Source organism: Polyangium sorediatum (genome assembly GCF_029946465.1).
In the GTDB taxonomy this organism is placed as follows: Bacteria; Myxococcota_A; Polyangia; order Polyangiales; family Polyangiaceae; genus Polyangium; species Polyangium fumosum.
The window spans coordinates 1-57,255 of sequence record NZ_JARZHI010000061.1; the positions used below are offsets into that span (position 1 = coordinate 1).

General features: G+C 68.9%; 46 protein-coding genes and 1 tRNA gene (1 of these 47 only partly in view). 24 read left to right on the forward strand and 23 right to left on the reverse strand.

The window, feature by feature from the left end; genetic code table 11:
* The coding region (locus QHF89_RS38870; RefSeq protein ID WP_284721493.1) for a WD40 repeat domain-containing protein at positions 1-928 on the forward strand (928 nt) is incomplete at its 5' end.
* A gap of 428 nt (positions 929-1,356) precedes the next feature.
* Here QHF89_RS38870 and QHF89_RS38875 read toward each other — a convergent pair.
* Positions 1,357-2,118, reverse strand: coding sequence for a lysophospholipid acyltransferase family protein (locus QHF89_RS38875; protein ID WP_136968404.1), 762 nt, complete (start codon positions 2,116-2,118; stop codon positions 1,357-1,359).
* Between the two features lie 169 nt (positions 2,119-2,287).
* Positions 2,288-3,148, reverse strand: a complete 861-nt coding sequence (locus QHF89_RS38880) for a metallophosphoesterase family protein (RefSeq protein WP_136968403.1) — start codon at positions 3,146-3,148, stop codon at positions 2,288-2,290.
* A 384-nt stretch (positions 3,149-3,532) separates the two neighbouring features.
* Between QHF89_RS38880 and QHF89_RS38885 the strand changes: the two genes are divergently transcribed.
* Complete coding sequence (locus tag QHF89_RS38885; RefSeq protein ID WP_136968402.1) at positions 3,533-4,096, forward strand: hypothetical protein; 564 nt, start codon at positions 3,533-3,535, stop codon at positions 4,094-4,096.
* Positions 4,097-4,151: 55 nt separating this feature from the next.
* Here the strand turns inward: QHF89_RS38885 and QHF89_RS38890 are convergent, their stop codons facing one another.
* On the reverse strand, positions 4,152-4,733 hold the full coding sequence (locus QHF89_RS38890; RefSeq protein ID WP_136968401.1) for a phytochelatin synthase family protein: 582 nt from the start codon (positions 4,731-4,733) through the stop codon (positions 4,152-4,154).
* A gap of 539 nt (positions 4,734-5,272) precedes the next feature.
* Between QHF89_RS38890 and QHF89_RS38895 the strand changes: the two genes are divergently transcribed.
* Positions 5,273-5,797: a hypothetical protein gene (locus QHF89_RS38895; RefSeq protein ID WP_136968400.1), complete on the forward strand. Its 525-nt coding sequence runs from the start codon at positions 5,273-5,275 to the stop codon at positions 5,795-5,797.
* A 43-nt stretch (positions 5,798-5,840) separates the two neighbouring features.
* Here QHF89_RS38895 and QHF89_RS38900 read toward each other — a convergent pair whose 3' ends face one another.
* Positions 5,841-9,101: a UvrD-helicase domain-containing protein gene (locus QHF89_RS38900; protein ID WP_136968399.1), complete on the reverse strand. Its 3,261-nt coding sequence runs from the start codon at positions 9,099-9,101 to the stop codon at positions 5,841-5,843.
* Between the two features lie 232 nt (positions 9,102-9,333).
* Here QHF89_RS38900 and QHF89_RS38905 point away from each other — a divergent pair, with 232 nt between their 5' ends.
* The 3 genes from QHF89_RS38905 to QHF89_RS38915 are packed head-to-tail and all read left to right on the forward strand — an operon-like array spanning position 9,334 to position 11,879.
* Positions 9,334-10,542: an MFS transporter gene (locus QHF89_RS38905; protein WP_136968398.1), complete on the forward strand. Its 1,209-nt coding sequence runs from the start codon at positions 9,334-9,336 to the stop codon at positions 10,540-10,542.
* Positions 10,543-10,563: 21 nt separating this feature from the next.
* On the forward strand, positions 10,564-11,460 hold the full coding sequence (locus QHF89_RS38910; RefSeq protein ID WP_136968397.1) for a hypothetical protein: 897 nt from the start codon (positions 10,564-10,566) through the stop codon (positions 11,458-11,460).
* Positions 11,461-11,489: 29 nt separating this feature from the next.
* Positions 11,490-11,879 carry a hypothetical protein gene (locus QHF89_RS38915; protein WP_136933294.1) on the forward strand — a complete coding sequence of 130 codons (390 nt, stop codon included), beginning with the start codon at positions 11,490-11,492 and terminating at the stop codon, positions 11,877-11,879.
* Here QHF89_RS38915 and lnt read toward each other — a convergent pair.
* The 3 genes from lnt to QHF89_RS38930 are packed head-to-tail and all read right to left on the reverse strand — an operon-like array spanning position 11,785 to position 15,438.
* Complete coding sequence (gene lnt / locus QHF89_RS38920; RefSeq protein ID WP_136968396.1) at positions 11,785-13,518, reverse strand: apolipoprotein N-acyltransferase; 1,734 nt, start codon at positions 13,516-13,518, stop codon at positions 11,785-11,787. The two genes, QHF89_RS38915 and lnt, sit on opposite strands and share 95 nt — an antisense overlap.
* The gene (locus QHF89_RS38925; protein WP_136968395.1) at positions 13,515-14,324 is read right to left on the reverse strand and encodes a hypothetical protein; all 810 of its coding nucleotides are present in this window, start codon (positions 14,322-14,324) and stop codon (positions 13,515-13,517) included. The genes lnt and QHF89_RS38925 overlap by 4 nt, the downstream gene beginning before the upstream one ends.
* Before the next feature lie 7 nt (positions 14,325-14,331).
* Positions 14,332-15,438, reverse strand: a complete 1,107-nt coding sequence (locus tag QHF89_RS38930; RefSeq protein WP_232379884.1) for an SGNH/GDSL hydrolase family protein — start codon at positions 15,436-15,438, stop codon at positions 14,332-14,334.
* A gap of 357 nt (positions 15,439-15,795) precedes the next feature.
* Between QHF89_RS38930 and QHF89_RS38935 the strand changes: the two genes are divergently transcribed.
* Positions 15,796-16,470, forward strand: coding sequence for a DUF4230 domain-containing protein (locus QHF89_RS38935; protein ID WP_284721494.1), 675 nt, complete (start codon positions 15,796-15,798; stop codon positions 16,468-16,470).
* A 2-nt stretch (positions 16,471-16,472) separates the two neighbouring features.
* On the opposite strand, the gene QHF89_RS38940 is transcribed toward QHF89_RS38935, so the two are convergent.
* Both QHF89_RS38940 and QHF89_RS38945 read right to left on the reverse strand, forming a co-directional pair.
* Entirely contained in the window at positions 16,473-17,777 is a 1,305-nt protein-coding gene (locus QHF89_RS38940; protein WP_136968393.1) for a hypothetical protein, read from the reverse strand.
* Positions 17,778-17,986: 209 nt separating this feature from the next.
* On the reverse strand, positions 17,987-18,640 hold the full coding sequence (locus QHF89_RS38945) for a polyamine aminopropyltransferase (protein ID WP_136968392.1): 654 nt from the start codon (positions 18,638-18,640) through the stop codon (positions 17,987-17,989).
* A gap of 49 nt (positions 18,641-18,689) precedes the next feature.
* On the opposite strand from QHF89_RS38945, the gene QHF89_RS38950 reads away from it, so the two are divergent.
* Genes QHF89_RS38950 through QHF89_RS38965 form a run of 4 tightly spaced genes read left to right on the forward strand, consistent with a single transcriptional unit; the run spans position 18,690 to position 23,536 of the window.
* On the forward strand, positions 18,690-20,363 hold the full coding sequence (locus tag QHF89_RS38950; RefSeq protein WP_284721495.1) for a Re/Si-specific NAD(P)(+) transhydrogenase subunit alpha: 1,674 nt from the start codon (positions 18,690-18,692) through the stop codon (positions 20,361-20,363).
* Between the two features lie 7 nt (positions 20,364-20,370).
* Positions 20,371-21,819 (forward strand): NAD(P)(+) transhydrogenase (Re/Si-specific) subunit beta, encoded by a 1,449-nt coding sequence (locus QHF89_RS38955; RefSeq protein WP_136933289.1) that lies wholly within the window; start codon positions 20,371-20,373, stop codon positions 21,817-21,819.
* A gap of 38 nt (positions 21,820-21,857) precedes the next feature.
* Complete coding sequence (locus QHF89_RS38960) at positions 21,858-22,646, forward strand: inositol monophosphatase family protein (RefSeq protein WP_136968391.1); 789 nt, start codon at positions 21,858-21,860, stop codon at positions 22,644-22,646.
* A gap of 38 nt (positions 22,647-22,684) precedes the next feature.
* Positions 22,685-23,536, forward strand: a complete 852-nt coding sequence (locus QHF89_RS38965) for a DUF6891 domain-containing protein (RefSeq protein WP_136968390.1) — start codon at positions 22,685-22,687, stop codon at positions 23,534-23,536.
* A gap of 4 nt (positions 23,537-23,540) precedes the next feature.
* Here the strand turns inward: QHF89_RS38965 and QHF89_RS38970 are convergent, their stop codons facing one another.
* A complete protein-coding gene (locus QHF89_RS38970; RefSeq protein ID WP_284721496.1) occupies positions 23,541-24,539 on the reverse strand; it encodes a Kelch repeat-containing protein in 999 nt (332 codons plus the stop codon).
* A 385-nt stretch (positions 24,540-24,924) separates the two neighbouring features.
* On the opposite strand from QHF89_RS38970, the gene QHF89_RS38975 reads away from it, so the two are divergent.
* A complete protein-coding gene (locus tag QHF89_RS38975) occupies positions 24,925-25,749 on the forward strand; it encodes an SDR family NAD(P)-dependent oxidoreductase (protein ID WP_284721497.1) in 825 nt (274 codons plus the stop codon).
* A 663-nt stretch (positions 25,750-26,412) separates the two neighbouring features.
* Positions 26,413-28,452: an AgmX/PglI C-terminal domain-containing protein gene (locus tag QHF89_RS38980; RefSeq protein WP_136968387.1), complete on the forward strand. Its 2,040-nt coding sequence runs from the start codon at positions 26,413-26,415 to the stop codon at positions 28,450-28,452.
* A gap of 6 nt (positions 28,453-28,458) precedes the next feature.
* Here QHF89_RS38980 and QHF89_RS38985 read toward each other — a convergent pair whose 3' ends face one another.
* Positions 28,459-29,385 (reverse strand): LysR family transcriptional regulator, encoded by a 927-nt coding sequence (locus QHF89_RS38985; protein ID WP_136968386.1) that lies wholly within the window; start codon positions 29,383-29,385, stop codon positions 28,459-28,461.
* Between the two features lie 131 nt (positions 29,386-29,516).
* Here QHF89_RS38985 and QHF89_RS38990 point away from each other — a divergent pair, with 131 nt between their 5' ends.
* Together QHF89_RS38990 and QHF89_RS38995 are read left to right on the forward strand one after the other, a co-directional pair.
* Positions 29,517-30,002, forward strand: a complete 486-nt coding sequence (locus QHF89_RS38990; protein ID WP_136968385.1) for a DoxX family protein — start codon at positions 29,517-29,519, stop codon at positions 30,000-30,002.
* A 30-nt stretch (positions 30,003-30,032) separates the two neighbouring features.
* A complete protein-coding gene (locus QHF89_RS38995; RefSeq protein WP_136968384.1) occupies positions 30,033-30,719 on the forward strand; it encodes a glutathione S-transferase family protein in 687 nt (228 codons plus the stop codon).
* A gap of 13 nt (positions 30,720-30,732) precedes the next feature.
* Here the strand turns inward: QHF89_RS38995 and QHF89_RS39000 are convergent, their stop codons facing one another.
* Together QHF89_RS39000 and QHF89_RS39005 are read right to left on the reverse strand one after the other, a co-directional pair.
* Positions 30,733-31,119, reverse strand: coding sequence for a VOC family protein (locus tag QHF89_RS39000; protein WP_136968383.1), 387 nt, complete (start codon positions 31,117-31,119; stop codon positions 30,733-30,735).
* Between the two features lie 48 nt (positions 31,120-31,167).
* Positions 31,168-32,817 carry an MFS transporter gene (locus QHF89_RS39005; protein ID WP_136968382.1) on the reverse strand — a complete coding sequence of 550 codons (1,650 nt, stop codon included), beginning with the start codon at positions 32,815-32,817 and terminating at the stop codon, positions 31,168-31,170.
* A 167-nt stretch (positions 32,818-32,984) separates the two neighbouring features.
* Here QHF89_RS39005 and QHF89_RS39010 point away from each other — a divergent pair, with 167 nt between their 5' ends.
* Positions 32,985-33,344, forward strand: a complete 360-nt coding sequence (locus QHF89_RS39010; RefSeq protein WP_136968381.1) for a GFA family protein — start codon at positions 32,985-32,987, stop codon at positions 33,342-33,344.
* Positions 33,345-33,577: 233 nt separating this feature from the next.
* Here QHF89_RS39010 and QHF89_RS39015 read toward each other — a convergent pair whose 3' ends face one another.
* The 4 genes from QHF89_RS39015 to QHF89_RS39030 all read right to left on the reverse strand — a co-directional run bounded on the left by QHF89_RS39015 (position 33,578) and on the right by QHF89_RS39030 (position 37,708).
* Complete coding sequence (locus tag QHF89_RS39015) at positions 33,578-34,933, reverse strand: MFS transporter (protein ID WP_284721498.1); 1,356 nt, start codon at positions 34,931-34,933, stop codon at positions 33,578-33,580.
* Positions 34,930-36,078 carry an alpha/beta fold hydrolase gene (locus tag QHF89_RS39020; protein ID WP_284721499.1) on the reverse strand — a complete coding sequence of 383 codons (1,149 nt, stop codon included), beginning with the start codon at positions 36,076-36,078 and terminating at the stop codon, positions 34,930-34,932. The genes QHF89_RS39015 and QHF89_RS39020 overlap by 4 nt, the downstream gene beginning before the upstream one ends.
* Before the next feature lie 50 nt (positions 36,079-36,128).
* Entirely contained in the window at positions 36,129-36,596 is a 468-nt protein-coding gene (locus QHF89_RS39025) for a MarR family winged helix-turn-helix transcriptional regulator (RefSeq protein WP_136968380.1), read from the reverse strand.
* An 80-nt stretch (positions 36,597-36,676) separates the two neighbouring features.
* Positions 36,677-37,708, reverse strand: a complete 1,032-nt coding sequence (locus QHF89_RS39030) for a pyridoxamine 5'-phosphate oxidase family protein (RefSeq protein WP_284721500.1) — start codon at positions 37,706-37,708, stop codon at positions 36,677-36,679.
* A 106-nt stretch (positions 37,709-37,814) separates the two neighbouring features.
* On the opposite strand from QHF89_RS39030, the gene QHF89_RS39035 reads away from it, so the two are divergent.
* Together QHF89_RS39035 and QHF89_RS39040 are read left to right on the forward strand one after the other, a co-directional pair.
* Positions 37,815-38,531: a TetR/AcrR family transcriptional regulator gene (locus QHF89_RS39035; RefSeq protein ID WP_284721501.1), complete on the forward strand. Its 717-nt coding sequence runs from the start codon at positions 37,815-37,817 to the stop codon at positions 38,529-38,531.
* The gene (locus tag QHF89_RS39040) at positions 38,528-39,448 is read left to right on the forward strand and encodes an oxygenase MpaB family protein (RefSeq protein WP_136968378.1); all 921 of its coding nucleotides are present in this window, start codon (positions 38,528-38,530) and stop codon (positions 39,446-39,448) included. The genes QHF89_RS39035 and QHF89_RS39040 overlap by 4 nt, the downstream gene beginning before the upstream one ends.
* A gap of 18 nt (positions 39,449-39,466) precedes the next feature.
* On the opposite strand, the gene QHF89_RS39045 is transcribed toward QHF89_RS39040, so the two are convergent.
* Positions 39,467-40,258, reverse strand: coding sequence for a phytanoyl-CoA dioxygenase family protein (locus QHF89_RS39045; RefSeq protein WP_136968377.1), 792 nt, complete (start codon positions 40,256-40,258; stop codon positions 39,467-39,469).
* 233 nt (positions 40,259-40,491) lie between these two features.
* Entirely contained in the window at positions 40,492-41,190 is a 699-nt protein-coding gene (locus QHF89_RS39050) for an O-methyltransferase (RefSeq protein WP_136968376.1), read from the reverse strand.
* Positions 41,191-41,439: 249 nt separating this feature from the next.
* Between QHF89_RS39050 and QHF89_RS39055 the strand changes: the two genes are divergently transcribed.
* Positions 41,440-42,279, forward strand: a complete 840-nt coding sequence (locus QHF89_RS39055; protein ID WP_342763983.1) for an AraC family transcriptional regulator — start codon at positions 41,440-41,442, stop codon at positions 42,277-42,279.
* 175 nt (positions 42,280-42,454) lie between these two features.
* Here QHF89_RS39055 and QHF89_RS39060 read toward each other — a convergent pair.
* Positions 42,455-42,530, reverse strand: a tRNA-Asn gene (locus tag QHF89_RS39060).
* A gap of 136 nt (positions 42,531-42,666) precedes the next feature.
* Between QHF89_RS39060 and QHF89_RS39065 the strand changes: the two genes are divergently transcribed.
* Both QHF89_RS39065 and ettA read left to right on the forward strand, forming a co-directional pair.
* Complete coding sequence (locus QHF89_RS39065) at positions 42,667-44,259, forward strand: lipopolysaccharide biosynthesis protein (RefSeq protein WP_284721502.1); 1,593 nt, start codon at positions 42,667-42,669, stop codon at positions 44,257-44,259.
* A 114-nt stretch (positions 44,260-44,373) separates the two neighbouring features.
* Positions 44,374-46,053, forward strand: a complete 1,680-nt coding sequence (gene ettA / locus QHF89_RS39070) for an energy-dependent translational throttle protein EttA (protein ID WP_136968373.1) — start codon at positions 44,374-44,376, stop codon at positions 46,051-46,053.
* A gap of 70 nt (positions 46,054-46,123) precedes the next feature.
* Here the strand turns inward: ettA and QHF89_RS39075 are convergent, their stop codons facing one another.
* Positions 46,124-48,172, reverse strand: a complete 2,049-nt coding sequence (locus tag QHF89_RS39075; protein ID WP_284721503.1) for a MopE-related protein — start codon at positions 48,170-48,172, stop codon at positions 46,124-46,126.
* Positions 48,173-48,467: 295 nt separating this feature from the next.
* On the opposite strand from QHF89_RS39075, the gene QHF89_RS39080 reads away from it, so the two are divergent.
* On the forward strand, positions 48,468-49,445 hold the full coding sequence (locus tag QHF89_RS39080; protein WP_284721504.1) for an endonuclease/exonuclease/phosphatase family protein: 978 nt from the start codon (positions 48,468-48,470) through the stop codon (positions 49,443-49,445).
* 141 nt (positions 49,446-49,586) lie between these two features.
* Here QHF89_RS39080 and QHF89_RS39085 read toward each other — a convergent pair whose 3' ends face one another.
* Complete coding sequence (locus QHF89_RS39085) at positions 49,587-51,308, reverse strand: MopE-related protein (protein ID WP_284721505.1); 1,722 nt, start codon at positions 51,306-51,308, stop codon at positions 49,587-49,589.
* A gap of 160 nt (positions 51,309-51,468) precedes the next feature.
* On the opposite strand from QHF89_RS39085, the gene QHF89_RS39090 reads away from it, so the two are divergent.
* A complete protein-coding gene (locus tag QHF89_RS39090; protein WP_136968369.1) occupies positions 51,469-55,893 on the forward strand; it encodes a translocation/assembly module TamB domain-containing protein in 4,425 nt (1,474 codons plus the stop codon).
* Between the two features lie 10 nt (positions 55,894-55,903).
* On the opposite strand, the gene QHF89_RS39095 is transcribed toward QHF89_RS39090, so the two are convergent.
* On the reverse strand, positions 55,904-56,716 hold the full coding sequence (locus tag QHF89_RS39095; RefSeq protein WP_136932991.1) for a phosphate/phosphite/phosphonate ABC transporter substrate-binding protein: 813 nt from the start codon (positions 56,714-56,716) through the stop codon (positions 55,904-55,906).
* Between the two features lie 99 nt (positions 56,717-56,815).
* Here QHF89_RS39095 and QHF89_RS39100 point away from each other — a divergent pair, with 99 nt between their 5' ends.
* A protein-coding gene (locus tag QHF89_RS39100; RefSeq protein WP_136968368.1) for a POTRA domain-containing protein crosses the window boundary here: on the forward strand, positions 56,816-57,255 show its 5' portion. It continues 2,824 nt past the right edge of the window; only the first 440 of its 3,264 coding nucleotides appear in the window; its start codon is at positions 56,816-56,818; its stop codon lies beyond the right edge, outside the window.

Here is a 57,255-nt window from a genome sequence, read left to right on the forward strand (position 1 = left end):
TTCGGCGGTGTTCAGCCCCGACGGCACGCGCATCGTCACCGCTTCCTGGGACAAGACCGCCCGGGTCTGGAACGCCGATGGCACGGGCAAGCCCCTGCGGCTCGAGGGGCACCAGGATCGCGTCTCTTCGGCGGCGTTTGGCCCCGACGGCACACGCATCGTCACCGCTTCCTGGGACAAGACCGCCCGGGTGTGGAACGCCGATGGCACGGGCGAGCCCCTGCGGCTCGAGGGGCACCAGGATCGCGTCTATTCAGCGGCGTTTAGCCCCGACGGCACGCGCATCGTCACCGCTTCGGCAGACAAGACCGCCCGGGTGTGGAACGCCGATGGCACGGGCGAGCCCCTGCGGCTCGAGGGGCACCAGGATGGCGTCTCTTCGGCGGCGTTTAGCCCCGACGGCACACGCATCGTCACCGCTTCCTGGGACAAGACCGCCTGGGTCTGGAACGCCGATGGCACGGGCAAGCCCCTGCGGCTCGAGGGACACGGCGCACCCGTGGGTGGCGGAGCCAGGGGAGGGTGGACATTCAGCCCAGATGGCGCCCAGATCGTCACCTTCTCGGATGACAAGACCGTGCGCGTGTGGAACGCGGACGGCACGGGCGAGCCGGCGATCCTCCGCATCCCCGAGTTCGAGGCCCATTCGGCGGCGTGGAGCCCCGACGGCACACGTATCGTCACCGCCTCGCATAGCGAGATTGACCCAGCCACCGGCAAGATGAAGCACTGGGCCACCGTATGGCCCCGCCTCCAGCGCTTCACCGGCCTGGAGGACCCGGCGCTCTGGACGGCCACCCGTTATTGCCCGCCCATCGAGCTACGCAAGGAGCTGCTCGGCGTCTCCGAGGACGTCGCCGTCGAGCAGCTCGCGAGCTGCCAGCGCCGCGTCGCCGAGGCGAACGACCGCCGAGCGGCGCAGCCATAAAATCGTACCATGGGCCTTCCGAGCTTCCTCGATTCGTAGCCCAAGGGCGTGCCATTTCGCGATCGGGGCGCCGAGCATTTGTCGCCGTGCCGGGGCGCTGCCCCGGACCCCGCGGGGGGCTGTCCGCCCCCTCGACCCCGGACCAGCGAGGCGCTGGACCCAGGGTTGAAAAACTGCGCTCCGCGCAGTTTTTCAAACAGGCCGACGAAGAAGCCGGGGTGCCAGCCGAACCCGCAGCGCGGCTGTTTTGGTGGGCAATGTCGCTGCCGGTCTTGACCGGGCCTGTTCGATGAGCTGCGCACCGCGCAGTTCATCGAGCTTGGGTCCAGCCCCTGGCTGGTCCGGGTGCAGGGGCGGATAGCCCCTGCTGGGGCCTGGGGCAAAGCCCCAGCGAAACGACAATCAGCCCGACGGCCTTCCGCCTTCCGTCAGGCGAGCGCGACGGTTGCGTTTGCCGCAGCGCTGGCCCGCTCGGCGCGCATCTTCGCGAGCTCGTCCTCATAGAGCTGCCGGAGCGACGCGATCTCGGCCGGGATGGTCTCGGCGCTGAGCCCTGCCGTCGGCCGCGCTTTGAGCACGCGGATCCGCACGTGGCCCGGATCGCTCGTCCAGCGGCTCGGCGGGTGCAGATCAAATGCGCCGTCGATGACGACGGGCACGATGGGCGCGCCGCTGTCGATCGCCAGGAAAAATGCGCCCTTCTTGAAGGGGAGAAGCTCGTGGGTCTTCGCGCGCGTGCCTTCCGGCGAGATGAAGACCGTGAGCTTGTCGCGCTCCATGCGCTTGCAAGCGGCGGCCATCTGGCGGCGGCTCCGGGCGCTGTTGCGCCTGTCGAGAAAAACGAAGCCGCAGAGGTACATCGTGAGGCCGAGGATCGGGTAGTAGAACATCTCGCGCTTGACCGCGGCGACGCTCCCGCTCGGCATGATCGACGCAATCAGAAACGAGTCGAGCAGCGACCCGTGGTTGAACGTCGCTATCTTCATGGTGGTGGGGTCGAGGTTCTCGGCGCCCTCGACGGAGACCGTGACCCGCGCCAGCCAGAGCATCGATCTCCCCCACGTCCGCACGATCCACGGCGACAACGTGCGTGAAAAAAGGCCCAAGGTCAGCAGCGTGATCGTCGAGCCCACGATCCCGATCCCGATCCCACACACCCAGCTCGCGAGGAGCTGCCAGAAGCGGCGCATCCGCGGATGCTTTCACGGATGCGGCGGCAAAAACACCAAGAACGGCATGGGTTCGCAATTTTGGGGAGCTTCGAGGCGACTTCTGCTGCGGGAGAGCGGCACCTTCGTTCTCACGATCGGGTCGACCAAGGGCGCCGCCAACGACTGCGCAATGGAAACACCTTGGGGGTCAAATCCCTACGCGGGCGACCTTGCCGCGGGAATCGCTCGTGGAGAGGTTCCGCGCGACGTGCTGGAGTGCGGGAAGCATGTTGTCTGCGACGAAGCGCGTCGCGGCTCGGGGGATGACGCTGCAAAAGGACGGTCGGCCGGAGAGCCGGCCGCTCTCGTGCTCGAAGACGCGGTACCCTCCGAGCTCCGTCGAGCTGCCCGCATTGAAGACGGAGAGCCCGCGCTCGCCCGCGCGGCTCAGGTCGAAGGCGCGGGGCGTGTGTCGGTGGCCGTGGAGCACGAGGTCCGAGCGGCCGCGGACGCGCTCGACGAGCTCGGCGCCGAGCGAGAGCTCCGCCATGACGGGAGATCCGAGGCGAGCGATGAGCCATTCGAGGGGGCTATCCTCGGGCAGCGGCAGGACGTGGTGGTGGAGGAGCACCGCGACCAGGCTGCCCGAGGGGGCGTCGTCGAGCGCCGCGTCCACTTCCATGAGGACGCCTCGTGACAGCTCGCCATGCGTCTGGAAATACGAGCGGTTGTGGGGAGCGGTCGAGTCCACACAGACGAGGTAGAGACCGGGCCGATCCTCGACGCGAACGCGCCGGCCTTGCATCCATTCTCCGCCTGCATCCTGCCCCGTGCGATCATGGTTGCCCGGGATGAACGTGACGCGGCCCTTTCGGAGGAGCGGCGCGAAGACCTCCTGGAAACGGCGCGCCTCGGCGTGCTCCCCCTGGTGCGTGAGATCCCCCGTGACGACGACGTGATCGACGCCGTCGGACGCGAGGCGGCGAACGAGCGCCGCGGCGCGCTCGGCGCCGGCCGCCGACGAACCCAGGTGCAAATCGGAGAGATGAGCCAACCTACGTGACGTCATGCCCGGGCATGATGCACGCGTTCGGCGACGAACCTGCGAATCCCGGGTAAAACCCTGGCGAGGAGACCGTCACGGGATTCGCTCGGGAGCGCGACGGGATGGCGAAGACGGGCGCGGTTGGGCCTCCAGGAATCTCGGGTTTGCCATGCCCCGGAAGAGGAGAGAGCGGCCGACCCGAACCGGTACAGCTCTCGCAAGGCGGCCGAGCGTGCGACAGAAGCAACCAGGAGGAGCTCGGCGGTCCATCACGCTCGAGGCGAGGGGCCACCTCGCCGCTTCCCTGCGACAGACGTAGCCGCCGGCGTGTGTGGAAATGGCGCTCCGCCGAGGATCTCTTGGTCGAGACACAATCCGTTCGAGGCGTTCCGGCAGAGGGGGGCAACCATGGCAAGCAAGCAGCAGGCAGCCGATCAGCAAAGCCTGTTCACCGATGATTTGTTCTACTTCATCCTGAGGCTCCGAAAGTCCCGTATCCGGTCGGTCGCGGAGCGCGTGCGGCGCATGTATCCGGACGAGTCGCCGGAGCGGCAGGCGCGTCGTCTCATTGCATCGACCTCGGCGATTTCGTTTGCCGCGGGCGGCCTCGTTCATGCGCCCGCCGCCGTCCCTGGGTTCGGTATCGTGTACGAAGGCCTGGGGTTCGTCGCAGGCGCATCCATCCTTACCCGGATGCACCTCTACCTCGTCCTCGAAATCGCGCTGCTCTTCGGGAAGGACATCGACCAATCCGAGCGTGTGAAGGAGCTCGTGGCCGTGCTGGCGGCTTGTGCCGCCGGCGCCGCCGCGCCGGTGGCTGTCGCGCTGACGTTGAATCCGGCCCTCGCCGTGCCTGCGGGAGCGCTCGCCGCGACGGCCGTCACCCAGGCGATCGGGGAATCGGCGATCCGCCGTTACAAGCGCGCGACGACGCCCGAGGCGGCCCCGGTCCCCGCGCCCGCGAGGGGATGACGCGGCCAAGCGCTTCGGCGAGGGATCCGCACCAGGAGGGAGAGCGGGCGAGAGGCTACGCCTGCTCTTTCCGCAGCACCAGGAGGCCGCGGGAGCGGTCGGAGGCGGAGTCCTTGTCGACGCAGGCTTTGTACATCCGCTCGACGGGGCACTTCCAGAAGCGGGTGTACTTGCGGGGATTGACGTCGCCCACGGTGAGCTCGCCGGTGTCCGCGTCGTAGTCGGCCAGGAGCGCGAAGTGACCGCCGCCGAGCGCGGTGTCGTGCGCGATGTTGACGTTGAAGTTGAGCAGGTGGATGTCCTGCGGATCGGAGGCGGCGCGGGCCATCTCGTTCTTGAACCAAGAAAGCGTCGCCTCGGGCCGGTCGAAGTGCACCACCCGCACCGAGACGGGCAGCTTGCTGGTCCGCATCAGGCGCAGCGCGGTGTCGTAGGTCTCGGCCAGCGTCATCCCGTCGTCGAGCACCGACGAGACCGGCAGCCGCGTGGCGTAGAAGATGTCATCGATCGCCGTGGGAAAGCCGAGCACGGTGAGCCCGTAGGCCAGCGCCGTGACGTTGCAGCAGCGGATGGGCTGCTGGAACTCGACCATGCTGATGCGCTCGAGATCCTTCGACGACTTCGGCGATTCGATCATTTACAGTCTCCTCCGGCTGCCAGCATACAAAATCGAGGGTAGGGCGCGCGAGTATCACGGAGCGGGGCCGTCGTCGTCAAGAGGCGCGGACGCGGGGAGCGCACCCCGATGGGACCGAGTCGAAGAGGAGGTCTCTCGACCTCCGGCAGGAGGTCCCTCGACCTCCTCTCGGAGGTGCATCGACCTCCGGCAGGAGGCCGGTCCTCTCCGTCAGAACGTCGTCGGCCTCTGCCCGGAGAGCCCTCACCTCCGCACGGAGGTCGCCCCCCTCCGCCTGTGGATGCTCCACCCCCCGGAGGAGCTGACCCCTCTCCCCCCGGGAGCTCGTTCCTCTCCGACAGGACATCCGCCACCTCCGCCACGACGTCGCCGACCGCCGGCAGGAGCGCATGCATCCCCGGAAGGACGTCCCCCGCCTCCGCCAGGAGCTCACCCACCTCCGCCCGCAGGTCGCCGCTCCCTCGCCTGTCCCGTCTCACCACCTTTTTGTTGCCAAGGTTCACCTACGCGAATGGGTCCGACATCCACATCCGGGACACATGACCCAGGAGGAAATCGTGGCGCACGTACCTGCATCGCAATTTACAGGGAAACTTTCCATTGATGCCACCGCGGCCAAGGACATCATCTTCGACCTGGCGCCGGGGGCTGGGCGAATGCTCAAGCACGCGCAGGAGGGGATCCAGGACGTCCTTATCGAGCTGCCCAGCGCGCTGACGAAGTACGCCGCGACGCTCGGCGTCTCGTTCGAGATCGTCGCGCGTATCGCGACCTCCACCACGAACATCAAGCTGCTCGAGGAGCAGCTCGGCGATGCCCGCAAGCTGGTCGAGGTCCTCGAAGAGAGCATCGCTTATCACGAGGATCAGCGCGAAGCCGAGTTCTCGCAGCTCGCCGAGACCGTCAAGCGCACCGCGGCCCGGAAGGACCCCACCGTCGAAGCTGCATTCGAAAAACTGCTGAAATACGTCGCGCAGGTCGGCGTCAAGGCCGCAGCCACCCGGCGCAAGAATGAAGAGGCGGCCCGCGCCGCAGCGGACAAGGCAGACGACCGCTCGCCCTGAATGCCAAGGCGGGGGGCGAGACGTTCGCCCCCCGCTCCCCCCATCAAAACAGCGTGAGCTGCTTCTTCCGCGGATCCGGCCCCTTTTTCGGCAAATCCGCCGTCTCCTCCGTGACGAGCCGCTCCTCGATCTCCCGCAGGAACGGCGAGGCCTCCGTCGCCGCGGGTTTGCCGTGGCGAACGCGTTCACGCGCGTAGGAGAGAAAGAGGCGCTCCCTCGCGCGCGTCATCCCCACGTAAAAGAGCCTGCGCTCCTCGGCCACGTCGGCCTCGTCCTCGCGGCCTTTGAATCGCAAGGGCAAGAGGCCGTCCTCGCAGCCCACGACGAGCACCACCCGGAATTCGAGGCCCTTCGAGGCGTGCAGCGTGAGCAGCGAGATCCGATCCGCCCGCGGATCCCAGGTGTCCACCTCCACCTCCAGCGCCACCTCCAGGCGGAACCGCTCGGCGTCCTCGCCCGATCGCGCTGCAATCGCGAGCAGCACCACGAGCGCCGCATCGACGTCGGCCTCCGCGAACGCCGGCGCCTCCGCGCCCTCCTCGGGCGCAGGCGCGAGCGGGGCCGCATCCTCGGGCCCCTGCGGCGCCGCGATCTCCTCGCGCACGCGCGCCGCGGCCGTCTGGAGCGAAGGGCCGAGCGGCGCGCCCGGCGTGTGCGACGCGACGAACGACCGCACGATGGCCATCGCGGCCGCCCGCTCCAGCACCCGATCGTGCGTGCGCCGCTGGAAGGGCATGCCCGAGCGGCGCAACGCCTCGACGAGCGCGTGGGATTGCGCGTCGGTCCGGTACAGGATCGCCACGTCGCCAAACGCGTGGGTCCCCTCCCCGTCCTCAGGCCCGACGCGCCCCGTATCCATCGAGAAGAGCGAGGTGCCGCCGACGAGGCGCTCGATCACGTGCACGACCCACTCGGCCTCGGCGCGCTCGGTCCGCGCCTCGTGCGTCACGATGCGGCTCCGATCCTCGATGAGCGGGCGGAGCACACGCTCGCCGACCGTCGGCGAGGGCGCGATGACGCCAAGGGCCGCATCGACGATCGTGCGTGTGGAGCGATAGTTCTTGCCGAGGCGCACCACGCTCGCCGCGGGATAATCCTCCCGGAACCGGAAGAAAAACGAGACGTCCGAGCCGCGGAACCCATAAATGGCCTGGTCCGGATCGCCGATCGCGCAGACGTTCTGCGGCTCGCCCGCGAGGAGGAGCAAGAGGCGGTATTGCCGTTCGTCCACGTCCTGGAATTCGTCGACCGAGACGTGCACGAAACGCTCGCGCAAGGCCACGAGCACGTCGGGGCGGGATTCGAGCAGCTCCACCGCGAGCGTGACGAGGTCGTCGAAATCGACGAGGTTCCGCGCCGCGAGCCCCTCCTCGTAGGCGGCCCAGGCGCGGTCGAGGTCGCTGCCCGGGGGATACTCGTCCGGGGGACGTTGCAAGGCCTCGGCCCGGCGCGCCACGCGCCGCTTCCACCGTGAGATCGCTGCACAAAGTTGTGTGGCTTTGCGTTCGGTCACGGAGAGCGCCTGCGCCACGAGCTGGACCCGCTCGCGCTCCACCGCGATGCCGATCTCCGCGCGGTCGCCGTATTCACGCAGGATCAGGAGCCCGAGCGCGTGGAACGTCATCGCCGGCACGCGCGCGCCCACGTCGCCGAGCAGGACCACGAGCCGCTCGCGCATCTCGTCGGCCGCGCGGCGCGTGAACGTGATCGCCAGGATTCGCTCGGGCAAGATGCCCTGATCCTGGACGAGATGCGCGATCCGATGCGTGAGCGTGCGGGTTTTTCCCGTGCCCGGCCCCGCGACCACGAGGAGCGGCCCCCGCACGACCTCGGCCGCCGCGCGTTGATCGGGATCGAGGCCGTCGAGGAGCGAGGGAGGGGCCTCCGGTGTCGTGGGCTCGACCCGCGGCGCGAAGAGCGACACCGCGGGCCCCTCTTCCGTGCCTTTTTTCTTGCGGCCAGGTTTGTCGACGGCGGCGGCGCGCGCCGGCTTTTTCGAAGGCGGCGTCGGGCGCGGTTCGTCCTCGAAGAGCAGCGCGACCACGGGGCGGCGCTTGATCTCGTCCGGCGAAAAGAGACGGATCGTCCCGTATTCGCCGTCGTAGCCGGCGTCGCGAATCACGCGCCCCGCGCGCATCCGCGCGATCCCCTCCGACAAGAGCGACGAGCCCGCCCGCGTGATGTCTTCGAGCGGCGCCTCCTCCAGAATGAAGAGCTCCGGCCCGAGCCGGGAGAGCAGCCCCCGGTAGCTCTGCTCCACGACCTGGCTCGACGGCCCCACGGACGAGAGCTCGGCGAGGACCTCCGGCAGCGGCACGACGCTGCGAAATTCGGGGGCGTTCTCCGGCCTGTACCCCTCGTCGCGATCGGCGAGCGTCTCGACACGGCTCAAAACGCCCACCGTGACGGGCCGCCCGCAGGCCGGACAAAGCTCGCCGCGCGCGAGTGTCTCCGAGGGTTCGAGGCGCACGCCGCACGCCCGGTGCCCGTCGAGGTGGTATTTGCCCTCCTCGGGGAAAAACTCCATCGTCCCGACGAACCCCTCGCCCGTCTCCAGGGCGCGGCGGAGCGAGAAGTAATCGATCGGACCGTCGAAGACCGTGGTCTCGCGCCCGAGCTTGGGCGGCGAATGCGCGTCCGAACTCGACACGAGGCGGTAGCGGTCGAGCCGGGAGAGCCGCCAGTTCATCGCCGGGTCCGAGGACAAACCGGTCTCCAGGGCGAAGACGTGGGGCGCGAGGTCCCCGTAACACTCCTCGACCGCGTCGAACCCGGCCTTCGAGCCGAGCACGGAGAACCAAGGCGTCCAGATGTGCGCCGGCACGAGGTAACTGCCCGGGCCCGATGCGAGCACCATCTCGAGGAGGTGCCGCGCGTCGAGGCCGAGGATGGGCCGGCCATCGGCGCTCAGGTTGCCCACGCGGGCGAGCGCCGCGACGAACCGCTCGGCGGCTTCGAAATCGGGCACGTAGACGAGGTGATGCACCTTCCGGACGCGATCGCCTTTCTTGTAAATGGTCGAGATCTCGACCGAGAGCATGAAGCGCACGGTCCCTCGGCAAGGGCCTTCGAGCCGCGCCGAGACGGCCTGCTCGATGTCGCTTTGCAGCCGAAAAAGCCCTGGTTCAGCCGGCACGAGCTTCTGCTTGAGCTCCGCCATCCACGCCGGATGCGTGAAATCCCCGGTGCCGACGACCGTGATCCCCTTGCGCCGCGCCCACCAGGCGAGGTGAAACAGATCACAATCGGAACTCGTGGCACGAGAGTATCGCGAGTGGACGTGGAGGTCCGCGTGGTATCGCATGTTTGTCCTTCGGGAACCCCTTACGCCGCACTTAGTCGAGATCCACGGCTTCGTCAAGCCATGGGTGTTCGAAATGGTTTGGCACCTGGAACCCCAGGTTTGGCCCCATGGAACCGGCGGCCGCGGCGGTTTCCCGGACGGACCGGTCGCTCCCGACGTGGGCGCGCAGCGGACGAGGACGAGGGCCGTTGTGAAGGGCGCGCTTCCCTGGTACGCACGAAAGGAGGTCCGGATGAGCGACGATCGATACCACCGCCGCCTCTTCTTGTTCCTCGGCGTGGCGAGCTTCTTCGAGGGGTTCGACACGTTCGCCCTCACACAGCTCCTGCCCGCGATCCGCGCCGAAATGGGCCTCTCGCCGAGCGACGCGGGGTGGCTCGTCGGGGCGATCTGCGCCGGCTCGATCCTCTCCTACGGCCTCGTCCGGTACGCCGACCGCGCCGGGCGGCGCGGCGTCCTCGCCTTCACGATCCTCGGGTACGCCGTCTGCACCGCGCTCACCGCGCTCGCCCGCGGGCCGTTCACGTTCGGCGCCGCGCAGATCGCCGCGCGGTTTTTCCTCATCGCGGAGTGGGCCCTCTCCCTCGTCGTCGCCGCCGAGGAGTTCCCCGCCGATCGCCGCGGCCTGTACATCGGCGTCATCAATGCGCTGACCGGCGTCGGCGCCATCGTCTGCGCGGGGATCACGCCCGCGGTGATCAGCTCCCCCCTCGGCTGGCGCGGCATCTACGTGCTCGGGACGGCGCCGCTCTTCCTGCTCGCCGTCGCGAGGCGATCCCTGCGCGAGACACGCCGCTTCACCGAGCAGGTCCAGGGCACGAGCCTCGTGAAGAGGCCGTTCACGCAGATCCTGTCCCCGCCCCATCGAAACCGGATGCTGCTGCTCGCGGTGATCTGGATGCTCACCTACGCGTGCACCACGAACGCGATCATGTTCTGGAAAGAGCACGCGATGGGGGAACGTGGCTTCACGGAGGGGCGCGTGGGGCTTTACATCTCGATCGCCGCCATCGCCGGGTTACCGCTCGCATTCATCTCCGCGAAGCTGCTCGACACCCTCGGCCGGCGCGGCGCCGCCGTCCTCATTTATCTCTCGGTCGTGGCGGGCACGGCCGGTTGTTATCTCGGCAGCTCCTCGGCGGTCGTCCTGCTCTCGCTCGTGTTCGCGATGGGCGGCATCACCGCGACGGCCTCCGTGCTCGCCGCCTACAACACGGAGCTCTTTCCCACGGAGCTGCGGAGCGACGCTTTCGGGTGGTCGAACCACCTCTTCGGCCGGACCGCCCAATGCGTCACCCCCGTCCTCGTCGGGTACGCCGCCGAATCCGTGGGATGGGGCAAGGCCGTGTCTTCCACCGTCGTCTTCCCAGCGCTCGCCCTCGCCCTGATCCTCCTCACGATGCCGGAGACGCGCGGTCGCGAGCTGGAAGATATCGCCTGAATCGCGTGCTATCGTGCGCACATGGCCGACGCGCCCGATCCCCCCGCGGAGACGAGCCCCCCCGGGCGAGGTGAATTCAAAGTCCAGACCTATGGACCGGCCACGCGGGCGCTCGCGGTGGCGCTGCGCCTCGCCGCCCTCCTCAACGTCCTTTACGTCGCCGCGCACATCGCCACCGATATCGTGACCGGATCAAGGACCGCACCGCCGCTCGCCGTCGCGCTCGGCATCACGTTGTTCTCCGGCGGCCCCCTCCTCCTCGCGCTGCTCCTCGGCCGAATCCATCGCGGCAAGGTCAAGATCGAGGCCCACACGCTCGCGCTCACGCTGCGCCGGGAGCGATTCGAGATTCCCTTCGATTCCATCCAGGCCATCCGTCCGTGGCGCGTGCCGCTGCCCGGTTCGGGCCTCCGGCTCGTGCTCGGCTCGAATCGCTCGTTCCAGCGCCGCCTCGTGCTCCGTGATCCCGCGCGTCTGCTCTCGGCCCTCGGCGAACACCTCCCCGCGGCCCGCGCCACGCTCGATCACCCCGCCCTTCGTTTCGCGGAGGCGCGGCGCACGCACGGCCGAAGGAGCTTGCTTTATCTGGTGGTGAAATACGGGCTGATCCCGCTCGCCCTGGCGATCGTCCTTTTCCGCCTGCACCAGTACATCATGTATGGCGGGCCCTTCGGGCAATATCACCTCTTCGGCCTCGGCCCGTACCTCGGCGCCTTCCTCATGCGATGGGTGGGCGTGCTCGGCGCGCTCGTCGTGTACGCGGGCCTCGTGCGTATCGTCGTGGAGGTGGTCGCGCTCGGCGCGACGTACCTGCTCCCCCTTCGCGCGAAGGGCCTGCGCCGCGCCGCGGAAATCCTCACGGACATCGCGTATTTCGTGCTGATCCCGGTATACGTCCTCGTGCACCTGCTCGCCTGATGCGGCGACCCCTGATAGCCTCGGGGGCCATGGGTGAAACGACGGAAGGTCCGTACCGCGTTGCCTCGCCAGGGAGGCCCCATGGGCCCGAGGCGGAGGCCGCGGCCGCGTCGGAGCTCGCGCGGCGGGCCATGCGCCTGAACAAGCTCGTTATCGTGCCGTGCATCCTCCTCGGGCTCGGGCTCGGCATCGTGGGGTATTTCCTGCTGCGCCAGCTCCAGCTCGAGCTCATCGGGCGGCACATCCCGTGGGTCACGGGCGTGCTCGGCGTGGCGGGGCCGCTGAGCGGGTCGTTTTACGTCGCCGCGCGCGTGTCGGCATTCCTCATGGCGCGGCGGCGGGGCCCTTGGATCGAGGACGTCGCGGCGCGGTACGGGGTTCCGGTCGAGGCGCTCGAGGATTACGTGGCCTTGCTCTGAACCACCACGCGTGCCCGAGGAGGAGCGCCGCGAGCGTAAGCAACGCAGGCGCGCGCAGGTGCCCGAACGCGACCATCGGCGTCACGAGACGTGTGCCACGCGGGACGTCGGCGGCGAGCGTGTCCTCTTCGTCGAAGCGTGTCCGCGCGAGGATTTCGCCGTCGGGCGCGACAACGGCCGAAATGCCGGAGTTCGTGGCGCGTACCTGCGGCAGGCGTGTCTCGATGCTGCGGAACGCGGCGGAGACGAGGTGAAGCCTCGGGGCACGCCCGTCCGGAAACCATGAGTCGTTCGAAAGCGTGACGATGAGATCCGCGCCCTTCGCCGCGGCCTCGGCGACGAACCCGGGGAAAAGGACGTCGTAACAGATGAGCGGCAGCGCGGTGAGGGCTTCGTGCCCGGACGAACCCACCCGCACGACCTCCGGTCCCGGCCCCCGCTTCCAATGCCCCGCCCAGGGCATCATGTTGCGCAGCGAGGGAGAATCGAGCACCGGCGGGACCCACTCGGTGAATGGAAACAGCATGTGCTTGCGGTACGAGGCGCGCTGCACCTTGCCGTTCGCGTCGTTCGTCAGAAAAAACGCCGCGTTGAACTCGTCGGCCCCTTTGCTCTCGTACGATCCGAAGACCAGCGGGACGCCCGTCTTCGCCACGTATGCGCCGATTTCCTCGTCGAAGGCCGCGCCTGCTTCGCTCTTCGGCGCGCCGAACGTCGTCGGATAGACGGTCTCGGGCCAGACGAGGAGGTCGAGTCGTTTCTGGCTGCGAATCGTGTCGGAGAGCTTGACGTGCGCGTCGAGGATCGTGCGGACCGTCTCGAAGGCGCCCTTCTCGGCGCGAAGTTTGTCGTAATTCGTGATGTTCGCCTGGACAATCCCGACTGCGATCGGAGAGCTGCCGTTCGTCTCGGCGAGCGCCGCGCGCCGGGCGTGGCCAACCCCCGCGCCGGCGAGGACGGCGAGGATCCCGAGGGCCGCGGGCAGGGTCGGATGGTCGAATCCGCGCGCCTTGGGCGCACGCGCGAGGCGCACGATCGAGAGCGCGAGGCCCTCGTTCACGAGGAGCAGGAGGAAGGAGAGCCCGTGCGCGCCGACGATCTCGGCCCCCTGGCGCAACGACGCGGCTGGGTGGAGGCCAAGCCCCACGGTATCGAAGAAGAGCTTGGGAAACACGAGCTCGACGCCGACGTACGCGGCCGCGGCCGCGAGGGCGGCCCGGAGCGCGGGGTGCGGCCTGTCGGCGCGGCGCACGGCGAGGCGCACGAGGGCAAACACCACGAATTGGGGTTCGAGCACGGGCGCGAGGAGCAAAAAGAGGGGCCAGACGAGGCTCGGCGAGGTGCCCGCGTACGAGGCCGCGGTTTCGGGGAACCAGGGAAACACGAGCGCCACGGAGAATACGCTCATCCCGAGGCCCGAGAAGAGCGCGTCGCGAAAACGCTCGGCGCGTTCGAGCGTGAGGAGCCAGGGCACGAACGTGACGAAACACGCGAGGTACGACGCGCCCGCCGTGCGGCTGCAAACGCCGAGCAGATACGCCGAGGCGAACGCGCCGAGCGCGAGGACGAGGAGCCGATCCCGGAGGCGCTTCGAGGTCCAGAACCGGCGCAGGCGCTTCGGGAGGGGGCGCGCGCTCATGGCTCTTCGTCCGCGGATTTGTCTTCCTCGACGCCGGTTTGTCCGGGGTCGGCATTCGAAGGGGGGCCCTGTTCATCGCGGTCCGCGTAGGCGTCCGCCGGGACCTCCAGGGTGGCGAGGGGCAAACCCTCCGGGGCCATGTTCGGCGGGACGACACGATCGGTCGGAAGGGGGATCACCTTGCCGCTCGCGTCGACGAGCTCGTAATCGGGGTGGTAGAGCAAGATGGCTTCGAGCATCTGGCCCTTGTCGGTCGCCTGGTAATGCCGCACGTAGCCGGGCGGCAGCGGAAAATCGTCGGGGACGACGAGGCCCTGCTTGATCCGTTTCGTCCCGGGCGCGGGGAACGCGTGAATGCCCGTCTTGCCTTTGGCTGCGGCCCCGGCAGGATCGGCGCCCTCCTCGGCAATCGCGTCCGGGTCGTCGGACGCGGAAGGTTCGTCCGAGGAATCCTCAGCTTCCGGATCCGGATCCTCGCCGCCTCGCGCGCGGGTCTTCGGCGTGGTGTCCGCCGCGGGGGCGGCTCGCGCGGCCAAACGGAGCGTCGGCGCGCCCTGGGGTCGCGCAGGCGCGCGGGCCTCGATGGTTTGTCCGGATTTCGCCGTCGCACCCGAAGCCACCTCGGCGGGCGTCTCTGTGGTCCATTTCCACGACAGAAACGCGAGGACCCCTGCCGCGACGAGGCCGAGGGCGATCGGCCCGAGGGGAAGACCGCCCCGCCGGAGCTCGACATGAACGACGCCGTCCCGGTCGACGGACCGGCGGACGGCTCCACGCGAGCGCTCGGCGGGGCGATGGTTCGTCATGGATCGATCAGGGGGCGAGCGGATGGAAGAGCGCGTGCGCCCAGCCTGCGCGCTCGTGGCCGAACCGGTTCCAGATCGGGTTCTTGCCGCCCACGATCTGCGCGCCCGAGTACTCCGGTGCGCCCGAGCCGGAGCCCGTGCCGCCGAGGAGGCCCACGTAAATGGTGGCGCCCGAGTACGTGGGGTGCGTGTTGTCGGAGAGGATGTAGTCGAAGCTCGTGCCTGCGCTCTCGTAATGGCTGTTCGCGTCCCGGATCGTGCCGCGCAGTGTGCTCGTGATACGTTTCACGTACGCCTCCTCGGTTTCGCCCGGGATGTAGCGGAGGCCGTCGACGTCGACCTTCCCGTCGCCGTTGGAATCGTAGTCGGCGCCCATGTACTCCGCGAACGCGTCGACGCAGTCGAAGCCGTACTGCGCCGCGAACTTGCATGCGCGGTAATTGCTGCGCGCCAGGCGCGGGAACATGGCGTCTTGCTTGTTGATCTTCTGCCCCGTCGACGCCTCCGTGCAGCTCGACATGCCGTTGTCGGCGTCGTAGCCCGGATAGTAGAGGTTCATGATCATCTTCTTCTTCGTCGCAGCGTTCGCGTTCGCGTTGATGAACTGCATCGCGAGCTCCTGGTACTTGGTACAGTTCGCGAGCGCGGTGTCGAGGACGCCGTAGTTACACGTGCCGCTCTGGTCGGCGAAGCTGTCGCGCGCCTGCAAGAAGTCGTTGCCGCACATCTCGAACGTGACGACGCGCGTGTTCGCCGCCTGCATGTGCGACTTCTCGTTGACGATCTTGTTGTTGTAGATGTCGTCGGCCTTCGCGCCCGACTTCGTGCGGCGGATGACCTCGATGTCGCTGTTCCAGCTATTCGAGAGATATTCACCCTGGACCCAGGTGGCGGCGCGCTTGTCGACGTTCGAAAGGCTTCCGTTGTAGCCGGCGAAGATGGAGTCGCCGTACGCGACGACGCGATATTTTGCCGTCGTGCCCGCGCGGTCGATCGTCCACGAGCTGTTCTGCGTCAATGTATTGGCCAACGCTTCGCGGCCGCCCAGCAGGATCCCGAGCGAAAGAACGGCCTGGCCGAGGCGAACGGTCGCAGAATTGCAAAGGGTGCGCATGACATTCCTCTCCTTCTGTTCGCCGGGGGGACGCCGGCGAGCCTTCCCGGTGCGCCGCAGGCGGAACTTGCCGCCAGAGGCGAGGCGACCCTCGAAAAGGAGACGAACCCCGCGCGAAACACGCGCAGGCGTCACCCAACGATTCGCTCGTGAATCGAACAAGAAAGCCGAGGAGCGCCGGCGCGTGGACACGGGAAACCACGGGCCGGCGCTCATTCAAGAACGAAAAGCCAGGAATGTCAACGCTCGAAATGCAATGGATTGCGTGAGGTTGCCATGGGCTCGCGCGCGACCACCGCGTAACTCCCGACGCATTGCGAAATGGAGCCGCGCCCCTTCGCTGCTACACTGCGCGCCGTGCCCGATCCCTCGTCCGAGCGCTCGTCCTCTCCCCTCAAGAAGATCCTGGGCTCGCTCCTCGGCCCGTATCGGCTCCTCGCCTACCTCGTGGCCACGACGCTCGCCGTCGCGCTCGTCGTGTACGGGCCGAAGCTTCTGTTCCCACCGCCAGAGCACGTGATCACGGAGCGGCCGACGCCGTCCCTGCTCACGGCGATCCGCGAGGTGTCACGGCTGGAGACAGCCGAGGTGCACGTGGAGAAGGTCGTCGATCTGACGGACCGGCAGAGCGCGTTTTTCGGGCTCGTCGAGGCGAAAGACGCGCTCCTGCTCGTCGCGGTCGGGCGCGCGGTCGTCGGCGTGGATCTCGGCAAGATGCGCGAGACGGACGTGGCGTTTGATCCGAAGACGGGCAGCGCGCGGATCGATCTGCCCGAGCCGGAGGTGCTCTCCGCGTCGCTCGACGAGGACGGGACGTACGTGTTCGCGCGGTCGACGGATCTGCTCGCGAAGCGGAACGAGCAGCTCGAAGCGAGCGCGCGCAGGCAAGCGCAACGCGCGATCGAGGCCGCCGCGCGGAGCCCCGACGTGATGGGCCGCGCGCGGGCGCAGGCCGAGAAGCAGGTGTCGGCGCTGGCGCGGGCGCTCGGCGCGAAGCAGGTCGAGGTGCGGTTCCGATCCGGAGATCGGTGAAGTCAAGCCACGAGGCGCAGGCTCGCCTCGAACGCTTCCTCACGAGCGATTCGCTCGACGTCGGCGGCGGGCCCCCCGAACGCGCGCGCCTCGGCGTCCTCCGCACCGACCTCGGCGTGCGCGGAAAGGCGCGCCTCCTCGAACGATCGCCGTCGCTCCACGCTCTCCATCAGCGCATCCCGGACCGGCTTGCCTCCGGCGGAAAGACAAAACGCGACGATTCGCTCCGAGAGATCCGCGTGGCCCTGCTCGTCGCGGGCGATCACGGAGAGCGCCTCGCGCGCGGGCTCGTCCGTCGTGTCGCGCAGCGCGCGCCGTGCCTCGGCCGCCGCCGCGCCCTCGCCGACGCAGCCGTCCCAAAACGAGTCGAGGGCGAGCCTGCGGAGGAGGGAGGAGAGGTCTCGATCGGTGTTCTGGGGCGTAGGCGGGAGCAACGGCGAGAGGCGCGCCGACGACCATTCGTTCGCGAGCACCGAGCAAAGCGCGGTGTGCGTCGCCTCCTCCTTCGCGGAGACGAGCGCCCGCGAGATCAGGGCGGCCGGCGCGCCCGCGCGCGAGAGATCACGGGCGAGGGCGAGAAACGCCGGGACCGACGCGCATTCCGCGCTCACCGTGCGCGCCCAGTGGGAGAGCAGCCGCTCCCGCGCGCCGCGCGAGAGGGCGCGCCCCTTCGTCCTCGGCCGCGTGGGATCGCGCGGCCCGACGAGCAGCGGCGCGAGGGTCGCCTCCGCGTTCGGCTCCGGGCGCAGCGGGCGGCCCGAGACCACCTGGAAGCATTGGACGAAAAAGCAGGGCCCAGGCCCCCGGATGTCGCCTCCGACGATGAACTCGCTCTGCATCCCCTGCGTGACGGCGATGCTTCCTCGGAACGAGGGGCCCGTCTCCAGAACGAGGGGGTTGAAGAGCGGTACGATGCCGAGGTGGATCCCGACGCCGCCCGGCTCCTTGCCCTCCGTCGACTTCGTGCGGATGGTGGCGCCGAACTCCGTGTCGAGGTCCAGGACCACCTGGCTGAGCAGGTTCGCATGCGCGCCGAACGCGAAGCGACCCGCGCCGCCGAGCAAATACGTGCCTTGAAAAAAAGCACCGAGCCCGACGTGCGCGTCGTGCGGAAATCCATCCGGTGCGTCCTGGTAGTACGTGTACCGCAGGTCGCCACCAATGCCGAACGCAGCTCGCGCGCCTATCGAATACGACAGCGTAAGGCCCACCGACATGCCGTGCGCGCCGTCGCTGCCCAGCGCCGCGGACGGCACCAGCGTCACGGCGCCCGCTATCGCGAGCGCGCCAAGAGTCGAGGGAATCACGGGAAAAGAATGCTGCATACAAGCCTCCAAGAAAGCTCTGGTGTCCTGGCACCCAAGTTCATTGGATAACGGTCCGCGGCGTGGCTGTCGAGCGTTGCCCTACGGTTCGTGCTCTGCCCCATCCCAATCCCGACGTGACATTGACGAACGGCCGGCCAGCGCCTCTCCATGCCTGGCAGCACGCGGCGCGCGGCTCCCCCCACCCTCCGTCAACCCGGTCGCTTCCCCACGTACGCCCGCGCGCGCACGACGCCGCGCTCGTGGAGCGGCATGATCGAGGGCGCGAAGCCGGCCTTGCGTAGCTCGGCGAGGAAGGTGTCGGCGGGATACCCGCTCCACACGGCGTAGGCGCCGCCGGGCCGGAGCGCGTCAAACGCGAGGCGCAAGCCCGCCTGCGTGTAGAGGCGCGCGTTCGTTCGGAACGACGCCCAGCCTGGGCCGTTGTCAACGTCGAGCAGGATGGCGTCGAGGTTCGAACGACGGCCGATCTCCTCGGCGACGTCGGCGTGCACGAGCTCGACACGCGGATCGTCGAGCACGCCCGGGGCCACGTGCGCAAGCTCGCCGCGCACGATCTCCGCCACGGCGCGCAGTTTCTCCACCACGATGACGCGCGTCTCGGGGCCCACGGCCGCGAGCGCCGCGGCGAGCGTCGCGCCGAACCCGAGCCCGCCGATCAGGATCGACGCGGGTGAACGGTCGTTCCGTACGACCCCGGCGAGGGCGCCGAACGTACGTTCGGTTTCCAAGGCTTTGCTGGAAAGGATGGGAGTTTGGCCGAGCAGAAGCTCGTGATGCGTGCCGAGATCACGGAGCACGAGCGTCTGACCGGCCTCTTCGAGGACACGAACGACAGCAACCACCCCCGGAGTTTACCCCGCGCGGACGATTTCTCGTACACTGCGCGCCGCAATGGTCGAAGAAGTGAAGGCGAGCGCGAACGCGGCGCCTCCCGCAGAGCCGGCGAGCGGGGGGCAGAAGCCAGGGAGTTCGGCGAAGGACGCCGGAGGCGAGCCGAAGGTGTCCATCGGCGTGCTGAAGGAGATCGAGCCACGCGAGCGGCGCGTGGCAGCGACGCCGGCGTCCGTCGGGCGGCTCGTGAAGATGGGCCTCGCCGTGATCGTCGAGAGCGGGGCCGGCGCATCCGCAGGGTTCGAGGACGCAGCGTACGCCGAGGCGGGCGCGCAGATCGTGCCCAAGGCGGCCGACGTGATCCGCGAGGCGGACGTGATCACGAAGGTCCGGCCACCGGGCGCGCACCCGGAGACGGGCGAGCACGAGGCGGATCAGCTCCGCGCCGGGCAAAAGCTCATCTCGTTCCTCTGGCCCGCGCAGAACAAGGAGCTCGTCGAGCGTCTCGCCAAACGCAAGGCGACGGTGCTCGCGATGGACGCGGTCCCGCGCATCACGCGCGCGCAGAAGCTCGACGCGCTCTCCGCGACGGCGAACGTGAACGGCTACCGGGCCGTGATCGAGGCGGCGTCGCACTACGGGCGGCTGCTCGGCGGGCAGGTGACGGCCGCGGGGCGCATCAAGCCCGCGCAGGTCTTCATCATCGGCGCGGGCGTCGCGGGGCTCGCGGCGATCGGCGCCGCGCGCGCCTTGGGAGCGATGGTGAAGGCCTTCGACACGCGCCCCGTCGTGCGCGAGCAGGTCACGAGCATGGGCGCGGATTTCGTCCCGTTCGAGTTCCAGGGCGAGACGGGCGAAGGCCAAGGCGGCTACGCGAAGGAGGTGAGCGACGCGTACCTCGCGGCCGAGCAGCAGCTCATCGCGGAGCACTGCCGGACGAGCGACATCGTCATCACGACCGCGCTGATCCCCGGGAAAAAAGCGCCCGAGCTCATCACGTCGGGCGCGGTCGTGGGCATGCACCGCGGCTCGGTGATCGTGGACCTCGCGGCCGAGCAAGGCGGCAACTGCGCGCTCACCGAGCGGGATCGCACGGTGGAGCGGTACGGCGTGACGATCGTGGGGCACACGGATCTCACGAGCCGGATGGCGCTCCAGGCGAGCGAGCTCTACGCCATGACGATCGTGAACCTGATCGACGAGATCATGGGCAAAAAGAAGACGTGGGAGCTCTCGCTCGACGACGAGATCCAGCGCGGGATGCTGGTCTTGCTCGACGGCGAGCTGAAGTGGCCGCCGCCGCGCCCCGAGATCCGAGGCGGCGCGCCCGCGCCCGCGCCGAAGCCGCCCGCGCATGCGCCGAAGCCGGAGGTGCCCGAGAGCCCGTGGCCCGGGCGGATCGGCACGGCCCTCGCGCTCGCGTTCCTCACGCCCGTGGGCCTCTTCGGCAGCCAGGAGCTCGTGCAACACCTGACGGTTTTCCTGCTCGCGTGTGTCGTCGGCTGGCACCTCGTCTGGAACGTGACGCCCGCGCTCCACACGCCGCTGATGAGCGTCACCAACGCGATCAGCGGCATCATCGTGATCGGCGGGATGCTGCTCGCGGCGAACGGCGGCGGAGGCGGCGCGCCCGTCGCGGCGCTGCTCGGCGCGGTCGCGGTCTTGCTCGCGTCGATCAACGTGGCCGGTGGTTTCCTCGTGACGCAGCGGATGCTGCGTATGTTCCGGAAGTGAGAGGCCGATGCGAATCACCCTCGTGAACGTCGCTTACCTCGTCGCGAGCCTCTTGTTCGTGCTGTCCCTCCGCGGGCTCAGCGCGCAACAATCGGCCCGTCGCGGCAACCTCCTCGGCACGCTCGGCATGCTCCTCGCGGTCGCCGTCACGCTCGGCGCCGTGGTGGCGCCGGACAACAAGGCCCTCGCGGCCGGCCCCTCGGATCTCGGCCTCCTCGCCGCGTCGATCGGCGTGGGCGCCGTGATCGGCGCGGTGCTCGCGGCGCGCGTCGCGATGACGAGCATGCCCGAGCTCGTGGCGGTGCTGCACAGCTTCGTCGGCGCGGCCGCGGCGCTCGTGGGCATCGGGAGCGAGATGAACGGCGTGCGCGCCGGCGGGGCGCCGGATGTCGCGCACCACGTGGAGATCCACGCGGGCGTGTTCATCGGCGCCATCACCTTCACCGGCTCGGTCATCGCGTTCCTCAAGCTGCGCGGCACGATCGGATCGAAGCCGCTCGTGCTGCCCGCTCGGCACGCGCTGAACGCGTCCTTGGTCTTCGCGTGTATCTTCCTCGCCGTCGCGGCCTTCCGCGGGGGCGAGGCCGTGCGCGTGCCGTACCTGCTCGCGTCCACGGGCGTCGCCAGCGTGCTCGGCGCGCACCTCGTGCTCGCGATCGGCGGCGGCGACATGCCCGTCGTCGTCTCGCTGCTGAACAGCTACTCGGGCTGGGCAGCGTCCGCGGCGGGCTTCATGCTCGGCAACGATCTGCTCATCGTGACCGGCGCGCTCGTCGGGAGTTCGGGCGCGATCCTGAGCTACATCATGTGCAAGGCGATGAACCGCTCCATCTGGAACGTGGTCTTCGCAGGCTTCGGCGATCAGGGCGGCGTGGTGCCAGCGGCGAAGAAGGGCGAGCCGGCGAAGAAGGTGAACGAGACGAACATCGACGGCGCGGCCGATCTGCTGCTCGGGGCGAAAAACGTGATCGTGGTGCCCGGCTACGGCATGGCCGTCGCGCAGGCGCAACACGCGGTCAAGGAGATCACGACGCTGCTCGAGCGACGCGGGACGAAGGCGCGATACGCGATCCACCCCGTCGCGGGCCGCCTGCCCGGGCACATGAACGTGCTGCTCGCCGAGGCGAACGTCTCGTACGAGGCCGTGAAGGAGATGGAGGAGATCAACGAGGACTTCGAGGAGACCGACGTCGTCGTCGTCATCGGCGCGAACGACATCGTGAACCCGAGCGCGCTCGATGATCCCGGGAGCCCGATCTACGGCATGCCCGTGCTCGAAGTGTGGAAGGCCGGGCGCGTGATCATGCTGAAGCGCGGCATGGCCGCGGGCTACGCGGGCGTCGACAACCCGCTCTGCTACCTCGACAACACGCTCATGCTCTTCGGCGACGCGAAGGCGAGCGTGCAGAAGCTGCTCCACGCGGTCTCCGCCCGCGCCGAACAACAAGCGGCCTGATCCAGGCCGCGCGATTCACGAACACCACGTCGTCTCTCATGCGCGAGATCGATCTCCAAGAAGCAGCCGCGACAGCGCGGGCCGCGGTGGAGGCCGCGACCGCCGCGAGCCTCGTGCACTTCCGGCGCGGCGTCCGGGTGGAGACGAAGCCCGATCGAACGCTCGTCACGGCCGCGGATCGTGACGCCGAGGCGGCCATCTTCGGCGTCATCCGCGCGCGCTTCCCCGATCACGCCCTGCTCGGCGAGGAGACGGGCGCGCACGAAGGCGCGGACGCCGAGGCGCGCTGGATCGTCGATCCGCTCGACGGCACGCGGGGTTTTACGCGCGGCGGCTCGTTCTGGGGGCCGCTCGTGGCCCTCGAACATCGCGGCGTGGTCGTGGCGGGCGCGATGGCCCTGCCCGCGCTCGGCGAGACGTACTGGGCGGCCCGGGGCCTCGGCGCGTTCCGTCGCGTGGGCGAGGAGCCGCCCGAGCGCCTCGCCGTCTCGGGCATCACGGACCTCGCGGACGCGACGCTCTCCCTCGGCGAGCCCCGCTGCTTGCTCGCCCCGCCCCTCGGCGAGCGCGTGACGCGCCTCGCGCTGTCCGCGGCGCAGGCACGTTGTTACGGGGATCTGGCCGGCTGCGCGCTCGTGCTCACGGGCCGCGCCGAGGCGTGGATCGAGGCGGGCGTGCAGATATGGGACATCGCCGCGCTCGCCGTCCTCGTCGAGGAGGCGGGCGGGCGGTTCACCGATTTCGAGGGCCGTCCGACCGTCGCCTCGGGCCATTGCGTGGCCTCGAATGGCATACTGCACGAGCGCGTCCTCGCCGCGCTCGCCTGATCTTCCAGAATCCACGACACGCGGATACGATCGCGCGCATGTCGGACGACGCTGGCTGGATCTTCGACCACGTGAGAACGCTCGTACGCGCGGGGACCACGAAGAAGGAGCTTTTCGATTCGGTGCAGGCGATGTGCCGTGATCCGAAGTACGACGAGGTCGCCCCGAAGGTGCGCGGCTACGCGGCGAAGTTATGGAGCCGGGCCGAGGCCGAGGAGCGCGGGTGGAAGGACGTGAGCACGAACGACCGCATCGACGCGGCCTTCGAGGACCTCACGAAGCGCGGGGTCTTCACCGCGCAGAACTTCACTTGCTGTAGCTCCTGCGGACACGGCGAGGCCTGGGGCGCGATGTCCGAGAGCCGCGCGCGCGGCTACGTGTTTTACCACCAGCAGGACACCGAGCGCGGCGTCGAGGGTGGCGGGCTCATGCTCGCATATGGAGCGCACGAGGAAGGGTCCGCTGCGATCGAGGCCGTGGGCCGCGAGATCTGTGACGCGCTCGATCGGTTCGGCGTCCCCTGGACGTGGAACGGGAGCTCCGACACGCGGATCGAGATCGAGCCGTTCGAATGGCGAAAGCGGCGCGCCTCGGCGCGGCCGCCGATTCCGCTCGGCACGCGCGGAACGGTCCTCCCCCGCCCCGAACGCAGCCCCGCCGAGGCCGAGGCTCTCGACGGCGCGCCCGCTCCGCCCGCCGAACCTCCGCCCGCGGTCACGCTGCGCCACGGAGACGGCCGCGAATGGTCGGCCTGGACCGAATTCAACGCCCTCCGCATCCGCATCAAGGACAGCGACGGCGACATCGTCGAGCGCAAGCGCGCCTGCCGCGACCCCCGCGCAGAGCTCGACGGGATCGTCGCCGAGCTCCGCGCCGACGGTTTTTCCTGAACGATCATTCCGCCGGCTTGGGGAGGTGAACCTCGCAGCTCGCCCACGCCTCCGGCGGCGCCCATCCCCCCGTGAAGAGGACCGATCCGTCGTCGAGCAGCGCCGCCGCCATCACGGCGCGCGGGCTGCCCAGCGCGGGCGCGAGGAGCCACGTGTTCGCCGAGGGATCGTAGATCTCGACCGAGGCGAGCGTGCTTCCGTTGTCATTCTCGCCGCCGGCGACGAGGACGCGGCCGTCGGGCAGCCCGAGCGCCACGTTCCCGAAGCGCGTTTCGCGCATCGGCGCCGCGCTCGTCCACGCATTCGTGGCCGGGCTCCACCGCTCGGCCGTCGCCACCGCGTGAATGCCGACGATCCCGCCCGCGACGAGGACCCCGCCGTCCGCGAGCAGCGCCGCGACGTGCCCGCCGCGCCGCGCCTGCAAGGGGCCCGTTTGTCGCCACCGATCGAGCCGGGCCTCGTAGATCTCGGCCGTCGCGAGCCGGACCGAACCGCCGACGCCTGCTGCCACGAGGATGTTTCCGTCGGGGAGCGCGGTCGCGGTGAACTCGGAGCGCGGCGCGGACATCGGCGCCGCGGGATGGAATACGCCGTCCTTTGGATCGAACACGTCGACGAGCGCGAGCATCCGCGCGCCGTCGTAGCCCCCGGCGACGAGCACGCGGCCGTCCGAGAGCAGGGCCGCAGCGTGGTCGATCCGCGGCGCCCGCATCGAGCCGACACGCTTCCACGCATTCGATGCCGGATCAAAGACCTCCGCGCTGTCGAGTGGTGCCCCCGGCGCCCCCTCGCCGCCGGCGACGAGTACGCGGCCGTCGGCCAGACGGATCGCAATGTGATGCGCCCGCGCTTCCGACAAGGTTCCAACCGGAACGAATTGCGCTGCGACGGGATCGTACACCTCGGCGGTGGCGAGGTACGAATCTCCGTCGAGGCCGCCGACGACGAGGACGCGGCCGTCGGGGAGCGTGGTGGCCGTATGCGCGCGCCTCGGCACCGTCATCGACGCCACGCTCCACAAACGCCCCGCGTTATCGCGCGGGGAGCGAATACGAGGCCGAAGCAAGCGTGCAGGCGCGGGCAATTGAGGCGGCGCGAGTCCGACGGAACCGGAGGCGGCATCCGCAGGCAGAGCAGCATGGAGGAATACGATTCCGAGAGCAAAGATCAGGGAGCGAGCGTGTGGGTGTCGCATTTCTCTCGCTCCGCACGCCCTGGCAAGAGCCGCGCCCGTTCGCGGCATCGCGCGGCGCGAGAAAGGAAGGTGCACGAGAACGGGGAGAGCTGTGATGTGTGGAGGTCGCGAACTGTGCCTCTGGCTTGACCAAGGGCCGCGCAAGAGCGCATTGTCTTTTTTGGCGTACGAGAAAGAGGAGGAGAGCGACGACATGCCAGCACGGGGAATGAAGGTGCTCGTCACGGGCTCGACGGATGGTATCGGGCGGGCCACGGCGAAGCTGCTCCTCGAGCGGGGCAACGAGGTGATTCTCCACGGGCGATCCTCCGAGAAGGTGCGCGAACTGGCGCACGAATTCGAGCTCGTCACGGGCACCCGCCCGCGCCACGTCGTCGCGGATCTGAGCTCGCTCGCTTCGGTCGCGTCGATGGTCCGCGCGCTCGCCGCGGAGCTGCCCGCGCTCGACGTCATCGTAAACAACGCGGGCGTGGGGCCGGGCAAGAAGGGCGACGCGCGGGAGGAGACCGAGGACGGGTACGAGAAACGTTTCGCCGTGAACTACCTCGGGCCCGTAGCGCTCACCGAGCTTTGGCTCTCGCTTTGCCAGCGCCCGCCGAAGGCCATCCTCAACGTGACCGTCTCGGGGCAGGAGACGCTCGATTTCGAGGATCTCATGAGCACAAGAGGGTACGAGGGGCTGCGCGCCTATCGAAGGAGCAAGCTCGCGCTCATCCTGTGGACCTTCGATCTCGCGCAAAAATACCCCGACCTCGCGATCAACGCGGTGCACCCCGGGGCGATGCTGGACACGAAGATCGTGCGCGAGACGTTCGGCCAGTCCTGGGGCAAGCCGGAGGACGGGGCCCGCGCGATCCGGGTCGTCCTCGAGCGTTCACTCGACGAGCAGCTCACCGGCGAATACTTCGACGTCGAACGGCCCGCGCGCGCCAACGCGCAGGCCTACGACGACCGCGCCCGCGGAGCCCTCCGCCGCGCCACAGAGCCCCTGCTCGCGCCCGTCCTCGCGGCGCGCTGACCTCCGATCCGAGCCAGCCCTTTTCGTCCCCCCGGCCGCGGGCGCTGAGCATGGGTCTCATCGCAAGCCGCCGCGCCGGGGCGCTGCCCCGGGCCCCGCGGGGGCTCTTCGCCCCTCGACCCGAACCAGGGCCAGCCCTGGACCCTTTGGGGAAGAACTGCGCGATGCGCAGTTCTTCCCACAGGCCGTTGGGACCACGTTGCCGGCTGAACCGTCAGCGCTGCCGTCTTGGCTGGCGGGGTCGCTCGTGGTCTTGACTCGGCCCGTTCGATGTACTGCGCGATGCGCAGTTCATCGACCCTCGGTCCAGCGCGGGCGCTGGTCCGGGTCCCGGGGCGGATAGCCCCGGGTGGGGCCTGGGGCAACGCCCCAGCGAGGCGGCCCCGAGATGAGACCCATGCTCAGCCGCGGGCGGGAGCGGGATCCGTCCGCGCGGGGCCGCCCCTGCGGATCGATCGTGCACGTTCGGGAACCTTGGGTCCGAACGGCTGTCGTTCGAGGCGAGCAGGGAGGAAGCGCCGGTCGAATGTGGGGCTCGGCCCCGTTCATCGGCTCCCTCACGAAGAAAATAGGCTCCGAGCACGAAAAGAAAACCCCCCGAGCCTCTCGCGGGGGCATTTGCCCGCCTCGGCGGGACGGCACGGCAGGAAAGGCTGGCTCACCATGGAAGGCAAGCAAAAGGTCGCGCTCACGTTCGCGCTGTACCAGAATGACGCGCTCGTCCGTCGCGAGACGGTGACGCAAGACATCGTCAAGGTCGGAAAGGATCCGAAGAGCCACCTGCGGGTGGACGATGAACTCGCCTCGCGTATGCACGCGGTCATCGAGGTCGCGTCGCCCGAGGACATCACCCTGATCGATCTCGGCAATGAGCCGGGGACGCTCGTCAATGGCGCGCGCGTCAACAAGGTGAAGGTCAAGGCGGGGGATCAACTCCAGATCGGCGGCACGAAGATCCTGCTGGAAAAGGCCGAGCCCGTGGCCGTCGCCGCCGGCGCGGCGAAGCCCGGGGCAAACCCGTTCGCGTCGCCCTCGGCGAACCCGTTCGGCGCCCCCGCGGCTCCCGCGGCGTTTGGCGGGGCGAACCCGTTTGGCGCGGCGGCGGCGGCGAGCCCGTTCGGCGGCGGCGATCCGTTTGGCATGCAGAACCCGTTTGCGCAGCCGAAGCCGCCCGCGCACGACGAGGTCCCGCACGACGCGCCCGAGGGTTCGTACACGTACCAGCTCGTCAAGAGCGGCCCGGACGTCCCGTCGGACGAGGTCGAGACGCCGTCCGCGTCGGTCGAGGTGATGGTGCTTTGGGATCAAACGGTCCTGAATGTCGCGCACCTGACGCCGCCGCGCTCGTATTACGTGGGCGAGGAGGAGACGAAGAACTTCAAGTGTGATTACTTCGTCCCGCAGGAGAAACTCGGCACGACGCGCGCGCCCGTGGTGCTCGCGGATCGCGGCGGGGCAGTCTCGGTGGTGCTCCTGCCGCGAGCGAAGGGCACGATCGAAATCGCCGGTCAGCCGAAGATGACGGTGCAGCAGGCGATCGACAGCGGAAAGACGCAGCCGTGCGCGGAGCTCTCGGGCGCGTTCCAGATGACGCTTCCGCCCGGCTCGAAGGCGCGGATCGAGGTGGACGGGCTGATTTTCCAGGTGTCGACGGTGAACGCGGGCCGCGTCGTCGCGGGCCACGTGCAATTCGACACGCAGAATTACCTCTATCACGGCCTCTCGACGGCCGTGCACGTGGGTCTGCTCGCCGCAATGGCGTTTTTCATGCCGCCGATGGGCGCGACCGACGATGACGGGGTCTCGGACGATCAAAAGTTCATGATCCAGCAGTTCCTCAATGCCGCGGCGGAGAAGGAGCAGGAAGAGAAGCCGACCGAAATGACGGCGGAGAACAGCGCCGACAACAAGGAAGGCGGCACGGGCACGAAGGCGAAGGGCGAGGAGGGTTCCATGGGGAACCCGACCACGAAGGCGTCGGGCAATCGGTATGGCGTGCAGGGCCCGGCGGACAACGCCGATCCGCACATCGCGCGGCAGGCAGCGCTGCGTGACGCGGCCGAGTTCGGCATGATCGGCCTGCTCAATGCGGGCGCCGGCGGCGATCCGAATGCGCCGACGGCTCCGTGGGGCCGCGACGATTCGCTCGGCAATGACGCGATGTCGGCGCGCGGCAACATGTGGGGCGACAACATCGGCGACTCGTTCGGCGCGGGCGGCCTCGGTTTGTCCGGTATCGGCGAGGGCGGCGGCGGCCGCGGCGAGGGCATTGGCCTCGGCTCGATCGGCACGATCGGGCACGGCGCGGGCACGGGCACGGGCCAGGGCTTCGGCTCGGGTCACGGTCGGCTCGCCGGCGCGCACCGCACGAAGCCCCCGCAGGTGCGCATGGGCGCCACGAGCGTGAGCGGTCGGCTCCCGCCCGAGGTCATTCAGCGCATCGTGCGCCAGAACTTCGGCCGGTTCCGCCTTTGCTACGAAAATGGCCTGCGGAACAACCCGAACCTCCAGGGCCGCGTGGGCGTTCGGTTCGTCATTGGCCGTGACGGCGCCGTGTCGAACGTGGGCAATGGCGGTTCAGACATGCCGGACGGCGGCGTGGTGTCGTGCGTGGTCCGCGCCTTCTATGGTCTGTCCTTCCCGCAGCCGGAAGGCGGCATCGTGACGGTCGTGTATCCCATCATGTTCAGCCCCGGCGGCTGAGCCCCGTCAAACCGTGGGGGAGGCCCTCTCGCGGAGGGCCTCCCAGCACCGGTCGTCGAACCATTTGCTCAAAAAATCCAGCAGCGCGCGGGTACGTCGGGGCAACCCTTTGCCCTGGGCCGTGACCGCGTGAATGCCGATCTCCCCCCGGCGATGGGCCTCGAGCACGAGGACGAGCCGGCCCGCGGCGACGTCGGACGCGACCATGAACATCGGAATGACCACGAGGCCGAGGCCGGCGATCGCCGCCTGCACGAGGGTGGCGCCGTCGTTCACGGTGAGGTTCCCGTGCACGGGAATGGCCTCGTCGCGGAACCGCCATTCGCCGCTCGCCGGGACGAGCGCATAACGCAGGCAGTTGTGGTTCACGAGGTCCTCGGGCGTCTCGGGCGTGCCTAGACGGTCGAGGTACGAAGGCGCGGCGACGACGACGATCCGGTCCGTGGCGATGCGCCGGGCCACGAAGCTCGCGTCCTTGAGCCGGCCAATGCGGAGGATCAGGTCGAAGCCGCCCTCGATGACGTCGACGAATCGATCGTCGAGCACGAGATCGATCTCGACCTCGGGGTTCTCGCGGAGGAACGCGGCGAGCGCCTGGACGAGGTACATCCGCGCGAACGTCACGGGTGCGCTGATGCGGATGCGGCCGCGGATCACCTCGCTCGCGGCGGAGACGGCGTCCTCGGCGGCGCTCGCGGCTTCGAGGATCCTCTTGCAATGCTCGTAGAAGCGCAGGCCCTCGTCCGTAAGCGCGAGCTTGCGCGTGGATCGGCGCAGGAGCTCGACGCCGAGGCGTTGTTCGAGCCCCGCGATCCGCCGGCTCACGGCAGACTTCGCGATGCCGGATTGCGCGGCGGCGGCCGTGAAGGAACGCGCCTGCACGACGCGTGCGAAGAGGGCCATGGAAGCGAGGGACTCGAGGTCGAACGACATCCCGGCACGATAGCAGGAGGGCGCCCGACGCGGCGCGGGATTGTTGCCCGGAGGAGAACAGTGCTTGCGCCTGGCCTCGCCTAATCGAGGGGGCGGCCGCGCGTTACACAAGAGGGGCAAAGGAGATCGTCATGAAGCGACTTCTCGAGACCCAAGAGCAGAACCTCGCCCTCTTCGTGCAGCGCCTCGTCCTCGCGCTCGTCGTGTTCCCGCACGGGGCGCAGAAGCTCTTCGGCTGGTTCGGCGGATATGGCTTCTCGGGCACGATGGGGTTTTTCACGAACACCATGCACCTGCCCGCGCCGCTCGCCCTCCTCGTCATCCTGGGCGAATCGGCCGGCGCGGTCCTGCTCGCGTTCGGCGCGTTCTCCCGCGTGGCCGCGTTCGGGATCACGTCGGTCATGCTCGGCGCGATCGTGACCTCGCACGCCCAGCACGGGTTCTTCATGAACTGGTTCGGCGCGCAGCAAGGAGAGGGCTTCGAGTATCACCTGCTCGCGCTCGCGTTGAGCGTGCCCGTGATGGTCTTCGGCGGCGGCAAGTACGCGCTCGATTCTTGGCTCGTCGAGAAGCTTGCGCCCGCGCCGCGGCTGGCCAAAGCTCTCGCGCACGGCTAACGCGCACGGCACCAAACGAAGGAGCACGCCATGTCGCAACTCACCCTCATCAGCCACGAGCTTTGCCCTTACGTCCAGCGCGCCGCCATCGTGCTCGCCGAAAAAGGGGTCGCCTTCAAGCGTATCGACATCGATCTCTCGAACAAACCCGACTGGTTCCTCGCGATCTCACCGCTCGGCAAGGTGCCCTTGCTCCGCGTGCAGGACGAGAGCGGCAAGGACGCCGTGCTCTTCGAGAGCCTCGCGATCTGCGAGTACCTGGAGGAGACGCAGCCGGGGCCGAAATTGCACCCGGAGGACCCGATCGAGCGAGCCCGTGACCGCGCCTGGTTCGATCTCGCGTCGGGCCTGCTCGGAGACATCTGGGCCCTCGAAACGACGAAGGATGCCGAGGTGTTCGAGGCCAAGCGCAAGGCGATCGTGTCGAAGGTGGAGATCCTCGAAGGCGCGCTCTCGGACGGGCCGTATTTCCACGGGCGCACGTTCAGCATGGTCGACGCCGTCATCGCCTCGGCGTTCCGATACTTCGAGGTGATCGACGCGATCCGGGACACGCGCGTGTTCGAGAAGGCGCCCCGCGTGCGGGCCTGGAAGGCCGCGCTCGCGGAGCGGCCGAGCGTGAAGGGCGCGGTGCCCGCGAATTACCCGGACAAACTGCGCAAGTTCCTCGCCGGGTACGACGCCTACCTGTTTCGTCAGGCGCCCGAAGGCGCCTGAGCCGCGCCGCCGGTCATCCCATCGGGGTGCAAAGCTCGACGAGGAACCCGTCGAGATCCCGCACATAAGCAACGGTTTGTCCCCAAGGCTTGGTCTTGGGCGCGCTCACCGCCGCGGCGCCCGCGGCGACGGCGACCTCGAAGGCCGCGGGGACGTCGGGCGTGGTGAGCGCGAGCTCGACCGCGGCCGCAAGCTCGGTCGACCGGCTCGCGCGGAACGAAAAACCGTGGGAGCCGGCGAGGGATTCGCTCACGAAGGCGAGCGCGGTGGCGCCCGTCTCCATCTCCGCATATTGGTTCGATTCGTGGACGAACCGCCGCGTGAGCCCGAAGGCTCGCTCGTAGAACACGACGGCCGCCTCGACATCTTGCACGTAGAGAATGACGTACCCGAGCTTCATGGCGGCGGCTTGTATCACGGGGCCGGCGCGGGGTTCAAGGGGGGTTTGTCACGGTTCTTCCGGGTGCGCGCGATCCGCGATTTCGAGGCCACGCGCGCGAGCCGCGGCCGCCGAACGCGCGTCGACGAGGTGCACGACGCCGGCGTCCTCGGAGAGGGCGCGCATGCGATCGAGAAGCGCCCTGTCGGCCGCGACGGCGCGGCGGTGCTGGCGGAGATGCTCGGCCCACGAGGCGACGAGAAACGTCTCGACGAGCCGGTCCTTGCTGCCGAGGTCTTCATAAAGCGCCCAATCGATGGCCCCGTCGCGGCGCCGGAGGGATTCGAGCTCCGCGGCGAGCGAGAGGAATTCGACGCGGTGTTCCGGCCGGACGACATACCGGCGCTCGACGAGCACGGGGCCGGCGTCGATGTCGATCGGGGCTTCGATCACGGGCTCGGGCCACGCGTCGAAGCTCGCGACATCGTCCTTCCGCGCGGCGCCGAGTTTCCAGCGGAGCGCCGAGAGCAGGCCGAGGAGGACGCAGGCGGCGGCCACCGAGAGCGTCGCGGCGCTGCCGATACGCCCGGCGAGCGTGCCCCACCCGAAGCTGCCGAGCCCGAGTCCGCCCTGAAACACCAGGAGGTAAAGGCCGAGCGCGCGCGATTGCACCCAGCCCGGCGCCGCCGAGCTCGCGGCGACGTTGAAGCTCGACATGATGCTGATCCACGCGACGCCCGTGGCGAGCATGGCTGCATAAAGCAAGGCCTCGATCCGAACGTGCGCGAGGAGGCTCATCGAGCCGGCATAGGCGACCGTTGCAATGGCGACGAGGCCATCGGAGCCGAGTTTTTGGCGCGCGCGTGGCATGACGGCGGCGCCGGCGAGCGCGCCCGCGCCAATACAACCGAGCAGGATGCCGAACCGCAGCGGGGTCATGTGGAGCTCGCGCCGCGCGACGACGGGGAGCAGCGCCCACAATGCGCTGCCGGCCACGATGAAGGCCGCTGCACGAAAGAGGACGGCACGGAGCGCGGGTGCCCGGCGCGCATAACGAAGGCCTGCCACGATCGCGCCCACGACACGCTCGGGCGGCAAGGTCGCCTTCGTGGCGGGCGGTTTCCAGCGGAGCACCTGAAGGACGACGACGAAAAACGCAAGCGCGTTGAACGTATACACGGGCCCGCTGCCCGCGAGGGCGAGGCCGATACCGCCGATGGCGGGGCCGAGCGCACGCGCGACGTTGACGGCGACGCCGCTCAAGGTGACGGCCGAAGCGAGCTCGGCCTTGTCGACGAGTGACGGGAGAATGGCCTGCCAGAGCGGCGCCGAGAGCGCGGAGCCGAGGCCGAGGGCAAACGTGAGCGCGAGGAGGCTCGTCGGGCCGAGGAGCCCGGCAAACGAGAGCGCCGCGAGCAGGGCCGAAACGAGCACCATCCACGCGGCGAACGACGCGAGGAGCCTCCGGCGATCGAAGATGTCGCCGAACGCCGCCGCGGGCAAACCGATCAGGAAGACGGGCAAACTCGAAGCCGTCTGGAGCAGCGCCACGTACACGGGCGCCGTCCCGAACGACGTCATGTCCCAGCTCCCCGCCGCATTCTGGACCCAGAGCCCGACATTCGAGGCGAGTGCGCCGAACCACAAGGATCGAAATACCTCGCGGCGTAGCGGCGCCCACGCGTCGGGCGCCACGGGTTCACTTGTCGCTGCCATCATCGCGGTGGTTCTCTCTCGACGCGGAGCCTGTCGAGCATGGGCCGAGCCTAGCACGACGCCGCTTTCTTGCGTGTCCGGTCGGACGATGCACTTCCCCGTGGACCCGGGGCGCGCACTCGGACAAACTGCGGCGCGCGTCAGGACGACGCACGAGGGAGGTCGAACACATGACCGAGGCGAAGACGTACACGGGCGGGTGTCATTGCGGGAAGGTTCGTTACGAGGTGAAGGCCGGCATCCAGGATGTGGTGTCGTGCAATTGCTCCATTTGCATGAAGACGGGCTCGTTCCTGGCCTTCGTGCCGGCCGCGGCGGTCACGGTCCTCTCGGGCGGGGACGTCGTCACGGATTATCAGTTCGGCAAGAAACACATCCACCACCAGTTCTGCCCGTCCTGCGGGGTGCGCTCGTTCGCGCGCGGCGCGATGCCCGACGGCACCGAGATGTACGCGATCAACGTGCGCACGATCGACGACGTGGACCTCAGCGCGTTCAAGGTGAAGGAGTTCGACGGGAAGAGCCTCTGACGAGGCGCGAACGCGCTGTACCGAGTCACGTCTCCAGGTTGCCGACCACGTGCTGCAAGAGGCGCACGAAGAGCGCCTTCTCCTCCGCGCGGAAGCGGGCCATCGCTTTCTGCTCCAACGAAATCAGTGCCGCCTTCGCCTTCGGCCGTCGAAGGCGAAGGCGGCATCCCCTCCAAGGTCTTCGAACGCGACGAGCCCTCGCTCGCGCGCTCGCAAGGCGGCTTTCGGCTTGATCAGGCCGCGCGGGGCGCTCGGAGCGCGAAGGACGACAGGCAGGTGACGAGGCCAAAGCCCGCGATCGAGAGCCACGCGGGAGCATACTGAGAGGCCAGGGTCGCCGTCCCGGTGAGCGCCACGAAGAGCGCGACGCCGACAGCCCCGCCGAGCTGGCGCGCCGTGTTGAGAATGGCGGTGCCCGTCGCGTATTCGGACGCCGGGAGGGATGCCGTTCCTCCCGCGAGGAAGCCGGTCTGCGCGATCCCCGCGGCCGCACCAAAGAGGAGCGACGCGGGCAGGAAGTGCGTCGGCCATGCAGGCGCCTCGTCGAGCATTGCGTACCACCAAAACGACGCGAGGACGAAGAGGCAGCCCCCCAGGATCGTCGCATACCTCGGCGACACGTTTCGCCGGCCCGCCACGAGCGCGGTGACGGCCGCCGTCGCGGGTCCCCACGCGAATCCCGCGCCGGCGACGAGCGTGTCCCAGCGCCAGACCGAAGTGAGGAACAACGTGCCCCCGAGGAGCATCATCGCAAAGCCGATGTAAAAGCAGCCCATGCCGATCGTGGCGACCGCGAATGTCGGGATGCGAAAGAGCCGCAGGTCGAGCGCGGGGGACGCGGATGTCCGGCAGCGCCATACGAACCACGCGAGGAGGACGACGCCGACGGAGGTCGTCACGACGAACCGCGGGCTGGCGAGGCCCCACTCCGGGGCATAGGAAATGGCCGCGACGATCGCGCCAATGCCGAGCGCGAGCAAGGACGAGCCCCAAAGATCCGGCGTCTTCCCTCCGCCATAATCGGTGTCGACGAGCCCTTTGCTCCGCCAGGTCGCCACGGCGACGAACGGCACGTTGATGAGGAAAATCAGGCGCCAATCGAGATGGACGAGCGCACCGCCGACGACCGGGCCGAGCGCCGCCGCGACCGCGCCGGTGGCCGCCCACACGCCGACCATTTGCGTGTGTTTGTCGCGCGGATAGGCCGCGAGGACGAGGCCGAGGCTCGTGGGAACCATCATCGCCGCGCCGACGCCCTTGATGGCGCGCGCGAAAACCAGCATCGCGACGCTCGGGGCAAGCGCGCACGCCGCGCTCGCGATGCCGAACACGACGAGGCCGAGGCGAAAGACACGCTTGCGCCCATACCGATCGGCGAGTCGACCCGAGGGGATCATCATCGCGGCGAAGAGGATCGAGTATGCGGAGAGGACCCAGGAGAGCGCCTGGTTCGTCGTGTCGGGGAAGCTCTCCTTGATCGACGAGAAGGCGATGTTGACGACGAAGAGATCGAGCGACGAAAGGACGCTCGCGATCCCGACGACGAGCAACGTCTCGATGGGTCGAGGTTTCGAGGAGGAGGTCGTCACGGGGTGGCTCCTTCGAGCTCGGCGAGGAACGCGCTAAGCCTTGGGGCCCATACCTCGGGGTGCGCTTGCGTGAAGTGGCCAAATGATGCGGTCGTGCCGGGCTGGATGACGTATTTCCCGCGAGGAACACGCCGCATGCTCGATTCGAGGATGCCGAGCGAGACGGGATTGAACTCGTCGTCGGCGAAGTTGAGCGCGAAGACGCGGGTGCGAATGCGCTCCAGCGCCGGGCTCGGGTCGTAGTCGCGCGAGGCTTCGAGCGCGTAAAGGATGTCGTTTGCGTCCATCCGAGCGGCCTGCGCCGACGCATCGCGGACGAACGTGTCGGCGGCGTCGCGGTCGGGCACGGTCTCGTGGAGGTGGGGGACGCCGTCGAGCATCATGCGGAAGACGGGGAATGCCTCGGTCCACCCGCGCGGCGGGCTCGTGTAGTTGCCGTCGGCCCACGTGGGGTCCTTTCGAATGTGCAGGGCCACGAAGCGTCGCCAGATCAGGTTGCGTCCCGAGATGGGCGCCGGGAGGGCGACGATCGGGAGGATCGCGTCCATGAAATCGGGGTAGCGTACGGCCCATTGCCATGCGTTCATCCCGCCCATGGACAGCCCCACGATGGCGTGGAGATGGTCGAGGCCGAGCGCCTCGGTGACGGTACGGTGCTGCAAGCTGACGATGTCCTCATATCCGTACGAGGGGAACCGCGCGCGCATCCCGTCGCTCGGCTTGCTCGATCGTCCGTGCCCGAGCGCGTCGATGAAGACGAGGTAATGACGCGCGAGATCGAGCGGTTTGCCTGGCGCATACAGCGCGTCCGCGAAGGCGCGCCCCTGCAGGACATCGCCGCTCGAGCCCGTCCAGTGGAGCATCAAGACGGCGTTGATGATACGCCCGCGGTCGTCGCGGCGAGGCGTGCCGGCCGTCGCGTAATGGATGCGGACCTCGTCGAGCACGCGGCCGTCGGCGAAATGCACGTCGTGGAATACGGCCGTGCCGTCGCGCGCCGCGATCACGCCCGCCGAGCTGAAAGGAGCGGCCGTCGTCGGCTGCGTCCTCGCCGGTGTCCGGGCCGGCGTTTCGGGGGGCGGAGAGGCCACGCACCCGGCGCCTGCGAGGCCCAGCGTGACCATCACCCATGTCGATAAGTGCATATGCACTCTTTTGAGACGGCGATTCATCGAGGTCCTCCTTGGAGACACCTTCAGGTACGGACAGCTTCGACGGCCCGTGCGAGCTGCCGACGAAGCTCGGCGGCGTCTTCGGCGCCGAAAGCGTCTTCGAATCGGGCCTGCGCGCGCGCCCACGCGACGCGCGCCTCGTGGAGCTTCGCCATTCCCGCCGGGGTGAGACGAAGCTCCCGGACCCGACGGTCATGCGCGGCGACGCCCATCACGACGAGGCCCTCTCGTTCGAGGGGCTTCAGGTTATGGGCGAGCGTGGTCCGATCCATCACGAGCGCCTCCGCGAGGTCCTGCACCGTCGCCGGGGCGATACGCGAGAGGCGGGAGAGGACGGCGTACTGGGTGGCGCGAAGCCCCGTCCCCGCGAGCTCCTCGTCATAGAGCTGCGTGATCTGGCGAGCCGCCTGGCGCACGGCGAGGCAGTTGCAGAGGGTCTCGCTGGAGGCGAGTGGTGCTTCCGTGGGCCGGCCACCCGTCGAGGACGCCATGGCCCCTCATCTAAGTGCATATGCACGTGTCTGTCAAGCCAAGCGCACGCGCCCGTCCCGCCCGAGGCGCAGGGCCTCCGTCAGTAGCGGTTCTTTTCGTAGTCCTGCTCGAGCGCCCAGCCGATCACGGTCTTCGAGGCGAGCGCGCGCACCGCGGACGCCGCGAGGCCCTTCTGCTTGTTTAGCTTCAGGTGGTCGATGCAGACCTCGGCCATCTTCGGCAGCTCGCTGCGGGGTACGTGGCGTGACGTGTTCCAGAGCTGTGCGTCGCGCACGGCCGCGCTGGGGACGAGGCGCGCGAATTCGACGTCGAGCAGCATCGAAAGCTTCGGCGTTTTGTTCTCGACCACCATCGACGAGAGCAAGGTCGGGTCGGTGGTGAGCGAGGCGCGGCCCGAGAGCTCCACCACACGATCGTCGCCGGGCCGGAGCGCGAGCAGCGCGACGCGTGGCTGTTCGAGCAGATTGTGGAACGTGTCGGTGCGCCGGTTGCCCGGTCGGTCCGCCACGGCGAGCCGGCCTCGTGCGTCGACTTTGAGGAACCCCGGCGGATCTCCTTTGGGGCTCGTGTCGCCCGCGCCCTGCGCATCCCACGAGGACAACGTCACGAAGGGTGTGTGGGAGAGGAACGCCAGCACCTCGGCGTCGGCCAGCGGCCCCGAGGGAGCGGCGAGCCGCGGGAGCGAGGTTTCCACCGGCTTTTCCCACAACGAGGACCGCAGAATCGACTTCGCGCAGTGCATGAAGGCCTCCTCGACGGTGACCGTCAGCTCCGCGCCGTCGAGGGAGGGGCGGCCATTCACGCGCAGCGTCTCGCCCAGCCCCGGAATGAAGAAGAGGAGCGAGCACCCGGTGCGAACATCGATGGCCGCGGGCTCCGGCAACGTGAAGCGCAGGTGCGTCCCCTCGATGGAGCGCGCAAAGCCTGGGGTGCCTCCCACCGGCCACGCGCGCGCGCGGCCGTCGGTGTCCGCGAAGCCCAGCACGGCGAACGGCGAGCGCGCGAGGAGACGCACGCAATGCACGTCGAGCGTGTCGATGGCCTTCATCAAGACCGGAAGGGGTCTGCTGCCAACGACCTGCTCCAGCGCTTCGATGGTCTTCAACTCCACACCCTCATCCTGCGCTTCTTGATGATGACTTGCAACTTCATTTTGTTCGGGCGCGTCCGCCGCATTTCCCTTGCAGTTAGTGAATGACTAACTAATGATCGGGGCCGTGCCGCTCTCTGCCGAGTCCGAAGCGACGTTCACCCGCATCCTCGACGAAGCCGAGGCGCTGTTCGCGACGCGCGGTTATCGGCGTACGCGGCTCTCGGAGGTCGCTGCGGCCGTCGGGGTCAGCGAACCGGCGCTCTACCGTTACTTCCGCGGCAAGGACGCGTTGTTCGAGCAGGTGTTGCGGCGCGCCGCCGCCTCGCCGGATCCTTACGAGCCCCCTCAAAAGCTCCCGGTGCCGAACCCCGAGCCCGGCCAGATCGAGTCCTTCCTGCGCGCCTTCTTCGAAACGAGCCGCCGCGTGGCAGCCCTCGAACACGCGCTCCGCGGGCCCGCTCCCAGCACGACCGCCGAAGCGCGCACGGAGCTCGCGGGGGTCGTCGGCGGGCTCTTCGACCTGGCGACGAGGTATCGGGCGGGGGCGCGCATCATGAATGCGAGCGCGCTCGAATCGCCCGAGCTCCGGCACATCTGGGACGAGAACGTCCGCGGGTATTTGACGGGCGCCGTGGAGCGCTACCTCGGCCAGCGGTCGGCCGAGGGTCTGCTCGTTTTGCCCACGGATTCGAGCGACGCGGCCTGCGTCCTCGCCAGCCTCGTGACGAGCTACGCGGTGCAAGAAGTCGATCTCGGGCTGCCCGGCTCCGTCGAGCACCGGCGCGAGGTCGTCGTCGCGTCCGTCGTCGCCATGCTCGAACCCAGAAAGGTCACCCGATGAAGCTGCCCATCTTCCTGCGCACACGCCGCTGGGACGACGAGATCGCCCGGCTCGATCCCGAGCGCGATTACGAGGCCATCATCTTCGCGCTCTCGAACCATGTCTTCCCGTTCGAGATCCTCCTCGCGATGGAGATCGCGCAGCTCAGGACCTTCACGATCCCGACCATCAGCAAGCTGCTCCACGCGACCGGGCAGTACGAGCGCGAGGGGCCGAAGCGGCTCGACGACACGAAGGGCATCCTCAGCGAGATCCACCGGCCCGGCCTCGAATCACGCGCGAGCCGCGAGATGGTCGAGCACCTGAACCGCATCCACGGGCTCTACCGGATCTCGAACGACGATTTCCTCTACACGCTGAGCACCTTCGTCTTCGATCCCATCCTCTTCATCGACAAATGGGGCCATCGGTCCATGACGGAGAAGGAGAAGGACGCGTTTTACTTCCTCTACCGGCGGCTCGGCGAGCTCATGCACATCCGCGACATCCCGCAAAGCCGCGCGGCGTTTTTCGCGTGGCGGCAGGACTACGAGCGCCGCGCGCAACGCTACACGAGCGAGAACGAGGCTGTCGCGCGGGGTCTGCTCATCGCCGTGCAGGGCCTCTTGCCGCCGGCTCTCGTCCCGATCCTCGAACCCGCGGTCGTGTTCCTCACGGCGGACACCGGGTTCCGCGACGCGCTGGGGCTCCGTGAGCCCGACCCTGGCCTCGCGCGCTCCCTTCGCGTGTTCTTCGCCGTCTATCGCCGCGCCGCGCGCCACGTCTCGCTTTACGAGGAGCGTAAATTCGAGGACAGCGACATCTACCGGAACTACCCGACCTACCCCGAGGGGTATGATCGGCTCCGCCTCGGCCCCACCAAAGTGCTCGAGATTCTCGCAAAGAGGGGGGCCGAGCGAGCCGTCGCCGGCGAGTAGAGCTACCCGCGGGCGAATTCAGTCGAGGGCGAGGCGGATGGCCCGCTCCACCGCGGAGGCCTGGCCGTCCGTACGACGGGGGTCGAAAGGCCCACGCGGCAGCAAGGCGGGCTGGGCGAGGAAACGTGGAACGCGGCCACGATGCGACTGCGCCGCGTGCACCAGGAAGGGGTGGCAGAGGTAAACGGTCCCCGCGCGGCCCGTGGCGAGCGCCTCGGGCAGGTGCGCGGATTCGCGGAATTCCGTGCTCGCCAGCTCGCCCAGCGTGAGGCCACGTTCTCCGTGCGGCGCGAGGCGGCGCGCGATTTCGACGTGCGAGCCGATGCGGAGGCGCGTGGGCGCGTCGTCGTCACCTACATCCGAGAAAAGAAATAGCATCAAGAGCGCTCGCCCTCTCGATGCGACGTTGGCGCGCCATTCGAGAAAGTTCGGCTCGTTCTCCCAGCCGAAGCTGGGATCGATATGCCATCCGCAATCCCCCGGATCCTCGGGCGACGGGAAGCGAAGGGGGAACGTCCCGAGGCTTACGCGGGGCAACCAGCGATCGACGCCGACGAGCGAATCGAAGGCGCTGAGGAGCTTCGAGGTGTTCGCAGCCGCTCGAAAGGGCGGCGCGGCGAGCTCGCCGAGGCGAACGACGGGTCGGGTCCAGGTGGACGGCACGTCGGGCGCACAGCCCGCTGCGAGCCACAAGACGGCGCGACACGCATCGGCGATATCGCGGGGGAAGGCGTCGTCGATACGGACGTAGCCTTCGTGGACGAATTGAGCAATTTGCGCTTCCGAAAGCGCAGCCTGACGATCGGGCATGACGATTCTCCTGCAAACGGGCCAAGACGTGGCGCGCACTTGCTCCGACGGGGGGCAAGCGCACACGGCGAGTCATGCGGGCCTGGGGGCCACGCTCAGCCGAGCAAGAAGACCGCGAAGCGCATCGTCATCGAGACAGAGGATGCCGCTCCGCGCGCACCAACGCAAGCGATACGTCGTCGGGGCGCTCCACGAACGCCCCAACGCGCGTCGTTGCTGCCGCTCGTTCCCGATCACCCTGGGCGCGCCGGTTGCCGAACCGAGTACTCGGTGCCCGCGCGGAAGGGGATCGTCATCGACGCGAAGCCGTGGCGCGGATCGCGTACGTAGGCGACGTAGTCGCGGTAGTCGGCCTTGAAGACGCCGACGTTGTCGGTCACCACCACGGCGCCCGGACGCAGGGCCGGGGCGACAAGCTTCAGCACGTCGAGGGCGCGCAGGGGAAACCCATCGTTCAGCATGAAGTCCACGTCGCCGAGGTCCGCCTGCAGCGTCTCCATCGCGTCCCCCACGCGAATCTCGGCGAAGGACGCGAGCCCCGCCTCCTCCAGGTTCGCCTGCGCGCGCCGCGCCTTCTCCGGCACGAGCTCGGTGCCGATGACGCGGCCGCCGCCGTTGTCGCGCACCGCCGCCGCCAGCCACAATGTCGAGACGCCGAAGGACGTGCCGAATTCGACGATCGTCCTGGCGTGGAGCGCCCGCGCCGTCAGGTAGCAGAAGGCGCCCTGATCGCGCTCGATTGCGATGTATTTGTCGGCGAAGTCGCGCTCCGTGCCCGGGGCGTCGACGCGGCGGCCGAGGAGCATCCGCGGCAGCTTCGGCAGGAAGTGGAGGAGGACACGCGGCACCTGCCGGTCGGCCTCGTCGTGGAGGCGCCGCAGCACGGCGCGCACCCGCTCGTCGGGCAGGACGGTCAAGGGATCGGTTTTCATGATGGGCCTCGGGTCAAGGACACACATTCTCGGAGCATTCGCTCGCCCTCCTCCCAGGCATTGCCTGATGCCCGAAGGCGCGGTGGAAGGCGCAGCCATGGGGGAGCATCCAAGCATCTGGCGCCGTTGACCACATTGCGAAATCATGACAAATTGTTTTTCAAAACGGCCATGGCAGCGAAGCGGCAGAATGCGACAGCGGCACGGGTCGCGCCTCCGACGGGCTGGACGGTTCACGGAGACGTCCAGGTGACGAACGAGCCCGCGGCGTCTTCGCTCGCGTCGCTCGCGAGCCGTTTCGCGCTCGAGGCCCCTGGGCGTGTGAAGACCGCGATCGCCCGACCGGCGAACGCGATCGGGCTCAGCATGGCGAGCGGCGGGCTCGAGAGCGAGCCTCACGCGCACCGTGAATCGCAGGTCATGTACCTGGTGCGCGGGGAGCTCATCTGCGAAGCGTCGAGCGCCCTCTGGATCGTGCCGCCGCAATCGGCGCTGTGGATCCCCGGGTCCGTAATGCATCGGATCCGCGCGCGCGCGCCGCTCGAGGGTTACAGCGTCTTCCTCGAGCCCGACGCGGCGCCGAATCTCCCGCAGGATTGCTGCGCGGTGTCGGTGACGCCGCTCTTCCGCGAGCTCTTGCTTCGCCTAGCGACGCGCCCCGCGCTCTACGATCTCGAAGGACCGGACGCGCGCCTGGTGAGCGTGCTCCTCGACGAGCTCGCGACGGTTTCGATCGAGAAGCACCGCCTGCCGATGCCGACCGATCCGCGGCTCCGTCGTTTGGTGGATGCGATGACCGCCGATCCGGCGAACGGCGCGACGACGAAGACGTGGGCGAAGCGAATCGGCGTCGGCGAGCGCACCTTGAACCGTCTCTTGGTCGAGGAGACAGGCTTGAGCTTCGGCCGCTGGCGCCAGCAGCTCCACATCATCCTCGCCCTCCAGAAGCTCTCCCGCGGCGCGACCGTGCAAAGCGTGGCGCTGGACCTCGGCTACGAGAGCGCGAGCAGCTTTGTGACCATGTTTCGCAAAGCTCTCGGGACGTCGCCCGCGCGGTACATGGCAAGCCGCCTGGCCACGCTGGCTTGAACGTCAGCGGCGCCTTTACGCCCTCGGCGCTCGCGGCGCGAATGCCGTCCCCACGCGCGTGGTGCTCGCCGATCGCGAAAGCTCGCGAAAACGGGGGAGAGAAACACAACGGCCCCGGAGATGACTCTCCGAGGCCGGTAGGAACGTGGTTCGCGCTTTCGCGACCCTGCTTGATTGGCTCCAGCTGCTGGACTCGAACCAGCGACCCGGCGGTTAACAGCCGCCTGCTCTACCGACTGAGCTAAGCTGGAATGGCGTCGAAACGGACCGCGAGGATACCCGCGGAGCTTCGTCCGTCAAGAACTTTTTTCGAGCCCACGCGAAGATCACCTCCCGGCCCGGCAACGAGCGGTTGCCCTCCCGCGCGCGTTCTGCGAAGAAGCCGCCGTGCAAGAAGCCGCGCCCGCCCCCGCGACGAATGCCCCCGCGCCTGCCGCGAGCGGAGCGGCCCCCGCGCTCCCGACGCCCAGCGCCGCGCGCACCGCCGGGCGCGGCGGGCTCGCCATCGCCTTCGCGAAGGTCTCGTTCATCCTCTTCGGCTTCGTTCAGCAGCTCCTCCTCGAACGGCTGCTCGGCCAGGCCGGCTACGGGCAGATCTCCCGCGTCCTCGCGATCGTCGGCGTCTTGAACAACGTCGTCGTCTCGACCGCGCTCCAGGGCGTGTCCCGCGCGGTCTCGACGGCCTCCGCGGGCGAGGAGGGGGCCGTTTTTGCGCGCACGCTGCGCGTCCACGTGGTGCTCGCGGTCGTGCTCTCGCTCGGCTTCGCGCTCGCCGCGGGGACGATCGCGGCGGCGGTCGGCGCCCCGCACGTCGCGACGCCGCTGCGCCTCGTCGCGGCCGTCGTGCTGCTCTACGGCATCTACGCGCCGCTCGTGGGGTCGCTGAACGGACGCAGGCGTTTCCTCGATCAGGCCGGGCTCGACGTGGGCTACGGGCTCTTGCGCACGATCGGCATGGGCGTCGGGGCCTTCACGCTCCTCCGGCTCGGCGGGAGCGGGACGCTCGGCGCGACGATCGGGTTCGTCTCCGCCGCCGCGCTCATCGTGCCGATCGCGATCACCCGCTCGGGGGTGGGCCGCCTCGGCGCCGCGGGGCCGAGCGCGCGCGACTACCTCGGCTTCCTCGGCCCGCTCGCGGTCGGCCAGATCGCGCTGAACCTCCTGCTCCAGACCGACTTCCTCCTGCTCAGCCGCTTCGCCGGGCGCGAGGCGAGCCGGCTCGGGCTCGCGGCGACCGCGTCCGACGATCTGCTCGGGATCTACCGCGGCGTGCAGCTCTTTTCGTTCCTGCCCTACCAGCTCCTCATGTCGGTGAGCTTCGTGCTCTTCCCGATGCTCGCGAAGGCCCGGGCCGAAAAAAGCGAGCCGCTCGTCGCCGAGTACACGCGCGCCGGCGTGCGCATCGCGCTCGTGGTGACGGGCGCGGTCTCGGGGACGATCGCGGCGCTCGCGCCACACGTGCTGCGATTTGCCTACAAATCGAGCGCGATCTGGGAGCACGGCGGGCCGGTGCTCCGTGTGCTCGCGCTCGGGATGGGGTCGTTCGCGATCCTCGGGATCAGCTCGGCGGCGCTGACGGGCCTCGGGCGCGAGCGGATGAGCGCGGCGTTCAATGCGCTCGCGGTCTGCCTCGTGGCGCTCGGGTGCGTGGGGGTGACGCCGCGCCTGCCGTTTGGCCCGCCCATGCTCCTCGCGACGGCGATCTCGACGTCGGTCGCGCTCGGCCTCGTGGCCGTCGTGGCGGCGCTCGCGCTGCGGCGCGAGGCGGGCGCGTTCGTCGCGCCGCTCTCGCTCGTGCGGGTGCTCGTGGCCGTGGCGGTGACGGTGGCCATCGGGATGCAGCTGCCTTGGCTCGGCAAACCGGCCGTGCTCGCCCAAGGCCTCGTGACCGGCGCGCTGTATCTTTCGGTGCTCGTGGTGACGGGCGAGCTTGGCAAGAAGGACCTGTCGCTCGTCCGGAAGGTCCTCGGGAAGGCCTGAAGTTGCGGGAGAACCCGTACGTCGGGCGTGACGAATCGTCGGCTTTCGGTATCCTTCGCCGCCTCCCCCTCCCCTTCTCATTCATCATCAACTCGCGAGAGCGGTAAAAGAAACGTGGCGCATCAGTTCATTTTCACGATGCAGGACGTCCGGAAGGTGCACCCCCCGAACAAGGAGGTGCTGAAGGGCCTGTGGCTCTCCTTCTTCCCCGGCGCGAAGATCGGCGTCCTCGGGCACAACGGCGCAGGCAAGAGCACGCTGCTCCGGATCATGGCGGGCACCGACAAGGAGTTCCTCGGCGAGGCAAAGCCTGCCGACGGCACGCGCGTGGGCTTCCTCCAGCAGGAGCCGCGGCTCGACGCGGGCCGCACGGTGATCGAGAACGTCGAGGCCGCCGTCGCGGACACGCGCAAGCTGATGAAACGCTTCGAGGAGATCGGCGTGCTGCTCGGCGAGTCGCCGGACAACATGGAGGAGCTGCTCGAAGAGTACGGGGTTTTGCAGGACAAGATCGACGCGTCGGGCGGCTGGGAGCTCGATCGCGTGCTCGAACGCGCGATGGACGCGCTGCGCCTGCCGCCGCCGGATGCCGAGGTCGCGCTCCTCTCGGGCGGCGAGCGTCGCCGCGTGGCGCTCTGCCGGTTGCTCCTCGAAAAGCCGGATCTTTTGCTGCTCGACGAGCCGACGAACCACCTCGACGCCGAGAGCGTGGCGTGGCTCGAGCGGTTCCTCGCGGAGTACACGGGCACCGTCGTCGCCGTGACCCACGATCGGTACTTCCTCGACAACGTGGCGGGCTGGATCCTCGAGCTCGATCGCGGCATGGGCTACCCGTACGAGGGCAACTACTCGGGCTGGCTCGAACAGAAGAAGAAGCGCCTCGAGCTCGAACAGAAGCAGGAGTCCTCGCGGCAGAAGACGCTCGAGCGCGAGCTCGAATGGGTGCGGATGAACCCGCGCGCGCGGCAGGCCAAGAGCAAGGCGCGCCTCGCGGCCTACGAGACGCTGCTCGCCGAGGATCTGAAGGCGAAGGAGTACTCGCCGAGCCAGATCCACATCCCGGCCGGCGCGCGCCTCGGGAGCGTGGTCGTGGAGGCCGATCACCTGACGAAGGCGTTCGGCGACAAGCTGCTCATCGACGACCTCTCGTTCTCGCTGCCGCGCGGCGGGATCGTCGGCGTGATCGGGCCGAACGGCGCGGGCAAGACGACGCTGTTCAAGATGATGATGGGCCTCGAGAAGGCCGACAAGGGCGCGCTCCGGATCGGCGAGAGCGTGGAGCTCGCGTACGTGGATCAGTCGCGCGACGCGCTCGATCCGAACAAGAGCGTCTGGCAGGAGATCTCGGGCGGCGAGCCGACGTTGCTCGTGGGCAAGCGCGAGGTGAACTCGCGCGCGTACGTGGCGTCGTTCAACTTCCAGGGCGCCGATCAGCAGAAGAAGGTCGGTGATCTCTCGGGCGGCGAGCGCAACCGCGTGCACCTGGCGAAGCTGCTCCGCCGCGGGGGCAACGTGCTCCTGCTCGACGAGCCGACGAACGACCTCGACGTCGACACGCTGCGGTCGCTGGAGGAGGCGCTGCTCGAGTTCGCGGGCTGCGCGGTGATCATCAGCCACGATCGCTGGTTCCTCGACCGCATCGCGACGCACATCCTCGCCTTCGAGGGCGACAGCAAGGTCGTGTGGTTCGAGGGGAACTACGAGGACTACGAGGCGGATCTGAAGCGCCGGAAGGGCGCCGACGCGAACGAGCCGCACCGGATCCGCTACCGGCGCATGAGCGACGTGGGCTGACGTTTCGTTCGAGCGCCAAAGAAAAACCGCCCCCGGATCCAGGAGGATCGGGGGCGGTTTTTTGTGGGAGCTACTGGCAGCGGCGGATGACGATGTCGTCCAGATTCCAGGACGACACGACATACGCGTCGAGCTGATTGACGCTGACGCCGAAACGGACGCGCATGGTCGCGGACTTGTAGGCGGTCAGATCATAGTTGTAGTTGTTCCACGCCTGCTCCTGGATGCCCGGCATGGCGCCCGACTGCCAGATCACGGTCCAGGTCGAGCCATTGTTCGCGGAGACCTCGATCGTGTTGATCATGTAGGGGTCGTAGTCGCTGTTCAGCCACCGCCAGAGGTCCATGGTCACGAATCCCGTGCCGCTCGTGTTGATGACGGGGCTCGTGAGGTAGTAGGCCGCGTGAACCACCGTGCTCGTATTGCCGCCGATGACGACGCCCGCGACGCCGTTGTCCGCGGTCAGGGTATGATCCGCGGCGGGATCCGGGTAGCCATACCCGTGCCCGCTGGACACCTTGGCCGCGCCGATCTGCCACTCCGTCCCGAGCCCCCACCCGGCGGCGTTGTTCACGAAGGTCTCGGAAAAAATCGAAACGATGTTCGGGACCGTCTCGTCGATCAGCCCATCACAATCGTTGTCCTTGCCGTCGCAAATCTCGGTTGAAGGCATGACGTTCTGCTTGCACGAGAGCGCCCCGCTCGTGCACGTCTGCGTGCCCGCGGCGCAAACCCCCTGAAGGCCGGTGGTGCACACCGCGCCGCCGCCCGGGTTGCCCTCGTCCGTCTGGCTGTCGCAATCGTCGTCGACGCCATTGCAAACCTCGGCCACGGGCTGGGCATTCTGGTTGCAGACCGGCGCGCCGTTCGTGCAGGCCGTCGTCCCCGGCCCGCAGATGCCGGGTTTTCCGGTCGAGCACACCACGCCCCCGCCCGGGTTGCCCTCGTCGGTCTGGCCGTCGCAGTCGTTGTCTTTGCCGTCGCACGTCTCGGCGCCGGCCATGGTCGTCGCCGCGCACGTGAGCGAGCCGTTCTGGCAGTTGAGCACGCCCGCCGCGCAGACGCCCTGGAGGCCCGTGGGGCACGCGCCGCCGCCGCCGGGGTTGCCCTCGTCCGTCTGACCATTGCAGTTGTCGTCGACGCCGTTGCACGTCTCGGCCGTGCCCATGCTGGGCACGCACATTTGCGGTTGTCCCGCGACGCAAGCCTGCACGGTCTTCTGGCACGCGCCCATGCCGCAGGTGAGCGTGCCGAGGCCGTCATCGATGAGGAGATTGCAATCGTCGTCGACGCCGTTGCACGTCTCGGGGCTCGGCATCCCGGGATTGCAAGCCTGGGGCATGCCGTTCACGCAGCTCTCGACGGTGTTCGCGCAGGCGCCGGCGCCGCAGGTGGTCTGCCCGAGATCCTCGTCGGACATCCCATCACAATCGTTGTCGAGCGCGTCGCAGGCCTCGACGACGGGGAGGGTCTCCCCTTCGCAGGGGCCCCAGGTGCCGCCGGCGCAGGTCTGCGTGCCGTCCTTGCATGCGCCGACGCCCTTCGTGGCGACGCCGCCCGAATAACACGATTGCGTTTGTCCGTCGACGCAGGTGCAGCCCTCGTCGATCTGGCCGTCGCAATTGTCGTCGCTGCCGTCGCACGTCTCCGTTTCCGAGGGCGGCGGGAGCGGGGTGCAATCGGGGACGGCGCCGTCTTTGCAGCCATCGACGGTGACGGAGCAGGCGCCGAGGCCGCAGGTGACCTGCGCGATGGCGTCGTCGACCTGGCCGTTGCAATCGTCGTCGTTGCCGTCGCACGTCTCCGTGGCGCTCGGCAAGACCTCGCCGGCGCACGCGGACCACTGGCCACCGGCGCACGTCGCGGTGCCGCCTTTGCATTCCCCTTGGCCCTGGGTGCCCGCGGGGCCGGTATAACAAGGCTGGGTCTCCTCCTCGTTGCAAACGGCGGTTCCGCCCTCGCCGCCCTGGCCGCCCGCCCCGCCGAGCCCGCCCGCGCCGCCGCTGCCGCCCGCGCCGTTGGAGGACGAGGCTCCGCCGTCGCTGCACCCGAATGCAGCGACGCCGACGACGAGGAAAATTGCGCCCGCGAACAGCCCTTCGCGCATGAGGTTCCGCATGGCCCGCTCCTGAAAAGGATATTCCAAGCGAATGCCTGGTCGATTGATCCTCGCATGGATCACGAAGCGCTGTAAAGGCCGGGGGTCCGCGCGCCCCGTCGTCATGCGCCGAAGCGGCGTGCTCATGCATGGTTACGAACCTGACCATGCGCCGCATCGTGAAGCGGAGAACGACGCGGGGCTTGCCGCGCCGGAATGGCGACGGGACACTGAGCGCATGTTGCATGCTTCTTCTCGATCTCAAGGCTCTCGTTTCGGTGGATGGACTTGCCTCGCCCGCGCGGGGAGGCTCACGGTGGGCGGCGCGCTCGCGACCGCGCTGCTCGTGCTTTCGAGCGGAGGGTGCGGGCAGGAAGGCCGCGTCCGGGAGGGCGCGGGCGGCGATGCCGGCGGGAGCGGCGGGACGGGCGGGAGCGGCGGGAACGGCGGCGCCGGTGGCGGGGCGCCGAAGGACCCGCTGCCGCTGCGCGTGGCCAACTGGAACGTTCGCAATTATCTGAACGACAAGAACGACAGCGCGGCGGCGGACGAGGTGGTGCGGTCGACGGCGCAATACGTGAACCATCGAAAGGCCATCGGCGTGGTGCTTTCGGCGATCGACGCGGACGTCGTGGTGCTGCAGGAGGTCGAGAACGAGGCTTCGCTCGCGGACCTCGTGCAGAGCGAGCTTGGTGGAAAATACACGAGCATCGGGATCGTGGACGGAAACGACCCGCGCGGCGTGGACATCGGAATTCTCTCGAAGCTGCCGCTCGACAAGGTCGTCTCGCACAAGGACGAGCAATTCCCGCTGAATGGCACGGTGGGGCCGACGTATCGATTCTCGCGCGATTGCCCCGAATACCACCTCACCTACAACGGGCGAAAGCTCGTGCTCCTCGGCGTGCATTTCAAGGCGAAGGAGGACGACAATCCGAACAAGCGCCTCGCGGAGGCGCAACGCACGCGCGCGATCGCGAACGCGCTCGTGAAGGAGGACCCGTCACGCGGGGTGCTGGTGCTCGGCGACTTTAATGACGTGCCGGGCTCGCCGCCCTACCTCGCGATGATCGGCGAGGGAGACGGGCTGTACACGAATGCGCCCGACTTCGTGCCGGCGAACGTCCGCTGGACCTACGATTACCAGGGCGCGCTGGAGCTCGTGGACCACCAAATGTCGCACCCTCTGCTCGCAGGGATGCTCGATCAGGCGTCCGTGACCATTCGCCACGGCGACGACGTGGACGACGCAACGGACCACGCGCCGATCGTGGCGACCTATGGCGTAAAATAAATCCGGGAAATCGAAACGCAGCCGAGGGTCGAGAAGCGCCGCGAGCGCCTCGAAGCTAGGGAGGGCGACGCAGGAATACACATGTATTCCGAGGAGCCCGACCGACGATTCGAGGCGCGCAGCAAGCTTATCGCCCCTCGGCTAGGGGCAGATTGTGGTGGAGACGATGACGTCGTCGATGTTCCACGAGCCCATCGGGTCGACCCCGGCCGAGGCGACGTTGAAGCCCCAGCGAATACGCATGGTGGCGTTCTTGTGCGGGGTGATGTCGTAGGACACCTTCGTCCAGGCAGAGGCCGTCGAAAGCACGGCGCCGCTTTGCCAGACCTGGACCCAGGCGGTGCCGTTGTACACCTCGATGACGTTGTTCATGTACGGCGTCACGTCGCTGTTCAGCCAGCGCTGGAACTGGAGATAAACGCCGGGCGCCGCCGAGGTGTCGAAGATCGGGCTCGTCAGGTAGTAGTAGCCGTGCGTCGTCGCGCTCTGCGAGCTCGTCGAGCAGCCGCCGACGACCACACCCGCGACCTTGTTGTCGGACGAGGACGAGGTGTCGGTCGCCGGATCGCTGTGGGTGCCGCTCGTGTTCTTGCAGGTGCCGTTGGCGACGGCCGCCTTGACCTCCCACTCGGGGCCGAGGGTCCAGTCGGGGGCGTCGCCGAAGTCTTCGTAGAGGAAGACCGGCGGGCCGCCCGTGCAGCGGAGTTGGCCCTCCGCGCAGGTCGTCGTGCCGCCGCAGCCGCAGGCCGAGCCGCTGCCCGGGTTGCCCTCGTCGATCGTGCCGTTGCAGTTCTCGTCGATGCCGTTGCACACCTCGAGGGTCGCCGACGAGTTCGGCTCGCAGAGGAGCGAGCCGCTCGCGCACTTCAGCGTGCCGGTCCCGCAGGCGCCGGACTGACCCGTCTGGCAGGAGACGCCGCCCTCGGGGTTGTTCTCGTCGACCACGCCGTCGCAGTCGTCGTCGACGCCGTTGCACTTCTCGGGCGCTTGCGGGATGATCGGGAAGCAGTCGATCGTGCTGTTTTTGCACTGGATCGCGCCGTTCGCGCAGACGCCGAGCAGGCCCGTGCCGCACTCGCCGCCCGTGCCGGGGATGTCCTCGTCCACCGTGCCGTCGCAGTCGTCGTCGATGCCGTTGCAGGTCTCGGGGACGGGCATGACGTCGGGGACGCACTCCAGTGCGCCGTTCGTGCAGGCGTACTTGCCCTTGGAGCAGGCGCCGATCAGCTCCGACACGCAGGCCTTCCCCTTCTCGGGGAACGAGTCGTCGACGATCTGATCGCAGTCGTTGTCCAGGCCGTCGCACTTCTCGAGCGTGGGCTGGAGCGGGACGCACTCGTTGAGCTGGCCGTTCTCGCAGGCGACGACCGTGACCTGGCAGGCGCCGAAGCCGCAGACCGTCGGCGCCATGTCGTCGACCGTCCCGTTGCAGTTGTCGTCGATGCCGTTGCAGCTCTCCTGCGTCTTCGGCACGACCTCGCCCTTGCACTTGCTCCACTTGCCATTCACGTCACACGTCTGCTGACCCGCAGTGCAGGAGCCGATGCCCTGCGTGCCGTTGGCGCCCGAGTAGCAGGACTGCGTTTGTCCTTCGACGCAGGGGCAGTCCTCGTCGACGTCCTGATCGCAGTCGTTGTCCAGGCCGTCGCACAGCTCTGCGGTCGGCATGCACGTCGCGCCGCCCGCGCCCCCCTGGCCCCCTTCGCCGCCGGTGCCGCCGCCGGTTCCGCCCGTGGCGCCGGAACCGCCGCCACCCAGCCCCCCGGTGCCGCTTTGTCCCGGGGTTTCGCCGCCCGCGCAGCCAAACGCATGAATTGCCAAGCAGCCAAGCGCCACCAGCGTGGCGGGGATCGTCGATCGCATCGGTCCTCCGAACAACACGAAGCACAGGCGCACCCGCACCCGGACCTCGCACGCAAGACAGAAGGATGTTTCCAGGATTCTCGGGCCGCGTAAAGCGCCGAAGGTGCACGCGGGGCGGTGATCCCGGCACGGGGGACGGGGCTGAGGTAAGCTCGGCGCCATGGTGTCCGGGAGCGCGCCGACGAACAAACGCACGCGAAAACGCGGGCGTCGCGACGTCGGCCGCGCTTTCGCCGTCGCGCTCTGCGTGCTGTTTGCCCTCGTCGGAGCGATCCCGCTCGTCCTCGGGGCGCTCGTGCGCACGGGCACCGTGCGCGCGTGGGCCGCGCGCGAGACGGCTGCGCTCGTGCAGCGGGAGCTCGGCGTCGTCGCCCGCTACCGGGTCGCCGTGCAAGCGTGGCCGATGGCGATCGACCTCGAAGACGTGGTCGTCGACGCGACCGACGGCGGCGCGCCCGTGCTCGCGGTGGAGCGGATCAGCGTTCGTCCGCGGGTGTTCTCCCTGCTCGACGGGGAGCTCGACGTGGGCGAGGTCGAGGTGCTCGGGCCGCGGATCCGCGCCGTCGTCGAGGGCGGCGCGCTGAAGAACCTCGTGTACAAACTGCCGGCCTCGCAGCCCTCGGCCGCGAAGGCGCGGGCCCCGTTCTCCTCGCTCGCCGTGACGGACGCGCGCATCGACGCGCTCGTCGAGGGCGTGCACGTCGTGACCAGCGAGGTCGACGTCGACGTGTCCGCGGAGGACGACGGGGCCTTCGAGATCGCGCTCCGCGCAGGGAAATCGACGATCGTCCGGACGCACCCCATGCCTGGTCGACCGGACGAGGACATGGTCGACGAGGACGTGATCTGCCGGCTCGACACGCGGGTGCGCGTCGACGCGGAGGGGCTGCTCGTGCGGCGGCTCCGCCTCCTCGGGGCGGCGGATCTCGATCCGGACGCGGAGACGAGCCCGGGGTGCGAGCTCGCGCGGGAGGACTGGCGCTCGGTGGAGCTCGAGCTCGGCGCGCTGCGCGTGGAGCTGCCCAAGGGCGGAGCGCCGCTCGCCATGCCTGCGTTTCGTGGCCGCGTGCGGACGCGGCTGCCCGTGCCGCTCGCGCATCGCTTCGTGGACACGCCGTGGCTCACGGGCGCCGTGGGCCTCGACGTGGAGGTCGAGCACGACGGCAAATCCACGCTGCCGCGCGTGGCGGGGCGCATCGAGGCGGATCGACCTGGACTCTCCGGCAAGGTCTTCGCGACGACGTTCGAGGGCGAGCTGTCGATCGCCGAGGACGTCGTGCGCGTGTCGAAGATCGAGCTCACGTGGGCCGATGGCACCGCGACGATCGCGGACGTGAAGATCGAGCCGTTCGCGCCCGGCGCGCCGCTCACGGCGGGCCCGATCGAGGTCCGCGATCTCCAGTTCCCCGGCCTCCTCCGGGATCTCGGCGTGCACCCGCAGGCGCACGTGGCCTGGCACCTCGAACGAGGCCGCTTCGAGCGGTTCACCGGCACGCTCTCGCCGCTCTCGCTCGACGGTCCGATGGAGATCACGACGCGGGACTTCGAGGTCTTCGACAAACCGACGACGGATCCCGCGCGCGGGCACATGATGGGCGTGGCCGAGGGGACGCTGCGCGGCTTCTTCCGGGTGCGGCCGACGGGGATCGTGCTCGACGACGTCGCGATCGAGACGCCGAAGTCGGAGCTGCACACGACGGTGAAGCTCTTCTTCCGGAGCTACCTCGACATCGAGATCGCGAAGGGATCCCACGTCGATCTGTCGGAGCTCTCGCCGCTCAGGAACATCCCGATCGCGGGGATCGCGGACGTCACCGCGGTCGCGCGCGGGCCGTTCACGCGGCCGAAGGTCGAGGCCGACGTGGCGATCAAGGGCTTCGAGTTTGCGGCGTTCTCGTTCGGCGACGTGGAGAGCGCGCGCGTGTTCTTCGAGCCCTTCGATCTGCGCCTCGCCGACGTGCATGTGCGCAAGGGCGAGAGCAAGATCCGCGCGCCCGAGGTGCACGTCGACTTCGACGCGGGGCCGAACGTCGTGGTGGACGCGGAGATCGACACGCAGAGCGCGCCGCACCTCTGGCTCCACGACTTCTACCGGATCGTGCACCTCGACGACGATCCGCGCTTCGCCGAGATCGACGGCAACGCGAGCGGAACGGCGCGGGTGCATTTCGTGGTCGGCGGGCCCGAAGATCGCTGCGGCGCGGGCCGCTTGCGCGTGAAGACGAAGATGCACCTCGAGGAGGTGGCGCTCTTCGGCGAGAAGTACTCCGACGGTGACGTCGACGTTGATCTCGACTGGGAAGATCGCGAGGCGGGCGCGGCGGGGATGAACCTCGACGTGCATGCGGCGAGCCTGCGCAAGGGCGCGGGCTCGCTGCTCGCGACCGTGTCGGTTCGTCCGGGCGGGCGCGTGTCCGGGCAAGCGATCGCCACGGGGATCCCGATCGATCACCTCGACGCGCTCGGCCGCATGGGCAAGCCGCTCGACGGCTCGATCTCGGCGATCGCGAACATCTCGGGCACGGTGAGCCAGCTCGAAGCGCAGGCCGACGTGCAGATCTCGCCGATCCGGATCGGGCCCTCGTCGCTGCCGTCGTCGCAGCTCCGCGTGCTCATGGGCTCCGAAGGCACGCAGGTGAAGACGGTCGGCTGGACGCGCTGCGGCAATCCACGCTCGGGGCCCTTCGATCGCGCCGAGTACGACAGGGACACGTCCGCGGGCACGTTCCGCGTCGACGGGATGCTCGCGGGCGGGCAGCTCGCGCTCTCGGACGTGCGCATCACGCGGCAGAAGCACAAGGTCGTGACGGGCAAGCTCACGACGCGCGGGCTCGATCTCGGCACGCTCGCGAACCTGATCCCGGGCGTCGCGTTCAGCGCCACGCCGCCGCATGGCAGCCTCGACGCGGCGCTCGAGATCCGCCGGCTGCCGCTCGACGATCTCGCGAAGAGCGACGTGGTCGTCACGCTGACGGGGCTCGACCTCGATCGCGGCGGGCGTCGCGTGTCGCTGCAGGGGACGCCCGGGCCGATCGTCGTGCAGAACAACACGCTCGTGCTGCCCGACCTCGAGCTCGTCGTGCAGAGCGGCTCGGGGCTATCGGCGCCGATCGCGCTCGGCGGCCGCGTGCAGCGCCTCGTGACCACGCCCGAGTTCGATGTGGGCTTGCGCGTCGGGCCGCTCGATCTCGGGCGCCTCTCCGCGGACATGCAGCAGGTCTCGCGGGCGCGCGGGTCGCTCGAAGCGAACCTGCGCGTGCAAGGCACGACGAACGCGCTGCGGTACGGCGGTTCGGCGCGGCTGCGCGGCGGCGAGCTCGCGCTGCGAGGGATGCCCGTGTCACTCGACGACATCGAGGTGGACGTCGCGGTCACGAACAGCGAGGTGCGCATCCTGCGCGGCGCGGCCAAGGTCGGCGGCGGCGAGGTGAGCTTGACGGGGCGCATGCCGATTCGCGGCTTCGAGCTCGGCACGGCCGAGGCGTCGATCCTCGCGCGCGGCGTGAAGATGCCGCTCGGCGAGGGGATCAACTTGACCGCGGACGCCGACCTCTCCGCGACGTTCCGGCCCTTCACGAGCGACGAGGAGCGCGCGGAGCGGAACCTGCCCGAGGTGAAGGGCACGGTGTCGCTCACGTCGTTCACGTACTCGCGGCCGATCGCGCTGAGCCTCGACCTGAACCAGCTCGCGGGCGGGCCGAAGCGCACGGCGGTCGAAACGTACGACCCGAAGAACGACGCGCTTCGCTTCGACGTGAACGTGGTCTCGCCGCGGCCGATGCGCTTCTCGAACGGGCTCGTCGACATGCTGCTCGAAGTCACGCCGCCCGGGCTCGCGCTCTCCGGGACGAACCAGCGCTACGGCGCGCGCGGCAACCTGCGCATCCTGCCGGACTCGAAGCTCCGGCTGCGGAACAGTGAGTTCACGGTGCGCGAGGGATCGGTTCGTTTCGACGACCCGCTGCGCCTCGCGCCGCGGATCGATCTCCGCGCGCAGACCGAGTACCGGCGCTACGCGGCGACGAGCGCCCCGGGCGCGGCGCCCGCCGACACGAGCACGAGCGCGGCGGCGACCGCGACGCTCGGGCAGCAGTGGCGCATCAACCTCTACGCCCACGGCAATCAGGAGAACGTGAAGCTCGACCTCACGAGTGATCCGCCGCTCGGCCAGGAGGACATCGTCCTCTTGCTGACGCTCGGCCTCACGCGGGCCGAGATGGATCGTGGCCTCGCCTCGTCGCTCGGCGAGACCGTGGGCCTCGAAGCGCTCGCCGCGCTCACCGGCGCGGACAAGGCCGTGAAGACGATCGTGCCGCTCATCGACGAGTTCCGGTTCGGCACGTCGTACTCATCGCGCACGGGCCGCACGGAGCCGACGGTCACGCTCGGCAAGCGCATCACGGAGGACGTGCGCGCCACCGTGACGACGGGCATCACCGAGAACCGCGAGGTCCGTTCGAGCATCGAGTGGCGCCTCGGCAAACGCGTCATCGTGCAGGGCGCGTACGACAACACGAACGACGTCTCGAGCTCGCCGCTCGGCAACCTCGGCGCCGACTTGCGCTGGCGGCTCGAGTTCGAATGATCGCGCGAGCTCAGCCGAAGCCGGGCAGATCGTCGAGTGCGGCGCGCACCGGCGCGTAGCTCTGCTCGCGACCCGGAACCCAGCGGCGCAGCCCCTCCATGTCGAGGAGCTTGCGGTGCTTGGGGTTCGCGTACGCCATCTCCGAGAGCACGCGCTTGAACGTCTCGGCCTTGTCCGCGGCGAGCGTGGGCATCGCGTCGAACATGCGCAGGTCGAAGGTCGGCGTCGTCCAGAGCACGTCGACGATGCGCGGATCGACGTGCCCCGTCGCCTGCTCGGCCTGGAAGACGAGGCTCCCGACCGCGCCCGCGTGCGCCCGGCCTTCGTGCACGGCCGCGAGCACCGCGAGCTCGCTCGCGCCCGTGTCGCCGTGCTTGCCGACGTCGGAGTCGAACGCGAGGATCTTCACCTGGTTCAGATCCACGCCCGCTTGTTTCAAGTAGTAGAGCGGCAAGATCCGCGACTGCGCCGAGTCGCGTGTCCCCACGGCCAGCACCTTGCCGTGGAGGTCCGTGAGCTTGCGAACGACGACCTCCCGCCGGATGAGGATCTTCGCGCACACATCGCGGTCCCGGTCGCGCATGGCGATGCCGATGGCCTTGCCTTCGGTGCGCCGCTTCACACGCACATGGGAGATGCCGGAGTTCCAGGCGATGTCGACGTGCCCGTGGAGCAGGGCCTCGATCTGCCGCTCGTAGCTGGAGAAAAGCGCGAAATCGAGGGACACGCCGTGCTCCTGGAAGTGCTCACGCATGCCCTCCCAGATGGTCACGACCTTTGGGTCGTATGCGACCGCCCCTATCAGGATCGTCGGATCAGCCATGCCGTACCTTTTGGCGAGCAACTCGGGCGGACGGTAGCATCGGGACGGGCGTCTCCAAAGGGCCGCGAGCCCCTCTGTGCCCCCCATCCACCTCGGCCCGTGCCCATCCCGCGTTTTTCCCGGTCCCAACGAGCCCGCTGCCTGGCCGCAGCATGCTCGCTCGTCTGCCTGCTCGGCGCGGCGACGGCGGGGGCCGACGCCACGAACAACCCGGGGACGAGCCCCGGCGAGAGCGCCGCGCTCGCCGGCGAGGAGCCGCAAGCCGCGCTCGCCGCGCCGCAGCTCGGGCCGCCGCCCGACACGAGCGCGCTCACGGGCAAACCGATCAAGCGCGTCGACGTCGTGACCGTGGGCTCCCGCTGGAGCACCTCGCCGCGCGTCACGAAGATCCGCACAGGCGAGCCGTTTCAGCCCTCGGCCGCGCGAACCGTGATGCGCGAGCTCACGGAGTCGGGGCAGTTCGCGCGCGTGACGGTCGAGGCGATCGCCGAGGGAGACGGCGTGGTCCTGCGCGCGCACGTCTTGCCGCGGCGCATCGT

What these genes read in the sequence shown, in the direction of transcription:
- QHF89_RS38875 (WP_136968404.1), bottom strand. Translation starts at nt 2,118, where the DNA reads ATGCGCCGCTTCTGGCAGCTCCTCGCGAGCTGGGTGTGTGGGATCGGG.
- QHF89_RS38880 (WP_136968403.1), bottom strand. Translation starts at nt 3,148, where the DNA reads ATGACGTCACGTAGGTTGGCTCATCTCTCCGATTTGCACCTGGGTTCG.
- QHF89_RS38885 (WP_136968402.1), top strand. Translation starts at nt 3,533, where the DNA reads ATGGCAAGCAAGCAGCAGGCAGCCGATCAGCAAAGCCTGTTCACCGAT.
- QHF89_RS38890 (WP_136968401.1), bottom strand. Translation starts at nt 4,733, where the DNA reads ATGATCGAATCGCCGAAGTCGTCGAAGGATCTCGAGCGCATCAGCATG.
- QHF89_RS38895 (WP_136968400.1), top strand. Translation starts at nt 5,273, where the DNA reads ATGACCCAGGAGGAAATCGTGGCGCACGTACCTGCATCGCAATTTACA.
- QHF89_RS38900 (WP_136968399.1), bottom strand. Translation starts at nt 9,101, where the DNA reads ATGCGATACCACGCGGACCTCCACGTCCACTCGCGATACTCTCGTGCC.
- QHF89_RS38905 (WP_136968398.1), top strand. Translation starts at nt 9,334, where the DNA reads ATGAGCGACGATCGATACCACCGCCGCCTCTTCTTGTTCCTCGGCGTG.
- QHF89_RS38910 (WP_136968397.1), top strand. Translation starts at nt 10,564, where the DNA reads ATGGCCGACGCGCCCGATCCCCCCGCGGAGACGAGCCCCCCCGGGCGA.
- QHF89_RS38915 (WP_136933294.1), top strand. Translation starts at nt 11,490, where the DNA reads ATGGGTGAAACGACGGAAGGTCCGTACCGCGTTGCCTCGCCAGGGAGG.
- lnt (WP_136968396.1), bottom strand. Translation starts at nt 13,518, where the DNA reads ATGAGCGCGCGCCCCCTCCCGAAGCGCCTGCGCCGGTTCTGGACCTCG.
- QHF89_RS38925 (WP_136968395.1), bottom strand. Translation starts at nt 14,324, where the DNA reads ATGACGAACCATCGCCCCGCCGAGCGCTCGCGTGGAGCCGTCCGCCGG.
- QHF89_RS38930 (WP_232379884.1), bottom strand. Translation starts at nt 15,438, where the DNA reads ATGCGCACCCTTTGCAATTCTGCGACCGTTCGCCTCGGCCAGGCCGTT.
- QHF89_RS38950 (WP_284721495.1), top strand. Translation starts at nt 18,690, where the DNA reads ATGGTCGAAGAAGTGAAGGCGAGCGCGAACGCGGCGCCTCCCGCAGAG.
- QHF89_RS38955 (WP_136933289.1), top strand. Translation starts at nt 20,371, where the DNA reads ATGCGAATCACCCTCGTGAACGTCGCTTACCTCGTCGCGAGCCTCTTG.
- QHF89_RS38960 (WP_136968391.1), top strand. Translation starts at nt 21,858, where the DNA reads ATGCGCGAGATCGATCTCCAAGAAGCAGCCGCGACAGCGCGGGCCGCG.
- QHF89_RS38965 (WP_136968390.1), top strand. Translation starts at nt 22,685, where the DNA reads ATGTCGGACGACGCTGGCTGGATCTTCGACCACGTGAGAACGCTCGTA.
- QHF89_RS38970 (WP_284721496.1), bottom strand. Translation starts at nt 24,539, where the DNA reads ATGACGGTGCCGAGGCGCGCGCATACGGCCACCACGCTCCCCGACGGC.
- QHF89_RS38975 (WP_284721497.1), top strand. Translation starts at nt 24,925, where the DNA reads ATGCCAGCACGGGGAATGAAGGTGCTCGTCACGGGCTCGACGGATGGT.
- QHF89_RS38980 (WP_136968387.1), top strand. Translation starts at nt 26,413, where the DNA reads ATGGAAGGCAAGCAAAAGGTCGCGCTCACGTTCGCGCTGTACCAGAAT.
- QHF89_RS38985 (WP_136968386.1), bottom strand. Translation starts at nt 29,385, where the DNA reads ATGTCGTTCGACCTCGAGTCCCTCGCTTCCATGGCCCTCTTCGCACGC.
- QHF89_RS38990 (WP_136968385.1), top strand. Translation starts at nt 29,517, where the DNA reads ATGAAGCGACTTCTCGAGACCCAAGAGCAGAACCTCGCCCTCTTCGTG.
- QHF89_RS38995 (WP_136968384.1), top strand. Translation starts at nt 30,033, where the DNA reads ATGTCGCAACTCACCCTCATCAGCCACGAGCTTTGCCCTTACGTCCAG.
- QHF89_RS39000 (WP_136968383.1), bottom strand. Translation starts at nt 31,119, where the DNA reads ATGAAGCTCGGGTACGTCATTCTCTACGTGCAAGATGTCGAGGCGGCC.
- QHF89_RS39005 (WP_136968382.1), bottom strand. Translation starts at nt 32,817, where the DNA reads ATGATGGCAGCGACAAGTGAACCCGTGGCGCCCGACGCGTGGGCGCCG.
- QHF89_RS39010 (WP_136968381.1), top strand. Translation starts at nt 32,985, where the DNA reads ATGACCGAGGCGAAGACGTACACGGGCGGGTGTCATTGCGGGAAGGTT.
- QHF89_RS39020 (WP_284721499.1), bottom strand. Translation starts at nt 36,078, where the DNA reads ATGCACTTATCGACATGGGTGATGGTCACGCTGGGCCTCGCAGGCGCC.
- QHF89_RS39025 (WP_136968380.1), bottom strand. Translation starts at nt 36,596, where the DNA reads ATGGCGTCCTCGACGGGTGGCCGGCCCACGGAAGCACCACTCGCCTCC.
- QHF89_RS39040 (WP_136968378.1), top strand. Translation starts at nt 38,528, where the DNA reads ATGAAGCTGCCCATCTTCCTGCGCACACGCCGCTGGGACGACGAGATC.
- QHF89_RS39045 (WP_136968377.1), bottom strand. Translation starts at nt 40,258, where the DNA reads ATGCCCGATCGTCAGGCTGCGCTTTCGGAAGCGCAAATTGCTCAATTC.
- QHF89_RS39050 (WP_136968376.1), bottom strand. Translation starts at nt 41,190, where the DNA reads ATGAAAACCGATCCCTTGACCGTCCTGCCCGACGAGCGGGTGCGCGCC.
- QHF89_RS39075 (WP_284721503.1), bottom strand. Translation starts at nt 48,172, where the DNA reads ATGCGGAACCTCATGCGCGAAGGGCTGTTCGCGGGCGCAATTTTCCTC.
- QHF89_RS39085 (WP_284721505.1), bottom strand. Translation starts at nt 51,308, where the DNA reads ATGCGATCGACGATCCCCGCCACGCTGGTGGCGCTTGGCTGCTTGGCA.
- QHF89_RS39090 (WP_136968369.1), top strand. Translation starts at nt 51,469, where the DNA reads ATGGTGTCCGGGAGCGCGCCGACGAACAAACGCACGCGAAAACGCGGG.
- QHF89_RS39095 (WP_136932991.1), bottom strand. Translation starts at nt 56,716, where the DNA reads ATGGCTGATCCGACGATCCTGATAGGGGCGGTCGCATACGACCCAAAG.